Here is a 50,940-nt window from a genome sequence, read left to right on the forward strand (position 1 = left end):
CCAAAGATAATCGCTCCAGCGCCGATTCCAAGGTCAAATGCGGAGAAGAATGTAGCAGTTGCTACGCCGCGTCGATGCGGTGCTACGCGGTCAATCATCCATGCTTGTAGTGCAGGTTGGATCGCTCCAAAACCACTTCCGTAACATGCTGCAGCAATAATTAAGCTCGGAATTGTCGTCGTATACGACAATAAAATAATACCTGTAAACGTTATAATAACTCCCGGAATGATGACGAATGTATGGCCTTTCGCATCATATAGCTTTCCAGAGAATGGACGTGTCACAGCGATTGCTAGTGCGTTACATAAAAAGAAGAGACTAATATCAGCTATGCCGACTTCTGTAGCAAATAGTGTGATAAAACTTCCGATTCCTCCGTACATTAATGTAATACATAATATTAATAATGAAGGAAGTAAAGCTTTACGCTCAATAAATCCATCGAGAAAAGTACTAGATGATTGTTGTGGAGGCTGTTTCGTTTTTTGGATTTGAAGTAGTTTCGTTAATATTAATGAAACAATTGTGCACGATAATGCACATAAAAAAAGAATTGTGAAGTTATATGTTTGCATAAGCCATAGTCCGATAAGTGGACCGAGGGCCATTGCAAGTGTTCCAGAAAGACCAAAATATCCCATGCCTTCTCCGCGGCGAGCTGAGGGAATTAAATCAGAAACGACAGTTCCATATGTAGTCGTTGTAATGCCGAAACCAGCTCCGTGCAAAATACGAACAGCAAGCAAGAGAAAAATAGTTGAGGCGAAAAGGTAACTGCCCATAGCGAGTAAACAGATAGCAGTACCGATCATTAAAATGATTTTTTTATTGAATTTTTGCAAGGCGTTCCCAGTTAGCGGTCTAACAAAAAGTGCCGCAACGGTAAACATGCCGACAACAAATCCGATATTTGAACTTGTGCCACCAATTTCTTTCACATAAACAGGTAAGGTTGGAATTAACATTTGAAACCCTAAAAACATACATAAGTTTGCAAAAATTAAAGCAACAAACTCTTTTGTCCATAACGGTTCTCGTTTTACGAGTATTGCTTCTCCCATATATTCATCCCCTATATAAAATTTTCTCTTTTCTTTCGAGTATATGTATTGGCCAATGCAACAGTCAAGGAAGGTGTCTTGAAAACGGATAACAATTTTTAAGGTGAAAAACTGACAAATTTGTGTAAAGGCTACACAACTATGAAAAAAAGATGTAAAGTATAGATGTATAGACTTGTAGGTGTTAAGAATGATAGAAATTGTTTTTTCTTTAAAGAAAGCGGATTCAAAGGAGTAGTGAACAAGAAGGGGATATATACTTTTTCACTACATATATTTGAAAAGGTTTACAATATGATGAAGAAAGAGGCGTGTACATATGAGACGATTAGGTATTTCTATTTATCCAGAACATTCAACAGTAGAGAAAGATAAGGAGTATTTAACATTAGCAAGTAAATATGGGTTTACACGTGTGTTCACATGTTTATTATCTGTGGATGGAGAAAAAGAGAAAATTATTGAAGAATTTAAAGAAACGATCTCACATGCGAATGCATTAGGGTTCCAAGTATTAGTGGATATTAGTCCATCTGTTTTTGAACAATTAGGTATTTCGTATAATGATTTATCATTCTTCCATGAATTGGGTGCGTACGGTATTCGTTTAGATGTTGGTTTTTCAGGATTAGAAGAATCAATTATGACTTATAATCCGTATGGTTTGAAAATTGAGATTAATATGAGCAATGGTACGAAGTATGTAGATAACATTATGAGTCATAGACCAAATCGTGAAAATTTAATTGGTTGTCATAATTTTTATCCGCATCGTTATTCAGGGTTATCATACGATCATTTCATTAAATGCTCGAAACAATTTAAAGATTACGGTATGAGAACGGCTGCTTTTATTTCATCATTTGATGCAACATATGGACCTTGGCCAGTAACAGAAGGGTTATGTACATTAGAGCAGCATCGTGAATTACCGATGACAACACAGGCGAAACATTTATTCGCGACGGAATTAATTGATGATGTTATTATTGCAAACGCATATGCGTCAGAAGAAGAATTACAAGCACTAGGTGCATTAAATAAAGAGAAACAAACATTTGATATAGAAATATATGATACAACGACAGAACTAGAAAGAATTATCGTATTAAACGAACCACATTTTTATCGCGGAGATGTATCTGAATATATGATTCGTTCTACACAAAGTCGTGTGAAATATAAAAAAGAAGAGTTTAAACCTCATAATACGCGTGAAATTAAGCGTGGGGATTTATTAATTGATAATGAACAATATGGTCAGTATAAAGGCGAATTACAAATTGCATTAAAAGATATGGTGAATACAGGAAAAACAAATGTAGTTGGTCGAATTGTAGAAGAAGAGATTTTCTTACTAGACTATTTACAAGCATGGGATAAATTCGGATTTACATTAAAGAAATAGAGAGAATATAAAGGGGAAAAACTACTGATTTCAGCAGCTTTTCCCCCTTTATATATAAAGAGCGAGAGGAAGAGCTATGACAAAGGTGCATCAGCGATTAATTTCTATTTTAGAGGAATTTTTAGAAGAGAAATCGATGTTAAATCGAGCTTTTTTAGCGGGCCGTTTACATGTATCGACGAAGACGATTCAAAAGGATATAAAATTATTAAATGATATATTGGAAGAAAATGGAGCGAAAATCGAATCGCAAAGAGGGACTGGGTACGAATTAGAAATTATACAAAAGAAGAAATTTGAAGACTTTTGTGTGAGTCTATTTCAAAAACAGACGGAAAAGATCCCAACTTCTTATGAAGAAAGAATAGCGTACATTCTGCAGCGTGTTTTAATGACAGAGGGATATGTGAAGCTTTCAGAATTAGCGGAAGAGATGTATGTGAGCAAATCAACGGTCAATTTAATTATGAAAGATGTTACAGATATATGTGGTCGCTATAAATTACAAATTGAGAAGAGACCGTATTATGGTATACGTATTGTTGGAGAGGAATTTAATATTCGTTCTTGTTTATCACAATATGGTTTACCGCGTTATGACCATACTCCGTTTCATGAGCAATTTGAGCAGACGGAGACATATTTATCGCTACCGCATATATCACTCATTCGTTCAATTATATTAAAGTATATTGAAGGCGGAACAATATATTTATCTGATTTAGAAATTGATAATTTAGTCATTCATATTGCAATCGCATTAAAGCGTTGTCAAAGTCAACATTATATGAAAGGACTGCATGCGGAGCAATCAGAACTTATAATAAAGAAAGAATATACAATTGCGAAGCAGATTTTAGGAGATTTAGAGAAAGCGTTAAAATTTTCATTTCCAGAAGAAGAAGTATTATATGTGACGATGCATTTATTAAGTACTGCTGTTACAACGAGAAATCGCTATGAAAATATAGAAGAGCTATTAGGGAAAGATATATATGCATTTATGCAACATATTCTTTTTAAAGTAGCGGAAGAACGGAATCTTATTTTTTATTATGATGAAGAATTATTATTTGGATTTGGTATTCATTTAAAAACGTTATTAAATCGTTTGAAGTATAAGTTAAATACGAGAAATCCTCTTTTGGCAGAAGTGAAAAAGAATTATCCGTATGCTTTTGAAATTGCGGTTCTCGTTGGAGATATCATTGGTGAATATACGGGTGAATCGATCCCTGAAAGTGAAATTGGTTATATTGCAATTCACTTCGGTGGAGCTATGAGCCGTTTGCAGGAGCAAAATCAAAAGAAAAGATGCTTATTAGTTTGTGCGACTGGTCAAGGAAGTGCCCAACTATTAAAATATAAAATTTTATCACAGTTCCGAGATAAATTAGAGATTGTAGGTATTACAGGCTATTATCAATTGAAAGTAGAAGATCTTTATAAAGAAAAAATAGATTGTATTATTAGTACGATTCATATACCGAGTGGCTTGCCTGTTCCAGTTATAAAAGTGAATTCAATATTTGATGATAAAGAGATTAAATCGATTGGTCAGCGGTTGTTTACGCATGTGAATACTAGTGTGCAGCCTTATATTAAGGAAGATTTAATCTTTTTAAATTATAGTGCTTCTACGAAAGAGGATGTTATTCAGTTTTTATGTGAGAAAGCTGCTGAGAAACGCTATGTACCAGAAAACTTTTATGCTTCTGTTATGGAAAGAGAAAATACGTCTCCGACAGCGGTGGGGAATTCAGTTGCAATCCCGCATCCGATGCAGTTATTAAGTGAGGAAACTTTTTTGATGTTTTGCACACTTGAAAAGGCTGTTGATTGGGGAGATAAAAAAGTACAAGTAATTATTTTATTTAGTGTAAAGCGCAATAATAATGAAGATTTGCAAAGGCTTTATGATTTTTTATATGATATTATGTCTAGTCAAACTACGATAGAGAAACTTACTCAGACCGAGGTAATTGAAGATTTTCAAGAGATTTTATTATCATTTTGAAAAAGTATATAAAAACTTCCGTTACATAACGGAAGTTTTTTATGTTTAATTGTATGCGTTTTCATAATAAGATGGAAATATAGAAAACATATAGCTTGGGGGAATTTAAAATGGCTGATATGCAAACTCCATTTGCGTTAATTTTACATGGTGGCAATGCGAGAAGTGCGGCGCTTGAAGCAATTGCTTTTGCAAGACAAGGAGATTTCGGGAATGCCGGTGAAAAGATGAAACTTGCTAGTGAGGAAATTTCAGCAGCGCATCGTATTCAAACGGATTTAATTCAAGAAGAGGCAAGAGGAAATCATGCAGAAATTAGTTTACTGTTGGTGCACGCACAAGATCATTTAATGAATGCAATTACAGTGAAAGAACTGGCTGAAGAATTTATTGCTCTTCATAAACGAGTAGAAGAGAAAGTGACCGTATAAGATGTACATTTTATTATGTTGTGCAGCAGGTATGTCAACGAGTATGGTCGTAAGAAAAATGCAAGAAGAGGCAAAGAAACAGGGGAAGAATTATAAAATTAAGGCAGTTGATTCAGAACTAGTGAAGCTTGAAATTAAGGAAGCCGATGTCGTTTTAATTGGTCCACAAGTGAAATATTTATTTCCAGCTGTAGAGTTTCTTGCAAATTCATACAATATACCAGTTGCGATTATAGACCAACGAGATTATGGCATGTGTGATGGTTTGAAGGTGCTTAAGCAAGCAGAACAATTAGTTTTAGCATAATTATATTTTTTTAAATACAAACATTATAATGTTATAAAGTTTATTTCATTCTTTTATAGTAGAGAGAAAGAGGAGGGCTATTGATGAATGGGTTTATGAGTTTTATGGAACAAAAGATTATGCCAACAACGCAAAAAATCGCAGGACAACGACATTTATTAGCAATTCGAAACGGTGTTATTTCTACATTACCGTTAACAATCGTCGGATCATTTTTCGTTATCTTTTTAAATTTACCAATTGATGCATATATGGAATGGATTGCACCGTTTCGCCATATTTTAGATATTCCATTCCGATTTACAGTAGGACTAATGGCATTATACGCAGCGTTCGGTGTAGGGGCTTCGCTCGCGAACTTTTATCAGCTCAATCAGTTAAGTGCAGGGTTATTATCTGTACTCGCCTTTTTACTAGCATCAGTTGAACCAATTCAAATTACGAAAGCTGTACCAGGTGTTATTGATGCAGGGAGATATATTTCAGTAGGAACATTAAGTGCAACGTCTTTATTCGGCGCAATTGTTACAGCATTAATTGCAGTAGAAATTTATCATTTTATGATTAAGCATAATATTTCAATAAAATTACCAGACAGTGTACCACCAGCAGTTTCAAATTCGTTTGCAGCATTAATTCCAACATTAGTAGTTATTCTTTTATTCTGGGGCATTCGCTACGGTTTGAAATTTGATGTGAATACAACGATCACATATTTAATCGCACCATTAAAATCAGTATTAGTAGGAAATAATTTATTCGGTGGTTTATTAACAGTATTCTTAATCGTGTTTTTCTGGTCATTCGGTATACATGGACCAGCGATTTTAGGACCAATTATTCGTCCGATGTGGGATTCAGCAATTCTTGAAAATATGGAAGTATTCACGGCTACAGGAAATGCACATCAGTTACCAAACTTATTTACAGAGCAATTCATTCAATGGTTCGTATGGATTGGCGGATCAGGCTCAACGTTAGCTTTAGTAATTATGTTTATGTTCTCTAAATCTAAGTTCCTAAAAGAGTTAGGTAGATTATCATTCGTACCAGGTTTATTCAATATTAACGAGCCAATTATTTTCGGGGCTCCGATTGTAATGAACCCAATCTTAATTATTCCGTTCGTTATTACACCGTTAGTGACAACGACAGTATCATATTTTGCAGTTGTTTCAGGTATGATTCCACTTATGATGGCGAAACTGCCATTTACGATGTTAGCACCAATTGCAGCGGTAATTAGTACGGACTGGACAATTATGGCTGGTGTACTTGTACTTGTTAACTTTGTCATCTCATTCGTTATTTACTATCCATTCTTCAAAATGTATGAGAAACAACAATTAGCAGGAGAGGAGAAAACAGAATGCTCGGAGCAATTATCATCTTAATTACATTCGTGGTCGGACAGTGTATTGCCCATTATTCGAAATGGGTACAAAGTAAATCTTTATTAGTGTTACTACTAGTATCAGTTTTATTTATCGGTTGTTCAATGGGTGCATATGTAATGTTAGGATTGCAATCACCGTACGTAATTATTGTACCGACAATTTTATGTGCAACGTGTTTATCTGCAAAATATAGATTTACGAGCATGGCATTAATACAACGTGTGAAGGAGATGCAAAAGCATGGAGCGTAAATTAGGAATTTCACTTTATCCAGAACATTCAACGAAAGAAAAAGATATGGCTTATATTTCCGCAGCGGCACGACACGGTTTCTCAAGAATATTTACTTGTTTGTTATCTGTGAATCGTCCGAAAGAAGAAATTGTAGCTGAATTTAAAGAGATTATCAATCACGCAAAAGATAACAATATGGAAGTTATTTTAGATGTAGCTCCAGCTGTGTTTGATCAGCTTGGTATTAGTTATAGCGATCTATCATTTTTCGCAGAATTAGGCGCAGACGGTATTCGTTTAGATGTAGGTTTTGACGGATTAACGGAAGCGAAAATGACGAATAATCCGTACGGTTTAAAAATTGAGTTAAATGTAAGTAACGATATTGCGTACTTAGAAAATATTCTTTCGCATCAAGCGAATAAATCAGCTTTAATTGGTTGCCATAATTTTTATCCGCAAAAATTCACTGGTCTTCCATACGATTATTTCATTCGCTGTAGTGAACGCTTTAAAAAGCATGGTATTCGCAGTGCAGCCTTTATTACATCACATGTCGCAAACATCGGTCCATGGGATATTAACGATGGATTATGTACATTAGAAGAGCATCGTAATTTACCAATTGAAGTACAAGCGAAGCATTTATGGGCAACAGGGTTAATTGATGATGTCATTATCGGAAATGCTTATGCGAGTGAGGAAGAGTTAGAGAAACTAGGAAACTTAAATCGCTACATGTTACAGCTAAAAGTGCACTTTGTAGACGAAGCGACTGAAGTAGAGAAGAGAGCTACGCTGCAAGAATTACACGTAAGGCGCGGCGACATAACAGAGTATATGGTACGTTCTACAGAAGTACGTAAAAAGTACAAAGATTATGACTTCCCAGTGCGTGAAAGTGTGCTGCAGGAAAGAGGGCAAGTTGTAATTGGAAACAATTCATTTGGTAAGTATAAAGGTGAACTGCAAATCATTCTGAAAGAAATGCCGATAGATGAACGGAAAAATATCGTCGGTACAATTGCGGAAGAGGAGTTATTCTTACTAGATTATGTAGGAGCTTGGACGCAATTTACTTGTGTGGAATAGGGAAGATAGGGGGCGTTCCAAATTTTGGACCGCCTTTTTAATATTAAAGTACTTTTAACGTCAAAATTTGTCGGTAAATCGATATCTCTTGTCGAATCGTTGATATATTATAAGTTACGATAGATATATTCGAAAAATCGTTGATATATTGTAGGTTACGATAGATATATTTGAAAAATCGTTGATATAATTTCATTTACTATGTTATTTTTCAGTAGTTTAATAGAGTAAAAAAAGAGCCAGTCTCAACGATGAGACTGGCTCTTTTTTTACTAACTAGTTTAATACTTTAACTGTAACTGTTTTACGTCCCCAGCTACTTGATGAACCTTTATCTGGCATTAAAACGTCGATTTTATTACCTTTAATAGCTCCACCAGTATCACCAGCGATTGCTACTCCGTAACCTTCAACCCATACTTTTGAACCTAATGGAATGACACTTGGATCAACTGCAATTAGTTTCATGTTTGGATTAGCTGTTAAGTTGTGGCCTAAAGCTGATTTTACTTGGTCGCCTGCTTTATAACCATTTTCAAGTGGATCTGCTGTGTAAGCTGTTGCTACAACACGTAATTCACGAGAAGATGATGGTGTACTTGTTTCAGTTTCTTTTGCAACAGGTTGTTGTGTAGCTGGTTTTTGAGCTTTAGCCGCTTCTTGAGCCTTAGCTTCACGAGCTTCAGCTGCTTCTTGAGCCTTAGCTGCTTCACGAGCTTCAGCTGCCTCTTGAGCTTTAGCTGCTTCACGAGCTTTAGCTGCTTCTTGAGCCTTAGCCGCTGCTTGAGCTTCAGCATCTGCTTGAGCTTTAGCTGCTTCACGAGCTTTAGCAGCCTCTTGAGCTTTAACTTCTGCTTGAGCTTCAGCATCTGCCTGAGCTTTAGCCGCTTCTTGAGCCTTAGCTGCTTCACGAGCTTTAGCCGCTTCTTGAGCTTTAACTTCTGCTTGAGCTTCAGCTGCTTCGCGAGCTTTAGTTGCTTCCACTGCTTTAGCTTTTGCTTGAGTTTCAGCTACTTCCTGAGCTTTAGCTGCTTCACGAACTTTAGCTGCTTCACGAACTTTAGCTGTATCTTGAACTGTAGTCGTTTTTTCAACTTTAGCTACTGGTTGAACTTTAACTGGTGCTTTACCTGTTAAGTAAGGAACATGAACATAAGCTGTTTTTCCGTTATATTCAAATTGAATCCAATCATTTTGTACTTGGTGTGTTGTTTCAATTACATCATCTTTTTTCAACTTACCAAGAATCTCTGAGTCTGTGTTTGCTCCAGCACGTATGTTTAATACGTTTGCTGTTACGTAGTAAGTGTCTTTTGTATAGTCAGCGCTTATGAAAGCTTCTTTACCGCTATTCAATTGAACTTTTGACCAACCATTTTCTGTATGTAAAACATTTACTTTATATCCATCTAATAATTTTCCTACAACTTTTGATTCAGTAGTTGGGTTTTCTCGTACGTTTAGTACGTCAGTCGTTACGATTGTTTCTGCTTTAGCAGATGTTGTGAAAATCCCAAGACCAAAAACCGCTGCTGTTGCTATACCCATAAATTTTTTCATAATAGCCTCCATTGCATTTGTTTTCGTTGACCTCATTATAGCAACCATTATTTTCTTATTTGCGAAAAACATAAAATTACAAAGCTTTCGTAACGGGGCATTAATATTCTGTAACAATTCCATAAATATCCTGATAGCGCTTCCTTGTTGTTTTTTGGCGTATTAGGGCATATGAAACACAAAATGAGTAGTATTTCAATTACTGTAACGTTAATAATGTTACAGTAATATTTCTTGATGATATCTATAGCGTTACAAAAACAGCTTATTTTACTGTTTGAATGGAAATTTAGTTATGAAACGATAATCTTTTTAGGCGTGAAAATATATAAATGAGGTGAAATTTAATAAAATATCGATATAATTGTTACAAAATCAGTCGAAGTATGGAAAAAATTACGCCTTGATTTTCGTCTATTACATAGTATTTTTGCAATAATAGAATTAGATAATAGCCTTAGTACCTATAAATAATGAAGAGTATTAGAATGGTAGTTGTAACGTGAAACATATATAATAGAAGAAACTCAATTTAGTAGATAAATAAAAAACGCAGGAGTGTAAACTCCTACGTTTTTGTTTATTCATATCGTAAACATTCAATTGGATCCAGTTTGGCAGCTTTGTTAGCTGGCAGTAAACCGAATATAATACCGATTAACATTGAGATACCTACTGCAAGAAGTCCAAGTTCTTTTGAGACAACGAGTGGCCATCCAGCAAAGATTGAGACGATCCAAGCGAAGAAAATACCGAGCATGAATCCGATGAAACCACCAAGTCCTGTTAATATACAAGATTCGATTAAGAATTGTGTTAATACTTTACCACGTGTTGCACCAAGTGCTTTACGAATACCAATCTCACGTGTACGTTCTGTTACAGATACGAGCATGATGTTCATTACACCGATACCACCAACAAGTAAGGAGATAGCGGCAATACCACCGAATACCATTTTCATCATACCGATTGATTCGTCTAGTTGTTTCGTAAATTCACCTAAATCTTGTGCTTCGAATTTGTGCTCAAATTTAGGAGCTTTCATTTCGTTTAAGACAGAAACAGCTTGTTTTTCTACACTTTTACGTTCTGTCGGAGAGGTCATTGTTAATCTTACAGAGTCATACTCATTTACTCCTGAAATGACAGGCGCATTTTCAAGTGATGTATAACCTTCAGGCATAGGCATTCCAAAGTCATTTTTCGTTTCGTATACACCAACTATTTTATACGGCTTTCCTTTTATATCTGTGTATTGATTTGATTCCCAACCACTACTAAATAATTTGTTGAAAGCTTCTTCATTTAATATAACAGCAGGGATTGCTTGATTTAGTTCACTGTCATTTAATTCACGACCGTGAACTAATTTTATTTTCGAATCTGTCATAAAGGCGCCTGTTCCACCTTTTAAATCAAGATTTACATCTTTTGAACCAGCAGATGCTTTTACTTTCATACTTACGTCTGGATACACATCTTTAACGCCTGGTACAGTTTGCAGACGGTTTAGCATATCAGGTGTGATTTTGGCACTATCTGTTCCGTAATCAGGATTGTTGTAGTAAATCGTTACTTCGTTATCTTTTCCTTGGCCTAATTCTTTTTTAAACTTTGCGTTTGTACCATCACCCATTGAAATGATAGTAATAATGGCACTAATACCGATAATAATACCTAACATCGTTAAGATAGAACGCATTTTATGAGCAAAGATAGAGGAAAGGGCCATGCGTATATTTTCACTCGTATTCAAAATTAACCTCTCCAATCTTGGACGATATTTCCGTCACGAATTACAATTTGACGTGCTGCAGCTTCCCCGATTTCACGGTCATGGGTAATCATAATGATTGTTGAGCCTTGTTTATTTAATTCGTAAAAGAGGTCCATAATTTGTGTACTTGTTTTCGTATCAAGTGCTCCCGTCGGTTCATCGGCTAAAATGAATTTCGGGTTATTTACGATTGCGCGGGCAACGGCGACACGTTGCTTTTGACCACCGGATAATTCGTTCGGTAAGTGAGTAGCGCGATCAGCTAAACCGACTTTTGTTAAAGCGGCTAATGAGCGCTCGCGTCTTTCTTTTTTATCGACTCCAGCGTAAATAAGAGGTAGTTCTACATTTTGAAGCGCTGTAAGTCTCGGTAATAACATGAAGTTTTGGAATACGAATCCGATCTCTTTATTACGTACGTGTGCAAGTTCTGTTTCAGTCATGTTTGAAATATTTTGACCGGCTAGTTCGTACGTACCTGTCGTCGGTTTATCTAAGCAACCGATAATGTTCATTAGTGTTGATTTACCAGAACCAGAAGGTCCCATAATTGAAGTGAATTCTCCTTGGTTCAGTGTTACGTCAATTCCGTGTAATATTTGAACGGACTCTGCACCATTTTGGAAGGATTTCGTGATGCCTTTTAAGTTAATCACTGGGCGACAACCTCCATACCATCTTTTAAGTCTTTTTCAGGTTTAGAGATAATTTCCTCTCCTTTTTTCACTCCAGAAACTTTTGCTTCGCTATCAGTCTCGAATTCAACAGTAACTGCTTGTTCTTTCGCCTTACCGTCTTTTACAACGAAGACAACATTTTTGTCACCTTTTTTCACGATACTGCTTTTCGGAACAATTGTACCAGTTGCTTCGCCAGATTTACTTGTTACGTAAACGTGGAAGCCGTTTTGTAATTCGTCACTATTATCTAATGTGACAGTGAATTGATAGTTAGAAACAGTTTTATTTTCATCCATGCTCTTTAATGGTGTAGAACCGATTTCTGTTACTTTTCCTGTCCAAGTCTTACCAGCGACAGTTTTTGATGAAACAGTTACTTCTTGCCCAACTTTCATACTAGCAAGCTCATATTCAGAAATTTGACCTTTTACTTTAAATTGACCAGCGTGACGAAGAGTAATTCCGCTCATACCTGTTTTTTCGTCAGCAGTTTTTACGATATCATCAATTACGCCATCAGCAGGACTTGTTACAGAAAGATTGTTTACTTTCTCTTTTGCTGCTTTAATCATTTCATCAGCTTTTTCAACTTCAAACTTTTTCATTTCAATTTGTGATTCTAATTGCCCAACTTCGGCTTCTGATGCTTTTAATGCTTCAGCAGGAAGGCCTGCATTTTTATCTTTTTGTAATTTTTGTTTCGCTACATCAATTTGTTTTTGGAGCAACGTTACTTCTTTTTGTGCGATTTTCTTTTGCATTTCTGCTTCTGTTACACCTTGTTTCGCAGTCGGATCATTGTATTTAAATAGAAGCTGACCTTTTTTCACTTCATCGCCTTTTTTCACAGCTAATTCATATGTTCCTTTTGTTGGATCGAATGAAATAGTTTCAATTCCATTTGGAATAACTTCGCCACCAAATTTTTGCGCGTTTTGGATTTGTTTTTCGGTTACTTTATATCCGCTATATGCCATTGCTACATCTGAACCGCCACCAGCAAATGCAAAGTATGATCCAGCTGCAATTCCGATTGCTACTACACTAGTAATTAACACTTTATTTTTCTTCTTCATCTATTTATCACCTTTTCGTTCGTTTTAGTATCTACATTAAGTATAGAAGAGGTAAAGAATCTGACAAATCGTTTTAGCTTACAATAACCTTACAGTTTTGTAAGGTATGAATATGTAAATGTAAGGTAGAGGTTGTCCTAGTGTAAGCAAATGAATTGACTCGTCGTTTCTTTCTTACAATAATATTGTATGGAGGAAAGGAGGAAGGAAGATGGAAGCTTATTTTAGCGCACACCCATTAAAAGCATTTATTCCATACTCAAGGCAACATGCCCTTATATTATTTATTATGTTGGTGGGGATATTTTTTCTGTATCAATACCAAGATGTATTACGTCAAAGTGAGTGGAATATAACGGTTCGATATGCAATTGCATTTTTATTTATAGGTAGTGAAATTGGGCTTCATATGTGGGAGTGGAAAGCGGGGATTTTTGAGCTAGCTACTTCATTACCGTTTGAATTATGTACGATTAGTTTATTATTAGCGTCGATTATGATCGTAACGAAAAGTTACCGCATATATGAGATTGTATTTTTCACGGGAATTATTGGTGCATCACAAGCTATTTTAACGCCAAACTTGCAGTATGCTTTTCCGCATTTTCGTTTCATTGAATATTTTATCGCGCATATATTGCTCATTTGGGCACCACTCTTTATGACTTGGGTGGAAGGCTATAGACCGACCTTGCAATCTATTAAGCGTACGATGATATTTTTAAACATATTGATTCCGCTTGTTTCGTTTGTGAATTATAAAACAGGCGGTAATTATATGTTTTTAGCTCATAAGCCAGAAACAGCTTCATTACTCGATATGTTAGGACCGCATCCTTACTATATTATTTCATTAGAACTCGCAGCGCTTATTGGGTGTTTTATTTTGTATATGCCGTTTGCAAAAAGAGAAAGGCATGCGCATAAAGAATCACTAGGATCATAACCTAGTGATTTTTTATGTTTGAATATTTACAATTCAGAAAATTAAGAATAAAATTAGAGAGTAAAATATAAAGAGAGAGAAGGGAAAACGTGGTCAAAAAAGTTTTTCTGAATGGGATGGAAGTGACAATTCAATTTATTATTTCGATTTTGGGGATTATTATGTTAGGGGCTCTGCCGAAATTGTTTTATGGATTTAAGCTGGATGTATCAAAGTACATACAGAGTTTAAAAGAAGTGTTTGTGAACTTAATGGATATTTCCAATTTGCAATATGTGAAAGGTAAATTTTTATTTCCGCAGCTGTTCGTCCATTATAAAGAAACGATTATTATTTTTTTAGCTGCTTTTTTTATTTCATTATTTGTAGCATTTTGTATTGTTTATGTAATTATGAGTAGTTCACCGCGTATACAACATCGAATTAAATCATTTCTTATCTTCCTAGAATCTATTCCAGATATCCTTCTTATTTTAGTATCACAAATTTTAGTTATATGGTTTTTTAAACAAACAGGTTTTTTACCTTTTCAAATTGCTTCAATTGGAGGCGAGTCAATTAGAGGATTGCCGATACTTTGTTTGAGCATCCCGACTACGATTATGTTTGTAAAAATGGTCGTGCTTCGTTTTGAAAATGAACTAGAAAAAGATTATGTACTATTTGCTAAGGCGAAAGGGCTGGGGCGCTTTCATATTTTAAATCGTCATATTTTACGAAATGTGTTGCTTAGTACATTATTCTTTGCGAAAACGAATATCTTTTTTATGTTATCTAATTTATATATTATAGAATGGATTTTTAATACGGGTGGTATTTTTATGTTTTTGAAATCTTATTTTGGTATTAGAGTTGAGGTTTTCATCGTTAGTGTGCTTCTTATATATATTCCGATTTTTATTTTATTTAAATTGTTTCATTATCTCATTCCGGCTGCGATGAAGGAGAGATTATAATATGTGGACGTATATAAAACGTGATAAAAGATTTTGGATAAGCATTGGGTTTCTTCTCCTATTAGTTCTTTTGAGCATCGGAAATACGTTATGGAATGATGGGCATATTAGACAAGTTACATTGCAATATGATGCGGATGAAAATCCACAAGTGCCACCTTTTTCACCTTCATTACAATTTTTACTTGGGACAGATCGGAAAGGGTATGACCTGTTACATTTAGTCATTGAGGGTGCGAAGTGGACGATTGGTATATCTATTTTAATTGCGGCACTTAGAATGGTAATAGGTGTGTTCTTTGGTGTTGTACTTGGAACATATGTAAAAAGAGGTTTTTCAAAAATTGAGGCTTTTTTTGATAGTTTTACAGTTATTCCGACAGTTATGATTGCGTACTTTTTTCTTCAATTTGCAAGTACATTTGGAAGTGGAGAGGAAACAACAACCTTTTTTGAAAGGGCTTCGTTTCAAGTTGTCTTACTTGTAATGCTTGTAATGCCAGTTATTGCACTGTATGTTGCGAAGGAAGTTCGTAAATTGCGAACGGAGGAATTTGTTGATGCCGCACGCATATTAGGTGGATCGAGAAGACATATTGTTATAAAGCATCTTTTCCCGCACCTTTATATGACGTTTATACTTGTATTTTTTCAGCAGTTTACGCAGACTCTTACTATTTTACTGCACTTAGGGTTACTAGAAATATTCTTTGGCGGAACGGTTAAGTTTTTAGGACCGATAGAAGAAATAGAATCTTACACACATGAATGGTCAGGGCTAATTGGAGTCTATTTTAGATCTTTAACAGTGCATCCATGGATTCCTCTCGTCCCAATTACATTTTTCGGGCTTACCATTTTTTCAGGAAATATGATTGTAAAAAGTCTAGAAGAGGCGATGTTGAAAGTTCGATTAGGGGGAGAGATAAAGAAGGAAGTTGTAGAAGAGGAACAATCTGCTGTACAGTCAAAGGAAGAGTTGTTTACGTTTAAACATACGATGTGAAGAGAAAAAGAAGCAAGCATGGATTTCATGCTTGCTTCTTTTTACTTTGCAGAAACTTCACCTTCAGCTTCTGTTTGCGGAATAAAGTATCCGATTATACCACCAATTATTGCTGGAACGATCCAGCCGATTCCTAAGTTATAAAAAGGAATCGTGTGTACGATATTAGCGATAAAACTTGGTATCATTCCCACATTATCGAGTGCATGAATACAGCTAATAATGAATGCTGCGATCATTGCTCCGATGTAGACAGAAGGTTTACGTTTCGTATATTTATCGATAAATGATACGAAAATTAAAATGATTGTAATTGGGTACAAAATAATTAATACAGGTAGTGTGATTTTAATTAATAAGCTTAATCCTAAGTTTGAAATAACGAAACTAAAGATACAAACGTATAGTACGAGCTTTTTGTAAGAAACATTTGTTAATACTGTTGCGAAATAGTTGGCGAATGCACTTACAACACCAATTGCTGTTGTTAAACAAGCGAAGATAATGGCGATACTTAATAAAACATTACCGCTTGTCCCAAAGAATTGGTACATAACAGTTGCTAATAGTTGACCACCGTTCTCGAATTGTCCCAAGTTTCCGTTTGAAGCTCCGATATAACCGAGTAAGAAGTAAACAATTGTTAAGAATAGAGCAGCGATACTTCCGCAAATGATTGTATATTTCGCGATAGATTTCTTCTCTTGTATACCGTTTTGACGAATTGCATTTACAACAATTGTTGATAGTACGAGAGCGCCAATTGCATCTAACGTTAAAAATCCTTCAAGAAATCCTTTGAAAAACGGGATGTCTTTATAGTCACCGATAGGCTCTGCAAACGTTCCTGGTGAAAGAATCGCTTTTGTTGCCATAATTGCAATAATTACAAGTAAAATTGGCGTTAATATTTTACCGATATGATCTACTAGCTTGGATGGATTTAATGATAAGAAGTAAACGACTGTAAAGAAAATCGCACTAAAAACTAACATAGAATACCATTGATCTGGGAAAAGTGGTGCAATCCCAATTTCATAAGATACAGATCCAGTTCGTGGAATAACAAATAGTGGGCCGATTGAAAGATAAATAATGATAGCGAATACTGCTGCGAATTTTGGATGAACACGGCTCGCTAAAGTGTTAAAACTACCACCAGCAAGGGCAACAGCAACGATAGCAAGTAAAGATAAACCGACGTCTGTAATAATAAACCCTGTAATGGAAACCCACATATTTTCTCCGGAAGAAAGACCAAGAAGGGGCGGGAAAATCATATTACCAGCACCGAAGAAAACTGCGAATAGTAATAAACTAATCGAAAGTATTTGCGCTGGTTTCAAAGTTGTACGCATATAAAGAAAATCCTCCTAATGAGTATTTTTGTCGAAAATTCAAATAATTTGTCGAGTAACTGTTATTATTTTAAAGGTCTGATGACTAGAAAGCAATAGGGAATTTTGAAAAAATTAAAAAATAATGCATTAAATCGAATAAATATACTATTTGTATGTTTAATAGGGAGGATTTAACTTTTAACGTAAAAAAACACATATCGCTAGGATATGTGTATTAAAAATATATTTTTCTATCGCGTTCTTCTTTTAAAATTTCAACGGCTTCTCGGAAGCGTTGTGAATGGACAATTTCTCGTTCGCGTAAAAAGCGTAAGCTGTCATTTATGTCGGGATCGTCAGATTGGTTGATAAGCCATTGATATGTGGCACGCGCTTTTTCTTCAGCCGCAATATCTTCGTATAGGTCGGCAATTGGATCACCTTTAGCTTGTATATAGGTTGCAGTAAATGGAACACCAGCTGCGTTATGGTAATGAAGTGCGCTGTCATGATCGACGTAATGAGGGTCGAGACCAGCTGCCTTCATCTGTTCAGGAGTCGCATCTTTTGTCAGCTTATAAACCATCGTAGCAATCATTTCAAGATGCGCAAATTCTTCTGTACCAATATCGGTAAGGAGGCCAATGACTTTATCCGGGATTGTATAACGCTGATTTAAGTAACGTAGTGCAGCAGCTAATTCTCCATCTGCACCACCGTATTGCTCAATTAATAATTTTGCAAGTGCTGGATTACAAGTTCCTACTTTAACAGGGTATTGTAATTTTTTTTCATAAATCCACATAGTTTCTCTCCTTTATATTTGCCATGGCCAAGGACCTTTGCTCCATTCCCAAGGGGCATTAGAATAGCTATTTCCATACTGTTGAAGCGGTCCATATTTTTCTTCCATCTGTTGTTTTAATACTCTTCGTTTATAGGAAAAATCATTAAATTGGTTAATAGCTGCTGTATCGTCTGGGTGGGTGTCTAAGTAAAGGGTTAGTTCAACTAATACAAAGTCTAATTCTTGGAGATTCTCTAAAAGTCGATAATACTCTTCTGGTAGTGGCTGGTTCACGTCAGTAGTCACCGCCCTTTTTTATAAGGATTTTCGTAATAATCATAAAAGATAGGCCATAAGGTTCCTTTTTGTAGTGCTTCTTTCGGTGAGAATTGTGGTAAATTTGGCGGTTGAAAACCTAAATATAAATTAGGAGGGGTAGAGTAATATTTTTTACCAATAGGAGGACAAGGATCTTGAGGACTATGATATGGCACATATGATTTCATATATTTATCCATTAATAAACCTCCCTATATTCTTCATCACTACGTATTGTATTCAGACATAATAGGCCTTTATGACACATATAAAAAAGTAATAGGTACGGGGGGAATGAATGTGGAGAATGTGAAACAATTCATTGTATTGGAAGTGAAAAACTTAAAGGAAACTTTGTATTTTTATGAAGGGATTTTAGGAATCAAGCCTAGTTTAGAAAGACCCCAATTAGATGTAACAGGGGTTTGGTATGATGCTGATTCAATGAGAGTTAGTTTTGTAATGAATCGTAGTTTGGGTGGGCGTGAGAAGAGTGTTACGGATTCGGTTGATGTACTAATGTTTTCAATTTCTAACATAGAGAACTTAAAGAAGAGGTTAGTGTTTTATAAAATTGCATATACAGAAAACAAAAGTGAGAAGAGTATTGTAGTACAAGACCCAGATGGATATAAAATTCAAGTGATAGAGAAGGACGAATAAACGGAGGGGATTTAGTGGAGAGGAATTATGAAGAAAGTGCATTGTTTGAGCATCAATTTTGGCTAAAGGTGCTTACTGATCATTCGCAATTTTTACTTGATGCATTAGCTCCGAAGGAAAAAGAGGATATAAAAAAGGCCACTTATTTTGTTGAAACATTTACGAATCTGTTAAATAAAGTTCGTAATGTGAATCTCATTGCGTTTTCAAAAGAGGCAGAACGAGCCGCAAAGGAAATACGAACGTTTAAATTAAGTATTATACAGAAACAACTCGAGGGAAAAATCACTATTCATTTTACGCCAACTTTCATCAATCATATGGTAAACGAAGTAGAAGAGTATATAACAGTGTTAGAATTTTTAAATAAAGGAGAAGTTCCGCCTGTTTTTCATGAATTACATTATCATCTCGTTTGGTTAACGGATGCGGCTGGCCATGCAGGGTCTATTTCTGGTGGATTAGATCTTGTTGAAAAAAGATTAAAAGAGAAAAGCGAAGAATTTACGAAGCACTTTGAACAATTTTACTTAAAGGCAGTTGAAATGACGGGGTATTTACGCACAGAGCTTCATCATTTTCCTGCATTAAAGAAGTTTACAAAAGATGTTTCACTTGAGTTAAAATTATTTTCGCATTTTCTCCATGAGGTCGAAGAGCTGGAGTTATCGAATGAAATATTAAGTGCATTATCTGCTAGAATGGCGGATCATATGGCAAGAGAAGAATGTTATTACTTATTAAAATTAGCACAATCGTCTGGACTTGAGATGCCAAAATGTAATCCGCTTTAAAGAAAAAAGAGGTCAATTTTATTTGGCCTCTTTTTCTGCTTTATTTTCTCTTTTTATTTTTGCTTGTTCAATACTTGCCTGTAATGTCTCCATAATATTGATGATGTTTGGAGTTGGAGAGATTGTTTCGGTTTTTTCCTGTTGTTCAATTTTGTTTTCGATTAGTTCGGTAAGGGCTTCTTTATACTCATCTGTATACATCTCTTGTTCAAAAGGATTTGTAAGATGGTGGATTAAATTGATTGCTGCTGTGAGTTCTTGTTTTTGAATCGGATAATTTTCGTTACTTGGTAAGTTAGGTGTATTTGTTATATCGCGAATTTCATTAGGGTAGTGAATAGTTTGTAATATAAGCCCATCTTCAAAGTTACGGATAATAGCTAAATGTTGTTTTTTTCTAATGGAAATATGGATAAGACCAAGTTTATTCGTACGTTCAAGTGCTTCTTTTAATAATAAATATGATTTTTCATGTCCTGAGGTAGGGCCTATAAAATAAGAACGATCGTAGAGAACAGAATCAATTTCGTTATTTTGGATAAAAGATATAATACGAATAGATCTTGGTTCGTGAGCTTTTTGCAACTCAGCTAATTCTTTTTCATCCATAATAATGTACTTATGAGGTGCGTATTCATAGGCTTTTACAATATCTTTATCATCAATTTCTTCATCCGTACAATCAGGAGCAAATTTTTTATATTTAATAGGTGTTAAGCATTCTTTATGAAGACTTAAAAATTTTATATCGTTTTCTTCTACGGCACTGTATAGTTTGATTCCTATATTTAATAGTCCAAGTGAAAGGGCACCTTTCCATACGGTATGCAAATGAAGCCTCTCCTTTCATTCAAAAATGATTATGTATATTATGAGATAGTAAGAAATTTCCTATACGTTTTTTGTTTTTACGGAATGTTAAGCAGGAGGATGTGGGATATAAAATATATTGACAAGCCCTTCAAAATATTTTAATGTGATTGTATAAAATTGTGTATATAAAGGGGAGTAACTTATTACAGTAAAGTCGTCATTACAGGGAGAAACCCTCGGCTTTATTGGCAACGTTTCGTTGTTAGTGAGACCTTTACCAGCAATGGTAAAGGCCCCTTATTGTCTTTTTTAGGACCCTTACCATGTTTGGTAGGGGCCTTTTTGTATACAAAGAGAGGAGATATAAAAATGAAAAAACTTATTAGTAGATTAAGAGTTGTATTTCATGTTCGCCGATTTGTTCCATTCCTATTTGACTTTTTCACTTCAAAAGAGGTTTCAATAAAGAAGAAAATTTTATCTATTGCGTTTTTAGTTGGTTATGTTGCGATGCCGCTCGATTTAATTCCAGACTTCTTACCGTTTATCGGTATTTTAGATGATATTGGAATTGTATTATTTATTTTGAACCGAATTGTAAAAATGGCGCCGGTTCAATTACAAGAAAAGCATAACGTAAACGTAGGATAGGAGTTGGGGTAGAAAATATGGAGCAAATTATTTTAGATATAATCGAGTTTTTAAAGCAATTTTCTTATTTTGGAGTTGTGTTAGCATTAACGTTTGAATTTATTCCAGCAGAAGTAGTTTTGCCCATGGTTGGTTATTGGGTGTACGAGGGAGATATGAATTTTTGGCTTGCTGTATTAGCCGGAACCCTCGGCGGAACGACAGGACCTTTAACGTTATATGCACTCGGTTATTACGGTGGTCGTCCTCTATTAATAAAATACGGGAAATACTTCTTCATTAAAGAAGAACAAATTCAAAAAGCAGATGATTTCTTTGAGAAATATGGACCGGTTGTAGCATTTGTTGGACGCTTTGTGCCAGGAGTTCGAACGCTTATTTCTGTTCCATGTGGTATGGCGAAAATGAACATATGGAAATTTAGCATATATACATTTGTAGCAATGTTCCCGTTAACGACTTTGTATGTTTATTTTGGAATGAAATTAGGTCCACATTGGGAAAAAGCAGCGGATGTTGTTGGGCAATATATGTTACCGATATTAGTGGTCGTAGTTATTATTGTAGGTGGTATATTAATCTATAAATTTATGAAAAAAAGAAACAGAACGGAATCTATCTAGTCATTAGCACTCAGGTTAAATTTTTGAAAATAGATGAATAGTACAGGCAAAAGACTCTGAGGGACATACACATATAGGGAATATAAAAGAGAGAGGGGAAACAACTATGTCTTGTGAGTGCTCAGGGTCAGCATTAACTTGTTGTCCAGATAAAAATTATGTGCAAGATAAAGTGTGTAGTCCGTGGTCTGCTACTGTAGTTGCAACAGCAATTGATAATGTTCTCTATACAAATAATATTAACCAAAACGTAATTGGTACTGGCTTTGTTAAATATGATGTTGGACCAGGACCAATTACTGTAGAGGTACTTGATTCTGCTGGGGGTACAATTGATACACAAACATTAAACCCAGGAACGAGTATTGCTTTTACGTATCGCCGCTTTGATAGTATACAAGTTGTGTTACCTGCAACACCTGCTGGAACGTATCAGGGAGAATTTTGTATTACAACACGTTATCCACTTTCATAGCAGAATAGGAGAGGATCGAAATGGGAATGAGAAGTTCCAGTTTGTCTTGTTGTTCTAATAAAACACTTGTGCAAGACCAAGTATGTACAGACTGGTCTATTACAGGTGCTGGTACTCAAATTGTATATACAAATAATATCACGCAAGAAGTATATGGTTCAGGTTACGTGAAGTATGATGTAGGTGCCAACCCGATTACAGTTGATTTTTTAGTAGGTGCAACAGTGGTTGATACAATTACTGTACAACCACAAAGTAGTGGTACTTTCACTGTCCGATATTTTACTACTGTCCGAATTACTACGACAGGAACGACTGTTAATCAAGGAGAGTTTTGTATTACAGTACGTTATCCAATCTCATAAAAAGCATACCGTGAACGGTATGCTTTTTATATTAAGGAAATAATGAAATTGGTATTCTATAAGCAACATGTAAATTCGCAACAGTACTTGCCTTCTAAATATAGTGAAGGATTACTTGTTATATTGATAATATTGATCGACTGTAGGTCTTTTCCTGTGTACGATATTGTATTACCAGGAAACACAGTGAAAATATTGGTTACTGTTCCAACGATTTGAATTGTAATTGCTTCGGTGCTGCTAGTACTATTGTAAACCGAGACAGTACCTGATATAAGTAGTATCCCATCACTTTGCCATAGTATCATTGATTGTGATGCATCTTTGGCAGATGGGATGGTGTTATTAGTTATGAGGAAGTTCCCTGCAAATTCATTTGTTACTCGCTCGCAATTTGGATTTGGAGGAGGGGGCGGTGGACAAGGGTCTGGACAAATAATAGATAAAGGAGCGAAACAGCCGATATTTTTTTTATTCTTCAATATACCCCCTCCTTTTAAGTTGTCTTTTATTACTATTAAATGTAAAAGCATGGCCGATGTGTTAAAAAAAGAAGGAAATATTAAAAATTAAGATTGTCTAATAGGCTTAAACCTTAACTTATCATTAGTGTTATAGAAAAGATTATATGTGAATAGTCATAGGAAAAGAATGATCAGACTCTTTTAGACAAAAGGTGGTTGTATACAATAGTACGAGGAATGTTGGACTTAATTTCTAATTAACTGTATATTTACAAAAATCTAATAAAGTTCATTTGTTATTTAAACGACATTAACATGTATTAGATAAAATAGCCCTTGTAATGAATCAATTATTATGAGGAGGATTCAAGTGGACAGAAATGCTTTAAGAAAAGTAAAAGGCCTTATTGGATTATTAATGGTTTTTGTATTAGCATTCGTATCATTTCCGTGGAGTACATCAGTCAAGGCGGAAGAGAAAAAGCAAGAAAGGGCATCAAGTGAGAAGAAGATAGTTTTTCCAGTTGTAAGTGATGTGCATATTAAAAACAGTGGAACAGATGATACATTTCGCTGGAAAAGAGCGATTGAACAGTTTAATACACTAGCACCAAAGCAAGATGCATTTGTTATTGTAGGTGATTTCACGGATACAGGGTCAGTGCAGCAATATGATCGTTTCATGCAAGTGTATAATGAAAATGCAAATAAAGATGCCGTGAGAATGAATTCTCTTGGTAACCATGATTATTGGAACGGTTTATCTGTAGAGGGCGCACAGAAGCGTTTCTTAGAAAAAACAGGTATGGAATCAATTTATTATCATAAAGTGGTAAAAGGTTATCACTTCCTTGTTATGTCTCCAGAGAATGGAACAACTCATGGCTATTATTCGGACAAGCAAATTAATTGGTTAAAAGAAGAAATGGCAAAAGCGCAAAAAGATGACCCAGAAAAACCAATTTTCGTATTTTTACATCAACACATTAAAGAGACAGTATACGGTAGTCATGAATGGGGAACACAAGATAGCGCAAAAATTAATGCAGTATTAAAAGAATACCCACAAGTTATTACGTTTTCAGGTCATTCACATTATCCATTAGATGATCCGAGATCGATACATCAAAAAGACTTTACATCAGTTGGTACATCTTCAGTAAGTTATATGGAAGTTGAAGGTGGTAAAGTACAAGGGAATATCCCGCCAGGAGCTAGTACGTTAAGCCAAGGTTTATTAGTAGAAGTAGATGATAAAGAAGTAACGATTAATCGTCGTGATTTCCATACGAATTCTTGGACAGGCGAGCCTTGGAAAATTAAATTACCAGCAAAGAAAGAAACATTTACACATGTAGAAGATCGTGATAAAGAAAAACCATACTTTGCTAAGGATGTAAAGCTTGCTGTATCAAATGTAACAGAAAATGCGGCAACAGTAACATTCCCACAAGCGTTGGACAACCTCCTTGTTCACTCTTACCGTGTGCAGGCTAGAGATAAGCAAACGGGTGAAATAAAAAATAAATTGTTAGCATTCTCAGAGTTTTATCGTGATCCAGTGCCGAAAGATCTTACGTTTACACTGGCAGGGTTAGATGGCGGGAAAACATATACACTTGAAGTTGTTGCAATTGATTCGTTTGGTAATGAAAGTGCGCAGCCTTTAACGGCAGAAATTACTACGAAAAAAGATGATATTGATCCGAATGTAAAAGTGCCAAAGGCTGATGTTTTCGATGTGAATTTTGCAGATGGTACATTTAAAGACAATTCACCATTTGGAACAAAAGGTGATGTGAAGGGCAATGTGACTATTGAATATGATAAAGCATTGAAAAAGAATGTTATGAAGTTAAACGGACAATCTAATACATTTGGATACCTTCCATTTTCAGCAGCACAAAAAGAGAAAGTAGCAAATACATTTACGTTAGAAACGGTATTTTCAATGAATCAAATCCGTGGCCAAGGTATTTTGCAAAATACAGAGAGCGGCGGAATTGGATTTGAGTCTACAGGAAGTGGATATGTTGAATTATGGGCTCACATTGGTGGCAGCTATAAACGTGTTGGAGTTCAATTAGAAGCGAACAAAACGTATCATTTAACAGGAACGTATAACGGAAGTGAAGTAGCTATTTATGTCGATGGTAAAAAAGTAAATAGCCAACCAGCTACAGGGAAAGTGTATCATCCAAATGTACCATTTGCACTTGGAGCGGATCCTGATAGCAATGGAAATGGTGGCATTCCGTTAAATGGACAAATTGCGCTTGCGAAATTATATAGTAAAGCGTTAAGTTCTTCAGAAGTATTAGCAGCGTACAATGAGTTTTCTAACCGTACGAAATTAGAGCAAGTGAACGCGTTATATGAAGAGCTTGGAAAAGGGAAAGAAGTGTTAGCTGGTACGTATGAGTTTGGTGATAAGCCAGGTCAATATTCAAAGGAAGCATTTCAAGAACTAGAGAAAAGCTATAATAATGCAAAACAAGTGTTTGAAAATATAGGGAGTACGGGAGAGCAAATCGTTCAAACATATAACGAATTAAAAACAGCTAATGTAACATTTGTACAATCTAAAGTAGTAGAACAACCGAAAACACCGAAAGAAAAATTACAAATCAATATTGAATCTGCAAAAGTAGTAGTGAAAAAAGCGCAAGATGCAAATGTAACGGACGGTTCAGTGAAAGCACTGAGTCAAAAAATTACAGTGGCCGAAGCTGTAGTGAAAGATGTAAAAGTAAAAGATGCACAGGTAGAAACGATGAATCGTACATTAGAGTATACGATTTCACTTGTTGAAAAAAGCATAAACAAATAAGAGAGAAGAAAAGAAGCTTATCATGATAGGCTTCTTTTTTGTTATACTAAAAGTAGTATAGAATGAAGGAGCGAATAATTTGGAACAGAAAAAGCTAAAAAGAATTCTTGAATATGTATGGATCGCGGTTGTGCTCCTTGTAGGATATTATTTCTTAAAAGAAAAAAGTATATGGGTTTTATTTTTAATGACGTTTTTATTAGCGGGTTTAGGCACGTTATTTATTAATTTCTTCTTTGATAGTTTAAATGCCTGGAAGAATAAAAAGAAGGGAACGAAGTAAAGGAGGGAATATATGCAAAAGTGGAAGCTCATATATCAGGTGATTATTTTCCTATTGCTTGTAGGTATTGGAATTGTGAAATACGCAACGCCAATAGGAAATTGGGCATGGTTTACAGCTTGCATCGGCATATTTTTCATTTTACAATCGTTGACGAAAAAATATAATAGTACAGAAAGATAGCTCGCCGCTAAAACGGCGAGCTATTTTGTTATGCTTTTTTCTTTTCATCATTTGTTTTTTCAATAGCTAAATGACTATGTTTCCTAGAGTAGAAGAAATAGAAGCATAAGCCGACTATAAGCCAAACTGCAAAGCTAATCCATGTTGTTTTAGACAAATTGATCATTAAATATAAGCAGCAAAGAATCGCGACAACTGGTAATACAGGTACGAAAGGTGTACGGAATCCACGTTTTAAATCAGGGTGTGTTTTTCGTAAAATAAGTACTGCGCAGCAAACGAATGTAAAGGCTGTTAACGTACCGATGTTTACTAAATTCGCTAGCAAATGTAAGTCTAAAAGGCCTGCTAATAAAGCAGCAACAACGCCAGTAATCCACGTATTTAATAAAGGGATTTTTACTCTTTTATTTACACGTGCTAACGCTTTTGGAAGTAGACCGTCACGGCTCATTGCATACGAAACGCGAACTTGTCCATACATAACGACTAAGAGAACGGTTGTCATTCCAGTCATCGCTCCGACAGCGAGTAGTCCTGCAATTGTATCCTCACCAACGAAATGCAATGCAAATGCAACTGGATCAGAGACGTCTAATTGCGTATAAGGAACCATACCTGTTAAAACGAAAGATACAATCATATATAAAACAGTACAAATAAGAAGGGAACCGATAATACCAATTGGTAAGTCACGCTGCGGTTTTTTCGTTTCTTCTGCGGCGGTTGCGATTGCATCAAAACCTAAAAAGGCGAAGAACACAGTGGCAGCCCCAGTAATAATACCGTCGTATCCGAATGGGATGAACGGTGTCCAATTTTCAGGTTTTACATATTTTGCACCTGCTACGATAAAGGCGATAATAACGGCTAACTTAATAAGAACCATAATATTATTAATGCGTGCGCTTTCGCGTATACCAAAACTTAAAAGGCCCGTAATAAGAAGTAAAATACAGACAGCAGGTAAATCGATGAGACCACCTTTTCCTACGCCGGGGGCCGAGGCGATTATGGCGGGCAGGTGTATATTGAACCCTTGTAGTAATGATTGCAAATAACCAGACCAACCGACAGCTACTGCTGCAACGGCAAGTAAATATTCGAGCATTAAACACCATCCGACGATGAAGGCGACGACTTCTCCGACTGTCATGTATGCGTAAGTATACACACTTCCTGAGACAGGAATAGAAGAAGCAAATTCAGCGTAACAAAAGGCTACACAAGCACAAGTAAATGCAGCAATAAGGAATGATAGCATAATACCAGGACCAGAATGTTTTGCTGCAACAATACCTGTTAATACAAAGATCCCTGTCCCAATTACGGCGCCGATTCCTAAAAATGTTAAATCGAGTGCAGTTAATGTTCTAGCTAGCTGCTTTGGTGATTCAGTACTAAGCGCTTTTTTTCGTAATAATGACTTCACTTTGGACTCTCCCCCCGTTTTTTCATTTCCATAACTGCGACTATAGTATGAGCCCATTAAAAAAGAGTAAGTAAGGAAGTGGAGGTGCAGTTATGGTATGTAGTTTTTTAAAATTGCTGGATTAATCTTAATATAATTCAGAATATTTTGTCAAATAAAAATATGACAAATAAAATGCGGATCAATAGGGGAAACTACTTGCAGAAATGGACGGGGGTTAACGACCCACTGATTAAAGTTAAAGTAGGAGCAGATGCTATGTTATTTTATTTTGAACTTGTCGTCATTTTACTTTGTACGAAATTAGCTGGTGACATTAGTGTAAGACTTGGTCAGCCTTCTGTACTTGGTAAGTTAATTGTCGGTATTATTATCGGTCCGGCTGTACTTGGTATTATTAATAGTTCTGAACTGATTGATGAATTGAGTGAGATTGGTGTTTTGTTACTTATGTTTATGGCGGGACTTGAAACAGATTTAGAAGAGTTAAATCGGAATTTGAAATCGTCGTTTGCAGTAGCGGCCGGTGGAATTATTTTTCCTTTCATCGGTGGTTATGTAACAGGATTGCTGTTTGGATTAATACAATCCCATGCCATTTTTTTAGGGTTATTACTTTGCGCAACATCGGTTAGTATTACGGTGCAGACGCTACGTGATCTAGGAAAAATGAATACGAGAGAAAGTACAACAATTTTAGGTGCTGCCGTATTTGATGATGTCATTGTCGTTATTTTATTAGCATTTGTAATGAGTTTTTTAGGAACACAAGATGTGAATATAACACTTGTCATTGTAAAGAAAATTATTTTCTTTGTAAGTATTGTTTTTATTGCTTGGAAAGTCGTTCCTTGGATTATGAAAATGCTTGTCCCGCTTCGTGTAACAGAAGCGTTAATTAGCGCGGCTCTTATTATTTGTTTCTCTTTTTCTTATTACAGTGAAATGATGGGAATTGCAGGCATTATTGGAGCATTTGCAGCAGGAATTGCTATTTCTCAAACAGAGTATAAGCATGAAGTGGAACATAAAATTGAACCGATTGCTTATGCAATATTTGTTCCAGTATTCTTCGTAAGTATCGGAATGGAAATTACATTTCAAGGCATTGGAAGTCAGCTTTGGTTCATTATTATTATGACTCTCGTTGCGATTTTCACAAAGTTAATCGGATCCGGCTTAGGCGCAAGACTGACAGGATTTAATCGCCAATCTTCTATCAGTATTGGTGCGGGGATGGTATCACGTGGTGAAGTAGCGCTTATCATCGCAGCAAATGGACTTACGGCGAATTTATTAGCGAAAGAAAATTTCACAGCGATTGTTATTGTTGTTATATTGACGACGATTATTACACCGCCACTTTTGAAGAAATATTTTGTATAGACAGGAAGGGCTTATCTGATGTAGGTAAGCTCTTTTTTTATTCCCAAAAGCAATGATCATATAGCATGAAGGGTTTGTAATTATGGTAAAATCTATGTATGTGATATGACAAGGAGAGGGAAGTGTGAAGATTACGAAGGAGAAGGTTATCGGTGTAATCGTACTTATTGCAGTATGTATACCATTTACTGCATGGAAAGAATCAAAAGTGAAAGATTTTCCGGTTTCTATTTTTTCGGAAGAAGCAGATGGTGAGTACGGTCAGAAGCTGAAATATACTGCTTTTTTACCTGATGTTGCGATTTGGATGAACGGTTGGGAAAAGAAGTGGACAGAGGGGGAAAGAACTGTTTATCAAAAAGGGAATCGCATTGTAAATGTGTTTCATCCTCCTGGCGATGATGGTTATTACCTTCTTGAAGCAAGAGAAAATAAGTGAACGCAACCGTAAGAAGTGGAGGTTAAATAGTGAAAGCTTCAACATTACTATTTAAAATTGAAAGTAATATGGATCAATTTTCACCAGCTGAGAAGAAGGTTGCCATGTACATAATGGAGAATGCAGAGATTGTACCGAATTTAACGACGAAAGAAGTGTCAACGAATGCAGGAGCAAGTGAAGCGAGTGTCGTTCGCTTTTGTAAATCGATTGGAATCGGAAGTTTTAAAGCATTTAAGATAGCACTCGTTCGTGAATTAACGATTGCTGATTATAATATTAACGATTTTTCAGTGATGAATACAGAAGATGGACCGTATGATTTATTTAATAAAGTTACTTATGTGAATAAAGCTGCAATTGAGGCGAGTGTTACTGCAATAGATAAGAGGGAACTTGAGAAAGCAGCGGATCGTATTGTCAATGCGGGCAAAATTATATTTTACGGAGTAGGCGGATCAGCTACGCCAGCAATGGACGGGGCTTATAAATTTACGCGGCTTGGATTTACAGCGATGATGCTATCTGATTTTCATATGATGTTGCCACTTGTGACGAATTTAAAAGAAGGCGATATATTTGTTGCGATTTCAACATCTGGTCGAACGAGAGATGTGCTTGAAATGGCGCAGTATGCAAAGAGACAAGGTGCAACTGTTATTGGAATTACGAAGCTAGATCAATCATCCCCCCTATATAAAGAAGCGGACATTCGTCTTTGTATGCCAGATGTAGAACAAGATCATCGTATTGCAAGTATTGCGTCGAGAATGACGCAACTGAATATGATTGATGCTTTATATGTGATTACTTTCAACCGAATTGGTAATAAAGTATTGGATCAATTTATGGAGACGCGAGAAGAAGCGTTGCGGTTACGGAAGTTAAAGTAGAAGAAAAGATGAGGAGACTCATCTTTTTTATTATCTTTGACACAAATATGTCATGTTGTGAAATTTTATTTCATAAAATAAGAAAGTGTTATTGATTTTTAGTTTCTTAAAGTTATAATAAAAGTGTGAAATATAATTTCAAAGAGGGTGGAAATATGTTAGAAAATTTATCGACAGAACATCGTAATGAGAAAACAATGAATCTGGATGAAATGAGCATAAAAGAAGTGTTGCAAAGTATGAATGAAGAAGATCGAACTGTTGCGTTAGCAGTTGAAAAAGAGATAGAACAAATTGAAAAGGTTGTACAGACTGTTATTAAATCTTTTGAAGAAGAGGGACGCTTAATTTACATTGGTGCTGGTACGAGTGGTCGTTTAGGTATTCTAGATGCAGTGGAATGTCCGCCGACATTTGGCACGGATGATAAAATGGTGCAAGGATTTATAGCAGGTGGATTGAAAGCGTTTACTAAGGCGGTGGAAGGTGCCGAAGATCGCGAAGAGTTAGCAGAAGAAGATTTAAAATGTATTGGATTAAATGAGAAAGATACAGTGATTGGAATTGCTGCCAGTGGCAGAACTCCTTACGTAATTGGCGGCTTGAAATACGCACAGAGCGTAGGAGCGAGTACAGCGAGTATTTCTTGTAATAAAAATGCTGAAATAAGTAAATATGCAAAGTTAAATGTGGAAGTAGAGACAGGTGCAGAAATATTAACAGGATCAACGCGTTTAAAAGCTGGTACAGCACAAAAATTAGTGCTGAATATGATTTCAACAGCTTCGATGATTGGTGTAGGAAAAGTATATAAAAACTTAATGGTAGATGTTCAATCCACAAATGAAAAGTTAGTAGAACGGTCAAAACGAATTATTGTGGAAGCAACAGGCGCTAGTTATGAAGTAGCGGCAGAGTATTATGAAAAGGCAGAACGTAACGTAAAAGCTGCCATTGTTATGGTGTTGTTGCAGTGTGAGTATGGGGAAGCACTGGAGAAACTAAAATACGCAAAAGGGTTTGTGAAGAAAGCACTATAAAGTAATAGGGAGGGGGATTCTATTATGAAGAAAGAAGAGAGAATGGCCAAGGAAATTTCGGAGCAACTTGGTGGAATAAAAAATATTCGTAGTATTGCTCATTGTATGACGAGACTACGTTTAACGCTTCATGATGAAAGTAAAGTAAATATGGACCTTTTGAAAAAAGTTGAAGGCGTTATGGGTGTTATAGAAGATGAGACGCTTCAAGTTGTCGTTGGTCCAGGAACAGTAAATAAAGTAGCAGCTGAAATGGAAGGTTTGACAGGACTACGAATTGGTGAGGTAGCAGATCATCACCTTGAAGATATTGGGCAAGAGATGAAATCAGAGATTAAGAAGAAAAATAATACACCGGTTAAAAACTTTTTACGAAAAATAGGAAGTATTTTCATCCCATTAATTCCGGGGCTTGTTGCGTCAGGAATTATAAACGGGGTTGCTAACTTTGCGAAAAATGCTGGTGCTGATCCAAATGCAACGTGGTTACAAATGTTACTACTCATTGGCGGCGGTATCTTTACATTCTTAGGAATTTTAGTCGGCTGGAATACAGCGAAAGAATTTGGCGGGACACCGGTTCTTGGGGCAATTGCTGGTATTTTAATTTTCAACCCGGCGATGGCAAACGTAAAATTGTTTGGTGAAGCATTAGTGCCCGGACGGGGCGGATTGTTTGCAGTTATTTTTGCAGCATGGCTTATGGTTGTAGTGGAAAGACAAGTTCGAAAAGCAGTGCCAAACGCAGTTGATATTATCGTGACACCACTCATTACTGTATTAGTTGTAAGTATCGTAACGATGTTAGCCATTCAGCCATTAGCAGGTTTCTTATCAGATGGTATTACGAGCGGAATTAATGCTATTTTAAATATTGGCGGAGCATTTGCTGGCGCAGTACTTGCGGGAACATTTTTACCTCTCGTTATGGTCGGATTGCATCACGGTTTAACACCAATTCATATGGAATTTATTAATCAAACACACGTAACACCTTTATTACCAGTGCTCGCAATGGCTGGTGCTGGCCAAGTGGGCGCAGCAATTGCGATTTATGTGAAAACAAAAAACAAACGACTTCGAAATGTAATTAAAGGTGGATTGCCAGTTGGCTTTTTAGGAATTGGTGAGCCGTTATTATACGGGGTGACATTACCACTTGGGAAACCGTTTATTACTGCTTGTTTAGGAGCGGCTGTCGGTGGTGCATTCCAAGCAGTTATGCAAACAGCTTCTCTTGGAATTGGCGTATCAGGGCTATCTTTAATTCCGTTAATTGCTGACAATAAATATTTACTCTATTTCTTAGGTTTAGTAATTGCATATGCTTTCGGATTTATCTTTACGTATTTCTTCGGATTTAAAGAAGAAATGGCAGAAAACATATAGAGAAAGGGATTCCTTTCTCTTTTTCTATTAATAGAAAGGGAGATTTATATGATCGGAGTTTCCATTTATCTTTCAAAAGAACGAGTAGAGAAACAAGAAGAGTGGCTAAAAGTAGCGAAGGAAAATGGGTTTACATCTATTTTTACATCACTGCACATTCCAGAAGATGATCCAAATACGTATAAAGAGTTAATTCAAATATTAGGGAAACAAGCTCTTGCACATGAAATGGAGTTAATGGTTGATGTTTCTCCAAAATCGTTACATCATTTAGGGCTAACATATGAAAATGTGGAAGAACTATTGGACTGGGGCATTACCGGTTTAAGAATGGATTACGGCATTGAGCCAAAAGAAATTGCAAGCGTATCTCATAAGATGAAAGTAGCTTTAAATGCGAGTACGATTACAAAGCCATTTTGGAAAGAATTACTTGCAGAACATATAAGAGTAGAGAATGTAGAAGCGTGGCATAATTTTTATCCACGTCCAGAGACGGGACTAGCAAAGTCCTTCTTACAAAAACAAAATCAATATTTACAGGAGTGCGGAATAAAAACGATGGCATTTATTCCAGGAGATGCGGAAAAACGTGGTCCGTTATATGAAGGGTTACCAACGTTAGAAAAACATCGCAATATGCGCCCGCTTGAAGCGTACTTAGAACTTGTTCAAGATTGTGGTGTTGATAAAGTATTGATTGGAGATATAAGCGCAAGTTTGGAAAGTATGCAAGAAGTAGCTAGTGCGAGTAGAGGGATTATTCCATTGCGTTACAAATCATTTATAACTGATAAAGAAGTATTAAAAGTGGTGGAGCAAGTGCATACAAATAGACTAGATCCGGCTCGTGATGTTATTCGATCTGTAGAATCAAGGGAAGGAAATAGAGTGGTTTTACAGCCGATGCATACAATTGTAAGAAAGAAAGGCAGCATTACAATTGATAATGAATTGTACGGTAGATATGCAGGGGAGATGCAAGTTGCTACACATGATTTACCTGTAGATGAGAAAGTGAATGTTGTTGGAATAGTTGTGGAAGAGGACGTTTCTTTACTGCCTTATATTGGCGCTGGAAAAATGTTTCAACTTTTTCTATGCGATAGAATAAAAGCTTGAATTAGCGCTATTTTGTAGGAAAACATTATCCGTAAAACGGATAATGTTTTTTGTTTTCTTTAAAAAAGTATTTGACGAATGAAATAAAATACCGTATTGTTTTGACTTGTGAATAAAAGTTCACCATAACAAAACAAAAAGGAGAGTTCAAAATGAATCAATATATTGGGAATTTAATTATTCGTATCGTGTTAGGAGTTACGTTTTTTGCACACGGTTTAGCAAAGTTTCAATCAGGTATCGATAATGTAGCAGGATGGTTTACAAGCATCGGTTTACCAGGTGGCCTTGCATACGGCGTAGCAACTGTAGAATTAGTTGGTGGTATATTATTAATTATCGGTTTAGGTGTACGATATGTAGGATTGTTATTCGCTCTTATTTTAGCTGGAGCTATCGTAAAGGTAAATGGAGCAGCAGGTTTATTAGGAGATGGAAAGAATCCAGGATATGAATTAGATCTTGCATTATTATCAATGGGTGCGTATTTATTCGTAGTAAAAGCAGAAGGATATGTAGATCGTTTCTTAAAAGAAAAAGTAATGAAAACGAAGTAAATTTTATTTATAAATGTTGACTTGAAGAAGTATTGTAACTATAATGATTACAACAAATAAATTAAGAGTAAAACAATTTAAATATTTTTTTACACAAGATGTAACTGTATAGGTTACATCTTGTGTAAAAATAAATAAACGGGAGGAAGTAATATGCCTAAATCAAATTTAGAAATTATTCAAAGCACGTATGAAGGATCAGCTTCTTCGAATGCAAAGCATTTAGCAGAAGCCTTCTCTGAAAAAGTGGAATGGACAGAGGCAGAAGGTTTCCCGTATGGCGGAACATATAAAGGCGTAGAAGCTATAATGGAAAATGTATTTAGCCGTTTAGGATCAGAATGGGATGATTATAAAGCAAGTGTAAATACATATCATGAAGTAAACGGAAAAGATGTAATTGTTGCTGAAGGTATGTATTCTGGAGTTTATAAAGAAACAGGAAAATCATTTGAAGCAGAATTTGTTCATGTATGGCAACTCGAGAACGGAAAAATCGTGAAGTTTAAGCAATATGTAGATAGTCATATTGTTAGGGAAGCGATGAAGAGATAATGCTTTTTAAATGGATCGTAGGTATATGCATTACAATTATAGTAATTTTCTCGTCTATAGTTGGCGGAAAGAAATTGCTTGCATATGTGGAAAAAGAAAATAAAAATATTCAAACCCAGCAAGCGGCAAACGAAAAAGAGAAAAAAGCTGCAGAAGAAGCCCCGCAATTTAGTGAAGGTGAAATTATTTCTACTATGCATAAAATGGTGCATCAAAAGGTAAAATCCTCTGAAAAATGGGGATTTGTAGAGATGACAAAAAAGGAAATTTCTAATGTGAAAAGGGATATTGAAAATAGTACAGGTTTTCAATATAAAATGAAGTTATTTTCTATTATAAATAGATGGGAAAAAGGAGATTTTTCTCAAACTGTTGAGGAGCATAACTTTTTATGGAGCCTTCAAGGTGGAGATACTGGTAAGGCGACGGAACGTTTATCGCCAGAAGAGGAAAAGCAGTATATAAAAGAAATGAAGAGTAAATAAAAACATCGCCAACCCAGATGACGATGTTTTTTTCATTAAGAATGTTTTCGCATTAAAGGTCTAACAGGCTGAACGGCAACAGTTTTGAAATGAGAAAATAAATAACACCCTGTTACAACGACAATTGTCCCTAAAATTTGTATCCACGTTAATTCTTCTCCGAGGAATATGAATGCTAAAATGGCTGTGAAAATTGGATTGAAGTTTAGAAAAATACCTGATGTAGTTGCGCCTAATTTTTGTACACCAATATTCCAAAATACCATACAAAGAACTGTCGAAATAAGCCCAGTATATAAAAGTGATGTGATGAAAGAAGTATTTATATTTGAAACAGTGAAGCTACCTATGTTAAACGGTAGTAATAAAATAACGCCGAAAATACCAGAGTACAACGTTGCCATAAGTGGTGTAGTTGTTTTTGTTGCCCGTTTACTACAAACAGAATAGATTCCCCAAATACAAACTGCTGCAATCATCCATAAATCGCCACTATTAAAATGTAGTGAAAATAAAAGCGAGAAATCACCTTTTAATAGGACGAGGATAACCCCGAAGAATGAAAGAATCATGGATAGGATTTGAAGTGTATTTACTTTTTCTTTTAGAAATAATACTGAAAATAATGCGATTGAAATTGCATTCAATGTAGAGATAAGACCTACATTCGTAGCGGATGTTTTTTCTAATGCTAAAAATTGAAAGATGTTAAAAAGAGCGACCCCTGAAATTCCCATCAATATTAAAGGAAGTATTGCGGTACGTGGTGGAAGGATTTTCTTTTCTTTAAACCATACCATCGGTAATAAACAAACAATCGCAATCATCCATCTTAAATTTGTCAGTGTCATCGGCGATGCATGATCGACGAGTGATTTTCCAACGACAAAATTTCCTCCCCATAATAAGCTCGTTAGTAATAGTAAAAAGACGTAAAAATAAGGCATGCTAAAATCCCCTTTTTTGTAATCAATACGAATTGTAAATAATTTTAGCATTTTTCTTTATTGTGTAATATATTCTTTTGTATAATGGTGAAAAATCGATAAAACATTTAGTTTAAAATGATATTTGCAGAAAAATATTCAGTTTTATATAAATTATAAGTTGTTTTTTCGAATAATCATCGGTAAGAAAGAAGGGGGAATTGTAATGGAGTCGTCTGTTATTAAAGTGTTGGATGATTTGGATGTACAAATTTTAGATATATTGCAGAAGGAGTCACAAGTAAGTAATGCAGAGTTGGCACGTCGCGTTAATTTATCACCGGCTGCGATGCATGCAAGAATAAAAAGATTGGATGGGGAAGGTTTCATCGATAAGCAAGTTGCGATTTTAAATCAAGAAAAGCTTGGGTTTGATTTATTATGTTTTATTTTTATGAGTACGAATATTCATCAATTTGACAAGTTGGAAGTGTTGGAAAAAGAATTAGAATCGATGCCGGAAGTGTTAGAATGTCACTGTTTAACAGGAGAGTACGATTATTTATTAAAGGTTGCAAATCGTGATCGTAAAGAACTAGAGCAGTTTATTAGAAAGTTGAATAAGCTTGGTATTACAAGGATACAGACAAGTTTAGCACTTCGTGAAATTAAATATTCGACGGTATTGCCGATACGAAATGAGTAACCGAGCATCGATTAGATTGCTTGGTTTTTGTTTGTATAAATTGATTGACGAGGAGAAAAGAGAGATGTATTATTATATAAAATTATGAATTAAAATTCATTTTAAGTTATAAATATTAATATTGAGGGGCAAGGGGATGTAATATGAAAATCTGTAATGCAGTGACGAGTGATGTGAAAGAAATTTATAGTCTTATTGAGGTTTATGCAAAAGAGGGAGTTGTTTTACCACGTTCTCTTTTGTCTCTTTATCAATATTTGCAATGTTTATATGTTATGAAAGAAGATAAGAGAATTGTTGGAGTTGCTGGATTGCATGTATTAGGAGAAGATCTTGCAGAAATACGATCGTTAGTAGTTTCGCATACATATGCAGGGAAAGGGATAGGGCGTATGCTTGTAAATCATGTAATGGAGGAAGCTACGAAAATAAATGTAAGAAGAGTAATTTCCTTAACATATGAAACAGTATTTTTTCAAAAGTGTGGATTTGATTTTATAAATAAAGAAGCGTTGCCAGAGAAAGTATGGATTGATTGTAGACATTGTCCAAAGGTGGATTATTGTGATGAAGTGGCGATGGTGCGGTATGTTGGATGAAAATTTTATAGAGAAAAAGTTCCCACTATTATTTACATATATAGTGGGAACATATATTTCCATAAGAAATGGACAGGTTATTAAGAATTTGAATTCTTTTGTCTCACGGCAAAATTATAAAGTGGATCTTTAAGTTCATAGTTATACGTTAAACCGTCGACAATTCCTACAACTTTATCATTATCATAAAGGTCGAGCATAAATTGTGCCATTTGTTTTGCAGTGTGGAATTTTGGTACAACATTATCATATTGGAATTCATCAATATCAAATGAACGCTTCGCAAATTCTGTTTCAGTTGCAGCAGGAGCTAAAACTTTTGCTTGCAGTTTTGCGCCTTGTTCTTTCAGTTCGTGAGACAGCCCTTCTGTAAATGCACTTACATAGAATTTCGTAGCGCAATACGTAACAGCATCAGCAACAATTGTGTATCCGCCGCCCGATGAAACGTTAATAAGCTGTGTTCCATCAATCATTGAATAATCTCGAACGAAAAGAGAAGAGAGTATTGTTAGTGCTTCTATATTGACATGCAACATCGTCTCTATTTTATTTAAATTTTGTTCAGCAATTGAGGCGAAATTACCAAAACCTGCGTTGTTAATCCACGTTTCAATTTGAAAAGCTTGTAGGCTTTCATAAAGTTTATAAACATCTTCAGTCACAGATAAATCAGTTTTTCGAATGACAACATCCAACTCAGGATGCATTTCGTTAATTTTCAATTTTAATCCGTTTAATTCTTCTTGTCTTCGAGCTACAAGTACTAAATTTTTTCCGCGAGATGCAAATGCTAAAGCTGCTGCATAACCAATTCCGGAACTTGCGCCAGTAATAACCGTGTATTTCATATAAAATCCCCCTAAATTCAAATTCATTTATGGTTAGATTGTATTTGTTAGAGTATACTCTAAGTCAAACGTTTTTTATAAATTTGATACGGTTATAAAATATATGAGGGTAAGCATGTGAAGGGAGTTTTAGTATGTACACAATTAGCGAGGTAGCAAAATTATTAGGCGTGAGCACACATACACTACGTTATTATGAAAAGGAAAATATATTAATTGCAAATCGTGATACAAATGGAAATCGACTTTACGAAGAGTCACATATAAAGTGGTTGCAGTTTGTAATGAAATTAAAACAAACGCAAATGCCAATAGCGAAAATAAGAGAATACGCTAGATTATATACAGAAGGGGAGCATACAACAGAAGCTCGTTTACAGCTCCTAGAAGATCATAGGAAATCTATTCAGATTCAAAGAGAAAACTTAGAGGTTACAGAGAAGATGCTTGAGAATAAAATTCGTGCATACAAAAACTTATTGGAAAATAAATAGATGGTTGTTATGTGATGAAAAATGGATTTGATCTATGAGTATTTCATCATAAGTGTGCGGACAAATAAAAAAGAGCAGCTAGCAAAAGCTAACTGCTCCATTCAAGGGATCTCTCCAAGGGGGAGTGGAGAAAATATTATGTTACTAGCAGTATTGACAGATTATTAAGAAATATACAAATCAGATGAAAGAAATTTTAAATAAACTTTCGCCATTGACAGTTTTTAAAATGTTCATGTACAATATACATGAATGACATTCAGTCATTTTCGTGTAAAAGGATGTAGTTAGTTTAAAAATGGAACAAATACAATGGTAAATGAGGATGATATTGGTTTATATAGTATTGATGAAAGAGTATATTTTTTTAAAACAAAAATGACTGATAGTCAGTCATAAGAGGTGAGAGGTATGAAAAATAAAGCTTGGTTATATGTCATATTAACATGTATCTTTGAAATTTTTTGGGTGTTTGGTTTTAATACAGCCAATACTTGGTGGCATTGGATTATTATTTTAGGAGTTATCGCTGTTGATTTTCACTTCCTTTCTAAAGCGTGTGAACATCTTGCAACAGGGACTGTATATGCTGTTTTCGCTGGAGCTGGTACGGTAGGTACTTTCATGATGGATGTATTTCTTTTCGGCGGAAGTTTCAGTGTAGGGAAGTTATTCTTTATCGTGATGGTTGTAGCTGGCGTTATCGGTTTAAAGCTAGCTGATAATAAAGAAGAAACTGTGGAAGGAGCTGCTTAAAGATGGGTTGGTTTTTCGTATTTTGTGCTGCAATTAGTGAAATATTCGGTGTGATAGGACTTAAAATGTATAGTAAAGATAAGACATTAGCCAATGGTGCGATTTATATAGGCGGGTTTGCTACATCCTTCGCATTCTTGTATACATCTTTCTTATTTTTACAAGTCAGTGTCGCGTATGCGGTTTGGATCGGTATTGGAACAGCAGGTGCAGTTTTATTAAACATGTTCTTGTTTGGTGAGTCGAAAAGTAAAGCGCGTATTATTAGTGTGTTTCTTATTGTATGTGGAGTGACAGGATTAAAGGCACTTTCTTAAAGATATATTGTATTTTTATCTCCTAATTGTTTATTAGGAGATTTTATTATAAAAAAATGACGTCCTCTTAGAGTTCACTATCATTGACAGTACAATCAATTATCTTATAAAATGAGTGACAGTCATTCAATATGCGTGTGAAAGGGTTTAGATGATGAATAAAAAAGAGAAAATTGTCTATGCAGCGATTGAAGTGTTTCAGGAAAAGGGCGTCGAAAAAACGAAGATTTCAGATATCGTGAAATTAGCTGGCATTGCGCAAGGAACTTTCTATTTATATTTTCCTTCTAAGCTATCTGTTATGCCTGCAATAGCAGAAGTGATGGTTGAAAAGATGATACTTGCAGTGAAAGAGAAAGTACAAAAAGATGTACCTTTTTCAAATAAAGTGGCACAAGTAATCGATGCGGTGTTTCAATTTATAGAGGAATACCGTGAAATACAAGCTTTAATGTATGCGGGTCTTGCATCTACAGAACATATAAAAGAGTGGGAAGCTGTGTATGAGCCTCTTTATATGTGGTTAAGCGAATTTTTAAGTGAGGCGAAAGAAGCTGGTGAAATTCGTGATTCGGTTCACGCAGAACGAACAGCGAAGTTATTTATCGCTCTTGTTGAATCAGCAGCGGAACAAGTTTATTTATATGATCATAAAGATGATGATCAAGTGGATTTGCAAAAGGCAGAAGTACTAGATTTTTTAACACATGCACTACATATAAAGAAGTAGTAAGATGAACCTGTCTGAAAAGGTAGGTTCATTTTTGAGGAAAACTGAATGATAGTCATTCACCTAATGCTTATGTATGTGTGGAAGGATAGAGTGAAATTCTAATGAGTGGAGGCATCCTCACTCATTACTAGCCCGCAAAGAGCAGGATAAAGAAAAAGCTTCTTGGGCATTATTTTTTGAGAGGAACTTACGGGAAGAGGTGTTAAAAAGTGAAGAAACCGATAAAAGAACAAAAGATGGTATTGGTCATTCTTTTGAGTAATATATTTATCGCTTTTCTAGGGATTGGATTAATCATTCCGGTTATGCCGTCCTTTATGAATGATATGCATTTAACAGGGAAGACGATGGGCTATCTCGTTGCAGTGTTTGCAATGGCACAGCTCATTACTTCACCTATTACAGGCCGGTGGGTTGATCTTTACGGTAGGAAGAAAATGATAATCATTGGATTATTTATTTTTGGTGTTTCAGAGCTTCTTTTTGGATTGGGAAAAGATGTATGGATGCTTTATGTAGCAAGGGTGTTAGGCGGAATTAGTGCTGCGTTTATTATGCCTGGTGTTACGGCATATGTTGCGGATATTACATCTATTCAGGAACGTCCAAAGGCAATGGGATACTTATCTGCTGCTATTAGTACCGGCTTTATTATAGGACCTGGAATCGGCGGATTTATTGCAGAATACGGTATACGTGTACCGTTTTTCGTTGCAGCAGCAATTGCTTTTATAGCATGTGTAATTTCAATCTTTATTTTAAAAGAACCGTTAACGAAAGAAGAACTTGCAGAGATTTCTTCTAATACGAAAGAATCAAGTTTTATTGGTGATTTAAAGAAATCATTACATCCAATGTATGCAATTGCATTTATTATCGTATTTGTACTCGCATTCGGATTATCGGCGTATGAAACTGTGTTTAGCTTATTCTCAGATCATAAATTTGGTTTCTCGCCGAAAGATATTGCAGCAATTATTACAATTAGTTCAATCTTTGGGGTAGTTGTGCAAGTATTTATGTTTGGCAAATTGGTAGACATGTTCGGTGAGAAAGTATTAATCCAAATATGTTTAATTGTAGGGGCAGTATTAGCATTCGTCTCAACTGTAGTCTTTAATTATTGGATTGTACTTCTCGTTACTTGCTTCATTTTCTTAGCATTTGATTTACTTCGTCCAGCTTTAACGACGTTTTTATCAAAAGCAGCTGGAAAAGAGCAAGGATTCGTTGCTGGAATGAACTCGACTTATACGAGTTTAGGAAATATCGCAGGACCAGCGATGGGCGGAATATTATTTGATATGAATATTCATTATCCATATGCATTTTCAGGAGTTGTTTTAATAGTTGGTCTCGCTATTACATTTATGTGGAGAGAGAAACAGTTGGCTGAGAGTTTTGCGAAGTAACAAACCCCCTTACGACGGTAAGGGGGGTTGTTTTATCCTGCTATTTGTGGGAGTCGAGCTGCCCATAAACGCGCGATTGGTGTGAACTAATAATCAGTGGGGATGAACAAAATCCCTCACTGATTACAGTTTGTTTTTCATACAAATAAAAGAGGTTAACCAAAGAAGCTATCCTAATATACGCAACGATTCTTTAATAAACGCCGGTATATCTTCTGGCTGTCTACTTGTTACTAGCTGATTTTGACATACGACAACCTCTTTGTCATGAAAGTTCCCGCCGGCATTTTTTAAATCGACTTCAATAGATTTATATCCAGTTACATCACGTCCTTCAAGTGTTTGTGCAGTGATGAGTAGCTGAGGTCCGTGACAAATAGCGAAAACGGGTTTGTCCGCATCCATAAATGCTTTACTAAAGCGAACAAAACGTTCATCTGCACGAAGTATATCTGGGGAGAACCCGCCTGGTATGAAGAGGGCATCAAAGTTTTCTGGAGAAACATCGTCAATACTTTTATCAATTACGACTTCACTTTTTCCTTGTTTACCGTGTACCGTTTTCCCTTTTTCCATTTCAATAGTTGTTAATTCATATCCCTTTTGTTTAAAAGCTCCTACTGGCTCTGTGTATTCTGTGTCCTCGAAATAATCCGTTATTAAAATAGCAATTTTTTTACTCATTCTAATCCGCTCCTTATATTATATTATCGGTTCCAGAATCTTCCTTGGGCAATACCTTCTATAAATGATTCAATTGAAGTGTTTGTTAAGTTATAAACTCCTGCTCCATCTAATTTAATTTTACTATTGTCCAAAGCATGAGGATTACTAAGGACATGAGCTATCGGTTTAAAATGTTTAAAAGTAGTTTCTGTAAATTCTAAAACAGGGGGGTGAATGACAGACTCACTACTAAACACTAATACTGCATCAAAAAGCGAAGAGTCTGTTGTTGTATAAGTATCAGTTACTTTAATGGAATCATTGAAATGATAAATTTTATTATCTATGATGCTATAGTTCATTCGGTGCTGTGCAAAAGCTTGAATCCATTCGGACAGAAGGGAGACGCTTGGGTCACCATTTAATAGAATTGCGACATTTTTAGAATCAGATTTAAAAATAGTATTGGACATACTTAGTGCAGGTGATTTTGCATCTGAATTTACTTCGTGATTTTCTTTAGGTAAAGGAGCTCCAACAATGTTAGCGACTTCTTGTGCTAATTGACGATCGACGTGGTTTAGGAGAGCAATTACATTTGCCTTCACCATGTCTGATTTACACTTCCCAACTTCAAAGCAAAAAGCTTCTTTTATGTGCTGCTTTTCAATAGGGCTCATACTATTGTAGAAAAGTTTAGCCTGAGAATAAAAGTTAAGAAAGCTTTTACTACGACCTCTAATTTTATGCCCATCAATCTTTTCTTGATAATGTTCATATCCTCCTTGTTCGGCTTGGACGGTTGCAGGTTGATTGTTATTTAATCCGTTAGGATGATAGCTTGTTTGACCGCGATGAATCTGCATTTGATGCATACCATCACGTTGATTATTATGAAAAGGACATACGGGTTGATTGATAGGGATTTGATGGAAATTAGGGCCCCCTAAACGAGATAATTGTGTATCTGTATAGGAGAATAATCTTCCTTGCAGAAGAGGGTCATTTGAAAAATCAATACCTGGTACGACATGACCAGGGTGAAAAGCTACCTGCTCTGTTTCAGCAAAGAAGTTATCAACATTTTTGTTCAATGTCATTTTACCAACTAATTTTACGGGAACTTCTTCTTCTGGCCATAATTTCGTTGGATCTAAAATATCAAAATCAAATTTATGTTCATCTTCTTCTGGAATTAACTGTAATCCAAGCTCCCATTCAGGATAATCCCCTTTTTCAATTGCTTCGTATAAATCTTGACGATGAAAATCAGGATTTTTCCCAGCAATCCTTTGAGCTTCATCCCATACTAATGAATGAACCCCAAGGGTAGGTTTCCAGTGAAACTTTACGAAATGGGCTTTTCCTGCTGTGTTAATGAGTCGAAATGTGTGAACTCCAAAACCTTCCATCATTCGTAAACTACGCGGAATAGCTCGGTCGCTCATTTGCCACATGACCATATGAGTGGACTCAGGATTATGCGCAACAAAGTCCCAAAAGGTATCATGAGCGCTAGCTCCTTGAGGAATATCATTATGTGGTTCTGGTTTAACTGCATGGACAAAATCAGGAAATTTAATAGCATCTTGGATAAAGAATACGGGCATATTATTACCCACTAAATCATAGTTTCCTTCATCTGTATAAAATTTTGTGGCGAATCCGCGTACATCTCTTACTGTGTCGTTGGATCCTTTAGAACCTTGAACGGTTGAGAACCGTACAAATACAGGTGTTTTCTTTGAAGGATTAGTAAGAAAATCTGCTTTCGTATATGCTTCTAACGATTCATAAAGCTGAAAATAACCATGAGCGCCAACTCCGCGTGCATGAACAATCCTTTCAGGAATTCGTTCATGATCAAAGTGGGTCATTTTCTCGCGAAAGTGGAAATCCTCCATTAAGGTTGGGCCTCTTAAGCCCATCTTTAAAGAAAATTCATCCTCGGCTATTTTTACTCCTTGGTTTGTTGTTAAAGCATGTTTGCGTTGATTATCCGTAACATGGTGCTTCAATTGCTCCATTTTTTTATTCACAATATAGGCCCCTCCTTTACTTTGTTAATTTAATAGATACCCTTTTTATTAGGACGTAAACATGTATTATGATTTTTGTATGTAAAAATCATAATACATTGGTTGTGCTGGTGATTCTTGTTTGAGGAAGAAAAATAAAAAGGCCAAGGAGAAAGTTTATTTTCTCCTTGGCTTTTAAGATAATTCTTTTCGTTAAAATGCGGAAATTCTTTGCTTCGTTTTTGGTACAATAATAAATTTGATCCAGAGTAACCCGACAATCATAATGATAAGGATATGTAAAAATTGACCTGTAGCAATGAGTATAACACTCGAAAATACAATGAGTTGAATACTTAGCAATATAAAGATTAAGTGAAGAAATTGCTTCATCCTTTCTTCAGTATGGATTGGATATAATGCCACAATAATATTTCCCGAAAAATATTTCCATAGTGAACGGAGCTGCATAGAGATCATATATAGAACGATGTAAGTGATAGAGCCTTTTACGTATATATTTGGTATGAAATATAAGGCGAAAGCACCGATCAATCCTAAGCGAATATATATACCGAAATAATCATTTCCACGTAAAAATGCTAATGTATGTAAATAGAAGAAAGTTGCTCGTTTTTTATGTAATAAAGGTTCAATCCAATTTGTAAGCCATTTTCTTTTATTTACTTGTTTATTCAGTTGCGGAACATCTGTGAAAATGCTAGCAAATTGATAAAAACGAACGTTCATTTTTTCTTCTTGCTCGATTATGTAATCCCACGGTATTCGTTTTGTAGGCTGTTTTTTCGTATATAGAAGTAGGAAAGCAAGTAGTAAGAGTAGTCCGCCCAATATGAGAACATTTGCGGAATAAAACAGCATGTAAATGATTAGGGCGTTACAAGTAATACGAATGATTAGCCATATATTTTTTTCGTGACTATCACGCCACATCCAATGTATGTACATGTTCCAGGCTTTCGTAATCATTAACACGATAAAGATTGTACATAAAAAAGGTACAGTTAATTGCAATGATTGCATAGCAAGTGGAACGAGAATAAGGAACGTAAATAATAATGGGAAAAGCTGAATGATGTAATTGTATAGAAGAGATTTTTTAAAATAAGATGTTAATTTCTCTTCTAGTGCTAGTAAATAGACAGCATCAGGTTTTTGAATAAATGTACGGATAGGGCATCTCGTTATAATGAATGTAAGTACAATCGTTATAATTATTAAAGATATTCCTTTAGAAGGAGATGCTTTTAGAAACTGAGCATAATAATATGCACCAACGCATGAAATAAAGATAAAGCTATATAGTAAACCGTTAATCATACGTGCAAAGTATGTAATGATATTTTGAATATGTTGTTGGAAGCGACTGCTCCATAGCGATTCGATTGACATGTTTTTCACCTCTTTGTTCTATTATATATGTTTTACAAAAGAAAAAACGAGCAAATTGCGTTATGCAACTTGCCCGTTTTTCTTTTCGTTATTTTTTTTCTGATCACGATTCATTAATGGATAGAAAGCAAATCCGATTACGAATAAACCAATTCCGAGAAGGAACGTTTTTATATCGGATGCGCCCGTTTTAATAACCCATAGTGCGTAGCAAAGTGCGATAACTGCGACTATGCCATCTGTAATTCTTGCCCGCATTTCATTTTTATATGTTTCACCAGTTGCAACTAGTTTTAACTGGAAGATTGGTGAAACGAGATATGGAATGAGGTAGGCCAGTGTTGATACGGTAATAACGAATGTATAAGCTTCCGCAATGGTTCCTGATAATGTTGAGAATAGGAATACTTGCGACATAATGTTTGTTAATCGTAATGAGTAAATTGGACTTCCTTTTTTATTTGTTTTCGTGAAGAAGGAAGGGAAGAAACCTTCTTTTGCTGCTTGATAAGGTACTTCTGAGCTTAATAAAATCCAGCCTAAGATAGAACCGAACAGGGAAGTAAGAGCAAGTAATGCCATCAGTTTCCCGCCGCCGTGACCCATTGCAGCGTTTAGTGCATCTGCTAATGGACGTTCAGAAGCTTGTAATTTATCAACGTGAAGTACACCCATTGTTAAAATTGTGATTCCTAAGTAGATGGCAACTGTAATAAGTAATCCCGCAACTGTTGCGCGTTTTACCGTTTTTGGAGAAACAGCACGGTTTGATAAAAGAACGGCTGATTCAATTCCGATAAACGCCCAAAGCGTTGTAAGAGCAGCTAAATTTACTTGTGAAAGAAGACCGTGTGATGCACCTGATTTATCAATCATCGGTGTGTACCATTGTCCAAATTTAGAAGCTTCGAATGCAAATAACGTAACGACGATGAATAAAAGGAATCCAGTTACTTTCGTTGTTGTTGCTAAGAAGTTTAGTTTTCCAGCTCCGCTTACACCGTTTGTTAATATAATATGAGTTCCCCAAAGTAAGATGGAACAAATCGTAAATGTAATTAGTTTTCCGACTTCTACGTTAAACGAGCCGATTGAAAATAGTAGTCGCGTATCTTTCATAATTGGGAAGAAGAGTGATAAATATCCCGCAAATGATGTAATGATGGCAACGTTACTTGCCCAGTTTGCAACCCAATATCCCCATACCATACTGAAACCAGCCATTTTTTTCTTTTTTGGTGTTGAGAATAAAGCATATGCATGACTTTGTGGCCCTGTCGTTAAATCAGGACGACGAATTGCTAAATTACCGAAAACAAGAGCTAGCATTAAAACACCAAACCCTGTAGTTAACCAAGCTAAAGTGACACCGAGTGGGCTTGCTGTTTGTGCCAACGTACTTGGCACCATGAAAATACCAGCGCCAACCATGTTACCGACAACGAAAGCTGTTAGTACCCAAAAGCCCCATTTTTTTTGTTGCATAGAAAATACCTCCAAAGTTAGTATAACCAAGTCAAGCGAGGAGATATGTATGTCTTCCTGAGTCAGGAAGAGAAGTCCCAAACAAAACAAAAAAAGCACGTAATTTGCCGCTACATGCTTTCTATCTTATAAGAAACCCACGACATACCTCTCGATAGCTCTCCACAAACGAAACGTTTGTGACAGTTCTGCACTTATTAAATGCAGACCCAGCAAGCGTGCATGGTGGACACGACTTACTTCGGCAACCATTCCTTTCTCATTCCTTCATCAATGCCACTACATCTCCTGAAATGATACTCTTAATGATTGCAACCTCTACCTCACCGAGATACGAATGAGGATTTAAATATTAAATTAACGTCTTTAAGAGTAACAAATGTATTTTTATACGTCAATGGATATAGTAATAATCAGATTATAGAGAAGAGTTTGTGATTAAAAGTAAGAGGGATTGTTATGTGATATTTGAATTTTCGTAATATAATACATGTTATTAGCGCTAGATGATTGAAAAGGGGATGAAGTAAATGTCTGTATGTCATAAACATTCAGTAATAGGTGTGCTAGATTCGGGAGTTGGGGGATTAACAGTTGCGAGCGAAATTATAAGACAATTGCCTAAAGAAAGCATTTATTATATTGGTGATAATAAGCGTTGCCCGTATGGGCCAAGAAGTGTAGAGGAGGTGCAATCTTTCGTATTTGAAATGGTTGAGTTCCTCAAACAGTTTCCATTAAAAGCGCTAGTCGTAGCATGTAATACTGCTGCAGCTGCTGCATTGACTGAGCTGCAAGAAGCACTTTCCATTCCAGTTATTGGCGTTATACATCCAGGAGCAAGAGCGGCAATTAAAGTAACAAAGAAAGAGAAAATCGGAGTAATTGGAACTGTAGGTACGATAAAATCTAATATGTACGAAAAAGCATTACACGAGCTTGATACATATTTGGAAGTGCATAGTCATGCGTGTCCAACTTTAGCTACAGTTGTAGAAAATCGATTAGAAGATATAGCATATGTCACGCAGCAAGTGAAACAAGCTTTACTTCCATTAACGAAAGAAGATATAGATACGTTAATTCTTGGATGTACGCATTATCCACTTTTAGAGTCCTATATAAAAAAGGAACTAGGAGAAGATGTAACGATTATTAGTTCTGCAGAAGAAACGGCGATAGAGTTAAGCACCATCTTACAGCACAAAGGAATTTTGTCTGACAATCTGAATCCGAAACATCGTTTTTTTACAACGGGATCTGTTTTATCATTTGAACATATTGCTGAGCGATGGCTAGGGTATCAAATTTCTGTAGAATGTGTACATTTGCCTATGAAAAATGCGTGTATGCATAATTAAGATTTAGTAAATTACGTTTTTAAATAAATCAGGTTCGTTTCATAAGAAGGAAAGAATAAGCTTTTAATTGAAATGATTAAGGTCATTTTAATTAAAGGAGAGGTTTGATTATGGAATTATCAAGATCTCAATTATTTGCCTTAGAGTATATTTCAAAATATGCAGAGAACGAAAAACGTGAGGCTAAAGCAACGATTAATCATATACTTAAAATGTCAAATATTACAGATGAAATATTTGAAGAGGCTGTCGCTAATTTAAAATCTCACGCAAGGATTGCTTTACACTTTCATCCAGACAGACTAGATTCGAGTAAGAAAAGTGTTGCTGAAGCACTATTTGAGCAAGGAGTATATAAAAGCCAGTTTGAAACATTGCTATCTAATGGAAGCGTATCTGCTTATCCTGGTGGTGAACGTGACCTTTGGGAAAAGAGAATATTTGGAGGGGCATATCAATTAGAAGGCGTAACGAATGATCAACGTCCAAAATACGGAGCGCTAAATTTAATGTTACATCCAGATGGGCCGGCTCCGCGTTTTGGTTCCTGTTATTTTCTCTTATCTCCAAAAGTTTCTTCGCGTTCTACATATACATATTTAGATTCGCATCAAGATCCGAAAGAAAAGGGGACTTATGAGGAGTTTGATATGATTTTAGCTGCTCTTTTGGAAGAGACATTCGTAAGAGATTTTGCAATTGGTGAAGGGAATTTGACTCCAACAATATTAATTAATCATTTACTGGCTAATCTGAAAAGGCCGTTTATAGATGTAGTAAGCAAAGAGCCAGCCCGTAATCTTAATCATTATATTGAAGCGCAGATTCATGGAGAGATTTCTCTAAAAGAAGACGTGGAAGCGCTTGTTGCAGATCCTTCATTTAAGGGTACGGATGTAGGAAAAGTTTTAGAAGAAATTTGCCTGAAGTATGCTATTGATTTGTATTGGCACATCGGTTTTGTACTTGCGGTAGACGAAGTTCCGATGGATTTTAGAGGTTCAAAAATGCCATCTTTAGCAAGACGTATTACACGACATAATTGTATCGATGCCAATATAATTGGCTCTGCTGTAGCGGATTTGAAACGCAATCCATTATCTTGGAGTGATCGTGGCACTTATGAAGAAGTGCTTCAGGAATTAAAATTATTATGGCATGTTTTAGTTCGATTTGGAAAACCAAATCGGAAGTAGAATGAAATACTTCGTTTTTCGGAAGTATTTATATAGAAAAGAAGCTGATCTATTTATGAAGTGACCCCTAAAAGTTAGACACGGTTATTTCATTAGGCAGCTTGATAAAAATGAGTCCGGTATTGCACCGGGCTCATTTTTAATTTTGCCTTTATCCGTTTTGTAT

General features: G+C 35.7%; 56 protein-coding genes and 1 riboswitch (1 of these 57 cut by a window edge). Of the genes, 38 read left to right on the top strand and 18 right to left on the bottom strand.

The features are described from left to right. On the bottom strand, positions 1–1,064 hold the 5' portion of the coding sequence (locus tag ACTFSL_RS22655; RefSeq protein WP_000503245.1) for an MFS transporter. 139 nt of this gene lie to the left of the window's left edge; 1,064 of the gene's 1,203 nt are visible here — the first part of the coding sequence; its start codon is at positions 1,062–1,064; its stop codon lies beyond the left edge, outside the window. 319 nt (positions 1,065–1,383) lie between these two features. Between ACTFSL_RS22655 and ACTFSL_RS22660 the strand changes: the two genes are divergently transcribed. The 7 genes from ACTFSL_RS22660 to ACTFSL_RS22690 all read left to right on the top strand — a co-directional run bounded on the left by ACTFSL_RS22660 (position 1,384) and on the right by ACTFSL_RS22690 (position 7,950). Beyond that, positions 1,384–2,472: a DUF871 domain-containing protein gene (locus tag ACTFSL_RS22660; protein WP_001253349.1), complete on the top strand. Its 1,089-nt coding sequence runs from the start codon at positions 1,384–1,386 to the stop codon at positions 2,470–2,472. Between the two features lie 76 nt (positions 2,473–2,548). After that, positions 2,549–4,489, top strand: a complete 1,941-nt coding sequence (locus ACTFSL_RS22665) for a BglG family transcription antiterminator (protein ID WP_440042430.1) — start codon at positions 2,549–2,551, stop codon at positions 4,487–4,489. A gap of 110 nt (positions 4,490–4,599) precedes the next feature. Further along, on the top strand, positions 4,600–4,920 hold the full coding sequence (locus tag ACTFSL_RS22670; RefSeq protein WP_000774631.1) for a PTS lactose/cellobiose transporter subunit IIA: 321 nt from the start codon (positions 4,600–4,602) through the stop codon (positions 4,918–4,920). Position 4,921: 1 nt separating this feature from the next. Next, positions 4,922–5,227 (top strand): PTS sugar transporter subunit IIB, encoded by a 306-nt coding sequence (locus ACTFSL_RS22675; protein ID WP_000275642.1) that lies wholly within the window; start codon positions 4,922–4,924, stop codon positions 5,225–5,227. A gap of 83 nt (positions 5,228–5,310) precedes the next feature. Continuing rightward, complete coding sequence (locus tag ACTFSL_RS22680) at positions 5,311–6,621, top strand: PTS sugar transporter subunit IIC (RefSeq protein ID WP_001013060.1); 1,311 nt, start codon at positions 5,311–5,313, stop codon at positions 6,619–6,621. Continuing rightward, complete coding sequence (locus tag ACTFSL_RS22685; RefSeq protein ID WP_000900048.1) at positions 6,597–6,875, top strand: hypothetical protein; 279 nt, start codon at positions 6,597–6,599, stop codon at positions 6,873–6,875. Before ACTFSL_RS22680 ends, ACTFSL_RS22685 begins: the two co-directional genes overlap by 25 nt. Continuing rightward, a complete protein-coding gene (locus ACTFSL_RS22690; RefSeq protein WP_000440054.1) occupies positions 6,865–7,950 on the top strand; it encodes a DUF871 domain-containing protein in 1,086 nt (361 codons plus the stop codon). The genes ACTFSL_RS22685 and ACTFSL_RS22690 overlap by 11 nt, the downstream gene beginning before the upstream one ends. Before the next feature lie 276 nt (positions 7,951–8,226). Here ACTFSL_RS22690 and entC read toward each other — a convergent pair whose 3' ends face one another. The 4 genes from entC to ACTFSL_RS22710 all read right to left on the bottom strand — a co-directional run bounded on the left by entC (position 8,227) and on the right by ACTFSL_RS22710 (position 13,046). Beyond that, complete coding sequence (gene entC / locus ACTFSL_RS22695; protein WP_440042433.1) at positions 8,227–9,633, bottom strand: cell wall-binding protein EntC; 1,407 nt, start codon at positions 9,631–9,633, stop codon at positions 8,227–8,229. A 457-nt stretch (positions 9,634–10,090) separates the two neighbouring features. After that, the gene (locus ACTFSL_RS22700) at positions 10,091–11,245 is read right to left on the bottom strand and encodes an ABC transporter permease (RefSeq protein ID WP_001986269.1); all 1,155 of its coding nucleotides are present in this window, start codon (positions 11,243–11,245) and stop codon (positions 10,091–10,093) included. 26 nt (positions 11,246–11,271) lie between these two features. Further along, positions 11,272–11,946: an ABC transporter ATP-binding protein gene (locus ACTFSL_RS22705; RefSeq protein ID WP_000609104.1), complete on the bottom strand. Its 675-nt coding sequence runs from the start codon at positions 11,944–11,946 to the stop codon at positions 11,272–11,274. Further along, positions 11,943–13,046, bottom strand: a complete 1,104-nt coding sequence (locus ACTFSL_RS22710; RefSeq protein WP_000728807.1) for an efflux RND transporter periplasmic adaptor subunit — start codon at positions 13,044–13,046, stop codon at positions 11,943–11,945. Before ACTFSL_RS22710 ends, ACTFSL_RS22705 begins: the two co-directional genes overlap by 4 nt. A 211-nt stretch (positions 13,047–13,257) precedes the next feature. Here ACTFSL_RS22710 and ACTFSL_RS22715 point away from each other — a divergent pair, with 211 nt between their 5' ends. From ACTFSL_RS22715 to ACTFSL_RS22725, 3 genes are all read left to right on the top strand, one after another. Continuing rightward, entirely contained in the window at positions 13,258–13,992 is a 735-nt protein-coding gene (locus ACTFSL_RS22715) for a YwaF family protein (RefSeq protein WP_135277482.1), read from the top strand. Between the two features lie 89 nt (positions 13,993–14,081). Beyond that, positions 14,082–14,948 (top strand): ABC transporter permease subunit, encoded by an 867-nt coding sequence (locus ACTFSL_RS22720; protein WP_000239670.1) that lies wholly within the window; start codon positions 14,082–14,084, stop codon positions 14,946–14,948. Between the two features lies 1 nt (position 14,949). Beyond that, the gene (locus tag ACTFSL_RS22725; RefSeq protein WP_135277480.1) at positions 14,950–15,954 is read left to right on the top strand and encodes an ABC transporter permease; all 1,005 of its coding nucleotides are present in this window, start codon (positions 14,950–14,952) and stop codon (positions 15,952–15,954) included. Between the two features lie 41 nt (positions 15,955–15,995). Here the strand turns inward: ACTFSL_RS22725 and brnQ2 are convergent, their stop codons facing one another. From brnQ2 to ACTFSL_RS22745, 4 genes are all read right to left on the bottom strand, one after another. Continuing rightward, a complete protein-coding gene (brnQ2, locus tag ACTFSL_RS22730) occupies positions 15,996–17,312 on the bottom strand; it encodes a branched-chain amino acid transport system II carrier protein BrnQ2 (protein WP_001260934.1) in 1,317 nt (438 codons plus the stop codon). 217 nt (positions 17,313–17,529) lie between these two features. Further along, the gene (cotJC, locus tag ACTFSL_RS22735; protein ID WP_000265278.1) at positions 17,530–18,099 is read right to left on the bottom strand and encodes a spore coat protein CotJC; all 570 of its coding nucleotides are present in this window, start codon (positions 18,097–18,099) and stop codon (positions 17,530–17,532) included. Positions 18,100–18,111: 12 nt separating this feature from the next. After that, positions 18,112–18,375, bottom strand: a complete 264-nt coding sequence (gene cotJB / locus ACTFSL_RS22740) for a spore coat protein CotJB (RefSeq protein ID WP_001075543.1) — start codon at positions 18,373–18,375, stop codon at positions 18,112–18,114. A gap of 8 nt (positions 18,376–18,383) precedes the next feature. Further along, positions 18,384–18,599, bottom strand: a complete 216-nt coding sequence (locus tag ACTFSL_RS22745; RefSeq protein ID WP_000362187.1) for a spore coat associated protein CotJA — start codon at positions 18,597–18,599, stop codon at positions 18,384–18,386. A 34-nt stretch (positions 18,600–18,633) separates the two neighbouring features. On the opposite strand from ACTFSL_RS22745, the gene ACTFSL_RS22750 reads away from it, so the two are divergent. Next, complete coding sequence (locus ACTFSL_RS22750) at positions 18,634–19,062, top strand: VOC family protein (protein WP_162837398.1); 429 nt, start codon at positions 18,634–18,636, stop codon at positions 19,060–19,062. A gap of 14 nt (positions 19,063–19,076) precedes the next feature. Further along, positions 19,077–19,856 carry a DUF2935 domain-containing protein gene (locus ACTFSL_RS22755; protein WP_000440988.1) on the top strand — a complete coding sequence of 260 codons (780 nt, stop codon included), beginning with the start codon at positions 19,077–19,079 and terminating at the stop codon, positions 19,854–19,856. An 18-nt stretch (positions 19,857–19,874) separates the two neighbouring features. Here ACTFSL_RS22755 and ku read toward each other — a convergent pair whose 3' ends face one another. Then, positions 19,875–20,687 carry a non-homologous end joining protein Ku gene (gene ku, locus ACTFSL_RS22760; protein WP_000557737.1) on the bottom strand — a complete coding sequence of 271 codons (813 nt, stop codon included), beginning with the start codon at positions 20,685–20,687 and terminating at the stop codon, positions 19,875–19,877. Between the two features lie 351 nt (positions 20,688–21,038). Between ku and ACTFSL_RS22765 the strand changes: the two genes are divergently transcribed. From ACTFSL_RS22765 to ACTFSL_RS22780, 4 genes are all read left to right on the top strand, one after another. Continuing rightward, a complete protein-coding gene (locus ACTFSL_RS22765; RefSeq protein ID WP_000733844.1) occupies positions 21,039–21,320 on the top strand; it encodes a YkvA family protein in 282 nt (93 codons plus the stop codon). Positions 21,321–21,337: 17 nt separating this feature from the next. Beyond that, the gene (locus ACTFSL_RS22770; protein ID WP_000435023.1) at positions 21,338–21,943 is read left to right on the top strand and encodes a DedA family protein; all 606 of its coding nucleotides are present in this window, start codon (positions 21,338–21,340) and stop codon (positions 21,941–21,943) included. 106 nt (positions 21,944–22,049) lie between these two features. Then, positions 22,050–22,418: a DUF3992 domain-containing protein gene (locus tag ACTFSL_RS22775; RefSeq protein ID WP_001277537.1), complete on the top strand. Its 369-nt coding sequence runs from the start codon at positions 22,050–22,052 to the stop codon at positions 22,416–22,418. A gap of 20 nt (positions 22,419–22,438) precedes the next feature. Continuing rightward, on the top strand, positions 22,439–22,783 hold the full coding sequence (locus tag ACTFSL_RS22780; protein ID WP_000525819.1) for a DUF3992 domain-containing protein: 345 nt from the start codon (positions 22,439–22,441) through the stop codon (positions 22,781–22,783). A gap of 56 nt (positions 22,784–22,839) precedes the next feature. Here the strand turns inward: ACTFSL_RS22780 and ACTFSL_RS22785 are convergent, their stop codons facing one another. Further along, positions 22,840–23,223, bottom strand: a complete 384-nt coding sequence (locus ACTFSL_RS22785) for an S-Ena type endospore appendage (protein ID WP_232291167.1) — start codon at positions 23,221–23,223, stop codon at positions 22,840–22,842. On the opposite strand from ACTFSL_RS22785, the gene ACTFSL_RS22790 reads away from it, so the two are divergent. From ACTFSL_RS22790 to ACTFSL_RS22805, 4 genes are all read left to right on the top strand, one after another. Continuing rightward, complete coding sequence (locus ACTFSL_RS22790) at positions 23,108–23,356, top strand: hypothetical protein (protein WP_002023335.1); 249 nt, start codon at positions 23,108–23,110, stop codon at positions 23,354–23,356. The genes ACTFSL_RS22785 and ACTFSL_RS22790 overlap by 116 nt on opposite strands. A 261-nt stretch (positions 23,357–23,617) precedes the next feature. Then, positions 23,618–26,077, top strand: a complete 2,460-nt coding sequence (locus ACTFSL_RS22795) for a LamG-like jellyroll fold domain-containing protein (RefSeq protein ID WP_135277478.1) — start codon at positions 23,618–23,620, stop codon at positions 26,075–26,077. 79 nt (positions 26,078–26,156) lie between these two features. Further along, complete coding sequence (locus ACTFSL_RS22800; RefSeq protein WP_000435797.1) at positions 26,157–26,360, top strand: hypothetical protein; 204 nt, start codon at positions 26,157–26,159, stop codon at positions 26,358–26,360. Between the two features lie 12 nt (positions 26,361–26,372). Beyond that, the gene (locus ACTFSL_RS22805) at positions 26,373–26,543 is read left to right on the top strand and encodes a hypothetical protein (RefSeq protein WP_001174839.1); all 171 of its coding nucleotides are present in this window, start codon (positions 26,373–26,375) and stop codon (positions 26,541–26,543) included. Positions 26,544–26,571: 28 nt separating this feature from the next. On the opposite strand, the gene ACTFSL_RS22810 is transcribed toward ACTFSL_RS22805, so the two are convergent. After that, positions 26,572–27,975 (bottom strand): amino acid permease, encoded by a 1,404-nt coding sequence (locus ACTFSL_RS22810; protein ID WP_135277476.1) that lies wholly within the window; start codon positions 27,973–27,975, stop codon positions 26,572–26,574. A 162-nt stretch (positions 27,976–28,137) separates the two neighbouring features. Between ACTFSL_RS22810 and ACTFSL_RS22815 the strand changes: the two genes are divergently transcribed. The 9 genes from ACTFSL_RS22815 to ACTFSL_RS22855 all read left to right on the top strand — a co-directional run bounded on the left by ACTFSL_RS22815 (position 28,138) and on the right by ACTFSL_RS22855 (position 35,841). Beyond that, a complete protein-coding gene (locus ACTFSL_RS22815) occupies positions 28,138–29,361 on the top strand; it encodes a cation:proton antiporter (RefSeq protein WP_060852387.1) in 1,224 nt (407 codons plus the stop codon). Positions 29,362–29,485: 124 nt separating this feature from the next. Beyond that, the gene (locus ACTFSL_RS22820; RefSeq protein ID WP_000704958.1) at positions 29,486–29,800 is read left to right on the top strand and encodes a hypothetical protein; all 315 of its coding nucleotides are present in this window, start codon (positions 29,486–29,488) and stop codon (positions 29,798–29,800) included. A gap of 29 nt (positions 29,801–29,829) precedes the next feature. Then, positions 29,830–30,693, top strand: coding sequence for a MurR/RpiR family transcriptional regulator (locus tag ACTFSL_RS22825; RefSeq protein ID WP_000648175.1), 864 nt, complete (start codon positions 29,830–29,832; stop codon positions 30,691–30,693). Positions 30,694–30,848: 155 nt separating this feature from the next. Then, positions 30,849–31,733 (top strand): N-acetylmuramic acid 6-phosphate etherase, encoded by an 885-nt coding sequence (gene murQ, locus ACTFSL_RS22830; protein ID WP_000892339.1) that lies wholly within the window; start codon positions 30,849–30,851, stop codon positions 31,731–31,733. 24 nt (positions 31,734–31,757) lie between these two features. Then, positions 31,758–33,122, top strand: a complete 1,365-nt coding sequence (locus ACTFSL_RS22835; RefSeq protein ID WP_000711293.1) for a PTS transporter subunit EIIC — start codon at positions 31,758–31,760, stop codon at positions 33,120–33,122. Positions 33,123–33,170: 48 nt separating this feature from the next. Beyond that, positions 33,171–34,244, top strand: a complete 1,074-nt coding sequence (locus ACTFSL_RS22840; protein ID WP_135277474.1) for a DUF871 domain-containing protein — start codon at positions 33,171–33,173, stop codon at positions 34,242–34,244. Positions 34,245–34,396: 152 nt separating this feature from the next. Then, positions 34,397–34,801: a DoxX family protein gene (locus ACTFSL_RS22845; protein WP_001077751.1), complete on the top strand. Its 405-nt coding sequence runs from the start codon at positions 34,397–34,399 to the stop codon at positions 34,799–34,801. A 153-nt stretch (positions 34,802–34,954) separates the two neighbouring features. Continuing rightward, complete coding sequence (locus ACTFSL_RS22850; RefSeq protein WP_135277472.1) at positions 34,955–35,356, top strand: nuclear transport factor 2 family protein; 402 nt, start codon at positions 34,955–34,957, stop codon at positions 35,354–35,356. Continuing rightward, positions 35,356–35,841 (top strand): PRK06770 family protein, encoded by a 486-nt coding sequence (locus tag ACTFSL_RS22855; RefSeq protein ID WP_135277470.1) that lies wholly within the window; start codon positions 35,356–35,358, stop codon positions 35,839–35,841. The genes ACTFSL_RS22850 and ACTFSL_RS22855 overlap by 1 nt, the downstream gene beginning before the upstream one ends. Positions 35,842–35,876: 35 nt before the next feature. Here ACTFSL_RS22855 and ACTFSL_RS22860 read toward each other — a convergent pair whose 3' ends face one another. After that, positions 35,877–36,788: a DMT family transporter gene (locus tag ACTFSL_RS22860; RefSeq protein ID WP_440042438.1), complete on the bottom strand. Its 912-nt coding sequence runs from the start codon at positions 36,786–36,788 to the stop codon at positions 35,877–35,879. A gap of 205 nt (positions 36,789–36,993) precedes the next feature. Between ACTFSL_RS22860 and ACTFSL_RS22865 the strand changes: the two genes are divergently transcribed. Both ACTFSL_RS22865 and ACTFSL_RS22870 read left to right on the top strand, forming a co-directional pair. Further along, positions 36,994–37,473: an Lrp/AsnC family transcriptional regulator gene (locus ACTFSL_RS22865; RefSeq protein WP_440042440.1), complete on the top strand. Its 480-nt coding sequence runs from the start codon at positions 36,994–36,996 to the stop codon at positions 37,471–37,473. A gap of 143 nt (positions 37,474–37,616) precedes the next feature. Next, positions 37,617–38,072: an N-acetyltransferase gene (locus tag ACTFSL_RS22870; protein WP_061660053.1), complete on the top strand. Its 456-nt coding sequence runs from the start codon at positions 37,617–37,619 to the stop codon at positions 38,070–38,072. Between the two features lie 80 nt (positions 38,073–38,152). Here the strand turns inward: ACTFSL_RS22870 and ACTFSL_RS22875 are convergent, their stop codons facing one another. Then, positions 38,153–38,923: an SDR family NAD(P)-dependent oxidoreductase gene (locus tag ACTFSL_RS22875; RefSeq protein WP_000878068.1), complete on the bottom strand. Its 771-nt coding sequence runs from the start codon at positions 38,921–38,923 to the stop codon at positions 38,153–38,155. Between the two features lie 134 nt (positions 38,924–39,057). Here ACTFSL_RS22875 and ACTFSL_RS22880 point away from each other — a divergent pair, with 134 nt between their 5' ends. The 5 genes from ACTFSL_RS22880 to ACTFSL_RS22900 all read left to right on the top strand — a co-directional run bounded on the left by ACTFSL_RS22880 (position 39,058) and on the right by ACTFSL_RS22900 (position 42,635). After that, complete coding sequence (locus ACTFSL_RS22880; RefSeq protein ID WP_000288065.1) at positions 39,058–39,417, top strand: MerR family transcriptional regulator; 360 nt, start codon at positions 39,058–39,060, stop codon at positions 39,415–39,417. 411 nt (positions 39,418–39,828) lie between these two features. Continuing rightward, positions 39,829–40,173 (top strand): DMT family transporter, encoded by a 345-nt coding sequence (locus ACTFSL_RS22885; RefSeq protein ID WP_440042442.1) that lies wholly within the window; start codon positions 39,829–39,831, stop codon positions 40,171–40,173. Between the two features lie 2 nt (positions 40,174–40,175). Next, positions 40,176–40,490, top strand: coding sequence for a DMT family transporter (locus ACTFSL_RS22890; RefSeq protein ID WP_440042444.1), 315 nt, complete (start codon positions 40,176–40,178; stop codon positions 40,488–40,490). Positions 40,491–40,641: 151 nt separating this feature from the next. Next, positions 40,642–41,220, top strand: a complete 579-nt coding sequence (locus ACTFSL_RS22895) for a TetR family transcriptional regulator (RefSeq protein ID WP_440042445.1) — start codon at positions 40,642–40,644, stop codon at positions 41,218–41,220. A gap of 212 nt (positions 41,221–41,432) precedes the next feature. Next, positions 41,433–42,635, top strand: coding sequence for an MFS transporter (locus ACTFSL_RS22900; protein WP_000742952.1), 1,203 nt, complete (start codon positions 41,433–41,435; stop codon positions 42,633–42,635). 168 nt (positions 42,636–42,803) lie between these two features. On the opposite strand, the gene ACTFSL_RS22905 is transcribed toward ACTFSL_RS22900, so the two are convergent. The 4 genes from ACTFSL_RS22905 to ACTFSL_RS22920 all read right to left on the bottom strand — a co-directional run bounded on the left by ACTFSL_RS22905 (position 42,804) and on the right by ACTFSL_RS22920 (position 48,217). Further along, positions 42,804–43,319, bottom strand: coding sequence for a type 1 glutamine amidotransferase domain-containing protein (locus tag ACTFSL_RS22905; protein ID WP_290102169.1), 516 nt, complete (start codon positions 43,317–43,319; stop codon positions 42,804–42,806). Positions 43,320–43,342: 23 nt separating this feature from the next. Further along, complete coding sequence (locus ACTFSL_RS22910) at positions 43,343–45,340, bottom strand: catalase (RefSeq protein ID WP_001035774.1); 1,998 nt, start codon at positions 45,338–45,340, stop codon at positions 43,343–43,345. A gap of 192 nt (positions 45,341–45,532) precedes the next feature. Beyond that, positions 45,533–46,732: an ABC transporter permease gene (locus tag ACTFSL_RS22915; RefSeq protein WP_088345671.1), complete on the bottom strand. Its 1,200-nt coding sequence runs from the start codon at positions 46,730–46,732 to the stop codon at positions 45,533–45,535. A 60-nt stretch (positions 46,733–46,792) separates the two neighbouring features. Next, positions 46,793–48,217, bottom strand: coding sequence for an amino acid permease (locus tag ACTFSL_RS22920; RefSeq protein WP_001186301.1), 1,425 nt, complete (start codon positions 48,215–48,217; stop codon positions 46,793–46,795). A gap of 147 nt (positions 48,218–48,364) precedes the next feature. After that, positions 48,365–48,546: riboswitch (Lysine riboswitch) on the bottom strand. 201 nt (positions 48,547–48,747) lie between these two features. On the opposite strand from ACTFSL_RS22920, the gene racE reads away from it, so the two are divergent. Then, positions 48,748–49,578, top strand: a complete 831-nt coding sequence (gene racE, locus ACTFSL_RS22925; RefSeq protein ID WP_000109673.1) for a glutamate racemase — start codon at positions 48,748–48,750, stop codon at positions 49,576–49,578. A gap of 110 nt (positions 49,579–49,688) precedes the next feature. Continuing rightward, on the top strand, positions 49,689–50,774 hold the full coding sequence (locus ACTFSL_RS22930; protein ID WP_440042448.1) for a DUF3626 domain-containing protein: 1,086 nt from the start codon (positions 49,689–49,691) through the stop codon (positions 50,772–50,774). Positions 50,775–50,940: the final 166 nt, after the last annotated feature.

The sequence above is a fragment of the Bacillus cereus group sp. MYBK108-1 genome (genome assembly GCF_051917185.1).
Lineage (GTDB): Bacteria > Bacillota > Bacilli > Bacillales > Bacillaceae_G > Bacillus_A > Bacillus_A cereus.

Coding starts and splice junctions, on each gene's coding strand:
- ACTFSL_RS22860 (WP_440042438.1), bottom strand. CDS start 36,788: ATGCCTTATTTTTACGTCTTTTTACTATTACTAACGAGCTTATTATGG.
- ACTFSL_RS22815 (WP_060852387.1), top strand. CDS start 28,138: ATGACAAATAAAATGCGGATCAATAGGGGAAACTACTTGCAGAAATGG.
- entC (WP_440042433.1), bottom strand. CDS start 9,633: ATGGAATTGTTACAGAATATTAATGCCCCGTTACGAAAGCTTTGTAAT.
- ACTFSL_RS22680 (WP_001013060.1), top strand. CDS start 5,311: ATGAATGGGTTTATGAGTTTTATGGAACAAAAGATTATGCCAACAACG.
- ACTFSL_RS22905 (WP_290102169.1), bottom strand. CDS start 43,319: ATGAGTAAAAAAATTGCTATTTTAATAACGGATTATTTCGAGGACACA.
- ACTFSL_RS22775 (WP_001277537.1), top strand. CDS start 22,050: ATGTCTTGTGAGTGCTCAGGGTCAGCATTAACTTGTTGTCCAGATAAA.
- racE (WP_000109673.1), top strand. CDS start 48,748: ATGTCTGTATGTCATAAACATTCAGTAATAGGTGTGCTAGATTCGGGA.
- ACTFSL_RS22670 (WP_000774631.1), top strand. CDS start 4,600: ATGGCTGATATGCAAACTCCATTTGCGTTAATTTTACATGGTGGCAAT.
- ACTFSL_RS22890 (WP_440042444.1), top strand. CDS start 40,176: ATGGGTTGGTTTTTCGTATTTTGTGCTGCAATTAGTGAAATATTCGGT.
- ACTFSL_RS22855 (WP_135277470.1), top strand. CDS start 35,356: ATGCTTTTTAAATGGATCGTAGGTATATGCATTACAATTATAGTAATT.
- ACTFSL_RS22690 (WP_000440054.1), top strand. CDS start 6,865: ATGGAGCGTAAATTAGGAATTTCACTTTATCCAGAACATTCAACGAAA.
- cotJC (WP_000265278.1), bottom strand. CDS start 18,099: ATGTGGATTTATGAAAAAAAATTACAATACCCTGTTAAAGTAGGAACT.
- ACTFSL_RS22780 (WP_000525819.1), top strand. CDS start 22,439: ATGGGAATGAGAAGTTCCAGTTTGTCTTGTTGTTCTAATAAAACACTT.
- ACTFSL_RS22805 (WP_001174839.1), top strand. CDS start 26,373: ATGCAAAAGTGGAAGCTCATATATCAGGTGATTATTTTCCTATTGCTT.
- ACTFSL_RS22700 (WP_001986269.1), bottom strand. CDS start 11,245: ATGGCCCTTTCCTCTATCTTTGCTCATAAAATGCGTTCTATCTTAACG.
- ACTFSL_RS22920 (WP_001186301.1), bottom strand. CDS start 48,217: ATGCAACAAAAAAAATGGGGCTTTTGGGTACTAACAGCTTTCGTTGTC.
- ACTFSL_RS22765 (WP_000733844.1), top strand. CDS start 21,039: ATGAAAAAACTTATTAGTAGATTAAGAGTTGTATTTCATGTTCGCCGA.
- ACTFSL_RS22725 (WP_135277480.1), top strand. CDS start 14,950: ATGTGGACGTATATAAAACGTGATAAAAGATTTTGGATAAGCATTGGG.
- murQ (WP_000892339.1), top strand. CDS start 30,849: ATGTTAGAAAATTTATCGACAGAACATCGTAATGAGAAAACAATGAAT.
- ACTFSL_RS22675 (WP_000275642.1), top strand. CDS start 4,922: ATGTACATTTTATTATGTTGTGCAGCAGGTATGTCAACGAGTATGGTC.
- ACTFSL_RS22715 (WP_135277482.1), top strand. CDS start 13,258: ATGGAAGCTTATTTTAGCGCACACCCATTAAAAGCATTTATTCCATAC.
- ACTFSL_RS22915 (WP_088345671.1), bottom strand. CDS start 46,732: ATGTCAATCGAATCGCTATGGAGCAGTCGCTTCCAACAACATATTCAA.
- ACTFSL_RS22665 (WP_440042430.1), top strand. CDS start 2,549: ATGACAAAGGTGCATCAGCGATTAATTTCTATTTTAGAGGAATTTTTA.
- ACTFSL_RS22710 (WP_000728807.1), bottom strand. CDS start 13,046: ATGAAGAAGAAAAATAAAGTGTTAATTACTAGTGTAGTAGCAATCGGA.
- ACTFSL_RS22880 (WP_000288065.1), top strand. CDS start 39,058: ATGTACACAATTAGCGAGGTAGCAAAATTATTAGGCGTGAGCACACAT.
- ACTFSL_RS22770 (WP_000435023.1), top strand. CDS start 21,338: ATGGAGCAAATTATTTTAGATATAATCGAGTTTTTAAAGCAATTTTCT.
- ACTFSL_RS22685 (WP_000900048.1), top strand. CDS start 6,597: ATGCTCGGAGCAATTATCATCTTAATTACATTCGTGGTCGGACAGTGT.
- ACTFSL_RS22895 (WP_440042445.1), top strand. CDS start 40,642: ATGATGAATAAAAAAGAGAAAATTGTCTATGCAGCGATTGAAGTGTTT.
- ACTFSL_RS22885 (WP_440042442.1), top strand. CDS start 39,829: ATGAAAAATAAAGCTTGGTTATATGTCATATTAACATGTATCTTTGAA.
- ACTFSL_RS22840 (WP_135277474.1), top strand. CDS start 33,171: ATGATCGGAGTTTCCATTTATCTTTCAAAAGAACGAGTAGAGAAACAA.
- ACTFSL_RS22845 (WP_001077751.1), top strand. CDS start 34,397: ATGAATCAATATATTGGGAATTTAATTATTCGTATCGTGTTAGGAGTT.
- ACTFSL_RS22875 (WP_000878068.1), bottom strand. CDS start 38,923: ATGAAATACACGGTTATTACTGGCGCAAGTTCCGGAATTGGTTATGCA.
- ACTFSL_RS22870 (WP_061660053.1), top strand. CDS start 37,617: ATGAAAATCTGTAATGCAGTGACGAGTGATGTGAAAGAAATTTATAGT.
- ACTFSL_RS22745 (WP_000362187.1), bottom strand. CDS start 18,599: ATGGATAAATATATGAAATCATATGTGCCATATCATAGTCCTCAAGAT.
- ACTFSL_RS22660 (WP_001253349.1), top strand. CDS start 1,384: ATGAGACGATTAGGTATTTCTATTTATCCAGAACATTCAACAGTAGAG.
- ACTFSL_RS22865 (WP_440042440.1), top strand. CDS start 36,994: ATGGAGTCGTCTGTTATTAAAGTGTTGGATGATTTGGATGTACAAATT.
- ACTFSL_RS22930 (WP_440042448.1), top strand. CDS start 49,689: ATGGAATTATCAAGATCTCAATTATTTGCCTTAGAGTATATTTCAAAA.
- brnQ2 (WP_001260934.1), bottom strand. CDS start 17,312: ATGCGTACAACTTTGAAACCAGCGCAAATACTTTCGATTAGTTTATTA.
- ACTFSL_RS22850 (WP_135277472.1), top strand. CDS start 34,955: ATGCCTAAATCAAATTTAGAAATTATTCAAAGCACGTATGAAGGATCA.
- ACTFSL_RS22835 (WP_000711293.1), top strand. CDS start 31,758: ATGAAGAAAGAAGAGAGAATGGCCAAGGAAATTTCGGAGCAACTTGGT.